47 protein-coding genes and 1 tRNA gene (1 of these 48 cut by a window edge) are annotated in these 54,217 nt (G+C 70.5%); 29 read left to right on the forward strand and 19 right to left on the reverse strand.

All coding sequences use genetic code 11. The features are described 5' to 3' along the window. Window positions 1–861 carry the 3' portion of a multiple monosaccharide ABC transporter ATP-binding protein gene (mmsA, locus tag DEJ17_RS05900; RefSeq protein ID WP_110892495.1) on the forward strand. It extends 693 nt beyond the left edge of the window, so only the last 861 of its 1,554 coding nucleotides appear in the window; the start codon falls outside the window, past its left edge; it ends in the stop codon at window positions 859–861. Next, window positions 848–2,029, forward strand: coding sequence for a multiple monosaccharide ABC transporter permease (gene mmsB / locus DEJ17_RS05905; protein WP_027466160.1), 1,182 nt, complete (start codon window positions 848–850; stop codon window positions 2,027–2,029). The genes mmsA and mmsB overlap by 14 nt, the downstream gene beginning before the upstream one ends. Window positions 2,030–2,101: 72 nt before the next feature. Here the strand turns inward: mmsB and DEJ17_RS05910 are convergent, their stop codons facing one another. After that, window positions 2,102–3,439 carry an alpha-amylase family glycosyl hydrolase gene (locus DEJ17_RS05910; RefSeq protein ID WP_110892496.1) on the reverse strand — a complete coding sequence of 446 codons (1,338 nt, stop codon included), beginning with the start codon at window positions 3,437–3,439 and terminating at the stop codon, window positions 2,102–2,104. 81 nt (window positions 3,440–3,520) lie between these two features. On the opposite strand from DEJ17_RS05910, the gene DEJ17_RS05915 reads away from it, so the two are divergent. Continuing rightward, window positions 3,521–3,919 carry a DUF3253 domain-containing protein gene (locus DEJ17_RS05915; RefSeq protein WP_110892497.1) on the forward strand — a complete coding sequence of 133 codons (399 nt, stop codon included), beginning with the start codon at window positions 3,521–3,523 and terminating at the stop codon, window positions 3,917–3,919. Between the two features lie 22 nt (window positions 3,920–3,941). Here DEJ17_RS05915 and DEJ17_RS05920 read toward each other — a convergent pair whose 3' ends face one another. Next, window positions 3,942–4,298, reverse strand: coding sequence for a hypothetical protein (locus tag DEJ17_RS05920; RefSeq protein ID WP_146239640.1), 357 nt, complete (start codon window positions 4,296–4,298; stop codon window positions 3,942–3,944). A gap of 41 nt (window positions 4,299–4,339) precedes the next feature. Next, window positions 4,340–4,933: a nucleotidyltransferase domain-containing protein gene (locus DEJ17_RS05925; RefSeq protein ID WP_110892499.1), complete on the reverse strand. Its 594-nt coding sequence runs from the start codon at window positions 4,931–4,933 to the stop codon at window positions 4,340–4,342. A 122-nt stretch (window positions 4,934–5,055) separates the two neighbouring features. Here DEJ17_RS05925 and DEJ17_RS05930 point away from each other — a divergent pair, with 122 nt between their 5' ends. Continuing rightward, window positions 5,056–6,156: an SDR family oxidoreductase gene (locus DEJ17_RS05930; protein WP_110892500.1), complete on the forward strand. Its 1,101-nt coding sequence runs from the start codon at window positions 5,056–5,058 to the stop codon at window positions 6,154–6,156. Window positions 6,157–6,172: 16 nt separating this feature from the next. Here DEJ17_RS05930 and DEJ17_RS05935 read toward each other — a convergent pair whose 3' ends face one another. Beyond that, on the reverse strand, window positions 6,173–7,246 hold the full coding sequence (locus DEJ17_RS05935) for a spore photoproduct lyase family protein (RefSeq protein WP_110892501.1): 1,074 nt from the start codon (window positions 7,244–7,246) through the stop codon (window positions 6,173–6,175). 44 nt (window positions 7,247–7,290) lie between these two features. Between DEJ17_RS05935 and DEJ17_RS05940 the strand changes: the two genes are divergently transcribed. Next, complete coding sequence (locus DEJ17_RS05940) at window positions 7,291–7,590, forward strand: biopolymer transporter Tol (RefSeq protein ID WP_110892502.1); 300 nt, start codon at window positions 7,291–7,293, stop codon at window positions 7,588–7,590. Continuing rightward, entirely contained in the window at window positions 7,587–8,051 is a 465-nt protein-coding gene (locus DEJ17_RS05945) for a hypothetical protein (protein WP_110892503.1), read from the forward strand. Before DEJ17_RS05940 ends, DEJ17_RS05945 begins: the two co-directional genes overlap by 4 nt. Window positions 8,052–8,150: 99 nt before the next feature. Here DEJ17_RS05945 and DEJ17_RS05950 read toward each other — a convergent pair whose 3' ends face one another. The 4 genes from DEJ17_RS05950 to DEJ17_RS05965 all read right to left on the reverse strand — a co-directional run bounded on the left by DEJ17_RS05950 (window position 8,151) and on the right by DEJ17_RS05965 (window position 13,355). Further along, window positions 8,151–9,977, reverse strand: a complete 1,827-nt coding sequence (locus tag DEJ17_RS05950) for a beta-galactosidase family protein (protein ID WP_110892504.1) — start codon at window positions 9,975–9,977, stop codon at window positions 8,151–8,153. An 86-nt stretch (window positions 9,978–10,063) separates the two neighbouring features. After that, window positions 10,064–11,398 carry a sugar ABC transporter substrate-binding protein gene (locus DEJ17_RS05955; RefSeq protein ID WP_181421066.1) on the reverse strand — a complete coding sequence of 445 codons (1,335 nt, stop codon included), beginning with the start codon at window positions 11,396–11,398 and terminating at the stop codon, window positions 10,064–10,066. Window positions 11,399–11,442: 44 nt separating this feature from the next. Next, window positions 11,443–12,414 carry a carbohydrate ABC transporter permease gene (locus DEJ17_RS05960; RefSeq protein ID WP_220032968.1) on the reverse strand — a complete coding sequence of 324 codons (972 nt, stop codon included), beginning with the start codon at window positions 12,412–12,414 and terminating at the stop codon, window positions 11,443–11,445. Further along, window positions 12,411–13,355, reverse strand: coding sequence for a carbohydrate ABC transporter permease (locus tag DEJ17_RS05965; RefSeq protein WP_110862592.1), 945 nt, complete (start codon window positions 13,353–13,355; stop codon window positions 12,411–12,413). The genes DEJ17_RS05960 and DEJ17_RS05965 overlap by 4 nt, the downstream gene beginning before the upstream one ends. A 197-nt stretch (window positions 13,356–13,552) precedes the next feature. Here DEJ17_RS05965 and DEJ17_RS05970 point away from each other — a divergent pair, with 197 nt between their 5' ends. Further along, window positions 13,553–14,578, forward strand: a complete 1,026-nt coding sequence (locus DEJ17_RS05970; RefSeq protein ID WP_181421071.1) for a LacI family DNA-binding transcriptional regulator — start codon at window positions 13,553–13,555, stop codon at window positions 14,576–14,578. Window positions 14,579–14,910: 332 nt separating this feature from the next. Here DEJ17_RS05970 and DEJ17_RS05975 read toward each other — a convergent pair whose 3' ends face one another. After that, a complete protein-coding gene (locus DEJ17_RS05975) occupies window positions 14,911–16,416 on the reverse strand; it encodes an alpha-N-arabinofuranosidase (protein ID WP_110892507.1) in 1,506 nt (501 codons plus the stop codon). A 308-nt stretch (window positions 16,417–16,724) separates the two neighbouring features. On the opposite strand from DEJ17_RS05975, the gene DEJ17_RS05980 reads away from it, so the two are divergent. The 3 genes from DEJ17_RS05980 to DEJ17_RS05990 all read left to right on the forward strand — a co-directional run bounded on the left by DEJ17_RS05980 (window position 16,725) and on the right by DEJ17_RS05990 (window position 20,052). After that, window positions 16,725–18,080, forward strand: coding sequence for an extracellular solute-binding protein (locus tag DEJ17_RS05980; protein ID WP_110862595.1), 1,356 nt, complete (start codon window positions 16,725–16,727; stop codon window positions 18,078–18,080). Between the two features lie 84 nt (window positions 18,081–18,164). Continuing rightward, complete coding sequence (locus DEJ17_RS05985) at window positions 18,165–19,136, forward strand: carbohydrate ABC transporter permease (protein WP_110862596.1); 972 nt, start codon at window positions 18,165–18,167, stop codon at window positions 19,134–19,136. 1 nt (window position 19,137) lies between these two features. Further along, window positions 19,138–20,052: a carbohydrate ABC transporter permease gene (locus tag DEJ17_RS05990; RefSeq protein ID WP_110892508.1), complete on the forward strand. Its 915-nt coding sequence runs from the start codon at window positions 19,138–19,140 to the stop codon at window positions 20,050–20,052. A gap of 317 nt (window positions 20,053–20,369) precedes the next feature. On the opposite strand, the gene DEJ17_RS05995 is transcribed toward DEJ17_RS05990, so the two are convergent. Continuing rightward, complete coding sequence (locus DEJ17_RS05995) at window positions 20,370–21,200, reverse strand: siderophore-interacting protein (RefSeq protein WP_110892509.1); 831 nt, start codon at window positions 21,198–21,200, stop codon at window positions 20,370–20,372. 28 nt (window positions 21,201–21,228) lie between these two features. Between DEJ17_RS05995 and DEJ17_RS06000 the strand changes: the two genes are divergently transcribed. Genes DEJ17_RS06000 through DEJ17_RS06015 form a run of 4 tightly spaced genes read left to right on the forward strand, consistent with a single transcriptional unit; the run spans window position 21,229 to window position 25,362 of the window. Further along, on the forward strand, window positions 21,229–22,332 hold the full coding sequence (locus DEJ17_RS06000; RefSeq protein WP_258366678.1) for an iron ABC transporter permease: 1,104 nt from the start codon (window positions 21,229–21,231) through the stop codon (window positions 22,330–22,332). 11 nt (window positions 22,333–22,343) lie between these two features. After that, window positions 22,344–23,417, forward strand: coding sequence for an iron ABC transporter permease (locus tag DEJ17_RS06005; RefSeq protein ID WP_258366679.1), 1,074 nt, complete (start codon window positions 22,344–22,346; stop codon window positions 23,415–23,417). Further along, entirely contained in the window at window positions 23,414–24,331 is a 918-nt protein-coding gene (locus DEJ17_RS06010) for an ABC transporter ATP-binding protein (protein WP_110892510.1), read from the forward strand. The genes DEJ17_RS06005 and DEJ17_RS06010 overlap by 4 nt, the downstream gene beginning before the upstream one ends. 11 nt (window positions 24,332–24,342) lie before the next feature. After that, the gene (locus DEJ17_RS06015; RefSeq protein ID WP_110892511.1) at window positions 24,343–25,362 is read left to right on the forward strand and encodes an ABC transporter substrate-binding protein; all 1,020 of its coding nucleotides are present in this window, start codon (window positions 24,343–24,345) and stop codon (window positions 25,360–25,362) included. An 81-nt stretch (window positions 25,363–25,443) separates the two neighbouring features. On the opposite strand, the gene DEJ17_RS06020 is transcribed toward DEJ17_RS06015, so the two are convergent. After that, window positions 25,444–27,498, reverse strand: coding sequence for a transglycosylase domain-containing protein (locus DEJ17_RS06020; RefSeq protein WP_258366680.1), 2,055 nt, complete (start codon window positions 27,496–27,498; stop codon window positions 25,444–25,446). A gap of 192 nt (window positions 27,499–27,690) precedes the next feature. On the opposite strand from DEJ17_RS06020, the gene DEJ17_RS06025 reads away from it, so the two are divergent. Together DEJ17_RS06025 and DEJ17_RS06030 are read left to right on the forward strand one after the other, a co-directional pair. Further along, a complete protein-coding gene (locus DEJ17_RS06025) occupies window positions 27,691–28,260 on the forward strand; it encodes a GNAT family N-acetyltransferase (protein WP_220033615.1) in 570 nt (189 codons plus the stop codon). Between the two features lie 55 nt (window positions 28,261–28,315). Beyond that, complete coding sequence (locus DEJ17_RS06030; protein ID WP_146239641.1) at window positions 28,316–28,507, forward strand: hypothetical protein; 192 nt, start codon at window positions 28,316–28,318, stop codon at window positions 28,505–28,507. A 53-nt stretch (window positions 28,508–28,560) separates the two neighbouring features. On the opposite strand, the gene DEJ17_RS06035 is transcribed toward DEJ17_RS06030, so the two are convergent. Next, complete coding sequence (locus DEJ17_RS06035; protein WP_110892560.1) at window positions 28,561–29,055, reverse strand: MarR family winged helix-turn-helix transcriptional regulator; 495 nt, start codon at window positions 29,053–29,055, stop codon at window positions 28,561–28,563. 104 nt (window positions 29,056–29,159) lie between these two features. Here DEJ17_RS06035 and DEJ17_RS06040 point away from each other — a divergent pair, with 104 nt between their 5' ends. Further along, entirely contained in the window at window positions 29,160–30,092 is a 933-nt protein-coding gene (locus DEJ17_RS06040; protein ID WP_110892513.1) for an NADP-dependent oxidoreductase, read from the forward strand. 56 nt (window positions 30,093–30,148) lie between these two features. Continuing rightward, window positions 30,149–31,138: an alpha/beta hydrolase gene (locus DEJ17_RS06045; RefSeq protein WP_110892514.1), complete on the forward strand. Its 990-nt coding sequence runs from the start codon at window positions 30,149–30,151 to the stop codon at window positions 31,136–31,138. 19 nt (window positions 31,139–31,157) lie between these two features. Here DEJ17_RS06045 and bla read toward each other — a convergent pair whose 3' ends face one another. After that, the gene (bla, locus tag DEJ17_RS06050) at window positions 31,158–32,126 is read right to left on the reverse strand and encodes a class A beta-lactamase (protein WP_110892515.1); all 969 of its coding nucleotides are present in this window, start codon (window positions 32,124–32,126) and stop codon (window positions 31,158–31,160) included. 43 nt (window positions 32,127–32,169) lie between these two features. Here bla and DEJ17_RS06055 point away from each other — a divergent pair, with 43 nt between their 5' ends. Continuing rightward, window positions 32,170–32,727 carry a GNAT family N-acetyltransferase gene (locus DEJ17_RS06055; RefSeq protein ID WP_110892516.1) on the forward strand — a complete coding sequence of 186 codons (558 nt, stop codon included), beginning with the start codon at window positions 32,170–32,172 and terminating at the stop codon, window positions 32,725–32,727. 160 nt (window positions 32,728–32,887) lie between these two features. On the opposite strand, the gene DEJ17_RS06060 is transcribed toward DEJ17_RS06055, so the two are convergent. Further along, entirely contained in the window at window positions 32,888–34,369 is a 1,482-nt protein-coding gene (locus DEJ17_RS06060; protein ID WP_110892517.1) for a mannitol dehydrogenase family protein, read from the reverse strand. A gap of 185 nt (window positions 34,370–34,554) precedes the next feature. On the opposite strand from DEJ17_RS06060, the gene DEJ17_RS06065 reads away from it, so the two are divergent. The 6 genes from DEJ17_RS06065 to DEJ17_RS06090 all read left to right on the forward strand — a co-directional run bounded on the left by DEJ17_RS06065 (window position 34,555) and on the right by DEJ17_RS06090 (window position 42,143). Beyond that, complete coding sequence (locus DEJ17_RS06065; protein ID WP_181421067.1) at window positions 34,555–35,193, forward strand: TetR/AcrR family transcriptional regulator; 639 nt, start codon at window positions 34,555–34,557, stop codon at window positions 35,191–35,193. Between the two features lie 79 nt (window positions 35,194–35,272). Beyond that, window positions 35,273–37,924 carry an MMPL family transporter gene (locus tag DEJ17_RS06070; protein ID WP_110892519.1) on the forward strand — a complete coding sequence of 884 codons (2,652 nt, stop codon included), beginning with the start codon at window positions 35,273–35,275 and terminating at the stop codon, window positions 37,922–37,924. Window positions 37,925–38,059: 135 nt separating this feature from the next. Beyond that, window positions 38,060–38,503, forward strand: a complete 444-nt coding sequence (locus tag DEJ17_RS06075; RefSeq protein WP_110892520.1) for a MarR family winged helix-turn-helix transcriptional regulator — start codon at window positions 38,060–38,062, stop codon at window positions 38,501–38,503. Between the two features lie 51 nt (window positions 38,504–38,554). Next, window positions 38,555–38,767, forward strand: a complete 213-nt coding sequence (locus DEJ17_RS06080) for a hypothetical protein (protein WP_110892521.1) — start codon at window positions 38,555–38,557, stop codon at window positions 38,765–38,767. Between the two features lie 64 nt (window positions 38,768–38,831). Next, window positions 38,832–39,926, forward strand: a complete 1,095-nt coding sequence (locus DEJ17_RS06085) for an alkene reductase (RefSeq protein ID WP_110892522.1) — start codon at window positions 38,832–38,834, stop codon at window positions 39,924–39,926. A 102-nt stretch (window positions 39,927–40,028) separates the two neighbouring features. After that, window positions 40,029–42,143, forward strand: a complete 2,115-nt coding sequence (locus DEJ17_RS06090; RefSeq protein ID WP_181421068.1) for an acyltransferase family protein — start codon at window positions 40,029–40,031, stop codon at window positions 42,141–42,143. A gap of 155 nt (window positions 42,144–42,298) precedes the next feature. Here DEJ17_RS06090 and DEJ17_RS06095 read toward each other — a convergent pair. The 3 genes from DEJ17_RS06095 to DEJ17_RS06105 all read right to left on the reverse strand — a co-directional run bounded on the left by DEJ17_RS06095 (window position 42,299) and on the right by DEJ17_RS06105 (window position 44,718). Next, window positions 42,299–42,371: transfer RNA gene (locus tag DEJ17_RS06095), tRNA-Arg, on the reverse strand. 110 nt (window positions 42,372–42,481) lie between these two features. Then, window positions 42,482–43,267: a dienelactone hydrolase family protein gene (locus DEJ17_RS06100; RefSeq protein ID WP_110892524.1), complete on the reverse strand. Its 786-nt coding sequence runs from the start codon at window positions 43,265–43,267 to the stop codon at window positions 42,482–42,484. Window positions 43,268–43,296: 29 nt separating this feature from the next. Then, a complete protein-coding gene (locus tag DEJ17_RS06105; RefSeq protein ID WP_110892525.1) occupies window positions 43,297–44,718 on the reverse strand; it encodes a glucose-6-phosphate dehydrogenase in 1,422 nt (473 codons plus the stop codon). Between the two features lie 76 nt (window positions 44,719–44,794). Here DEJ17_RS06105 and DEJ17_RS06110 point away from each other — a divergent pair, with 76 nt between their 5' ends. The 4 genes from DEJ17_RS06110 to DEJ17_RS06125 all read left to right on the forward strand — a co-directional run bounded on the left by DEJ17_RS06110 (window position 44,795) and on the right by DEJ17_RS06125 (window position 51,307). Beyond that, window positions 44,795–45,952, forward strand: a complete 1,158-nt coding sequence (locus DEJ17_RS06110) for a Gfo/Idh/MocA family protein (protein WP_181421069.1) — start codon at window positions 44,795–44,797, stop codon at window positions 45,950–45,952. After that, window positions 45,949–46,875, forward strand: a complete 927-nt coding sequence (locus DEJ17_RS06115) for a sugar phosphate isomerase/epimerase (protein ID WP_110892527.1) — start codon at window positions 45,949–45,951, stop codon at window positions 46,873–46,875. The genes DEJ17_RS06110 and DEJ17_RS06115 overlap by 4 nt, the downstream gene beginning before the upstream one ends. 132 nt (window positions 46,876–47,007) lie before the next feature. Continuing rightward, window positions 47,008–48,822, forward strand: a complete 1,815-nt coding sequence (locus DEJ17_RS06120) for a thiamine pyrophosphate-requiring protein (protein ID WP_110892528.1) — start codon at window positions 47,008–47,010, stop codon at window positions 48,820–48,822. A 100-nt stretch (window positions 48,823–48,922) separates the two neighbouring features. Continuing rightward, window positions 48,923–51,307 carry a bifunctional UDP-sugar hydrolase/5'-nucleotidase gene (locus DEJ17_RS06125; RefSeq protein WP_110892529.1) on the forward strand — a complete coding sequence of 795 codons (2,385 nt, stop codon included), beginning with the start codon at window positions 48,923–48,925 and terminating at the stop codon, window positions 51,305–51,307. A gap of 320 nt (window positions 51,308–51,627) precedes the next feature. Here DEJ17_RS06125 and efeB read toward each other — a convergent pair whose 3' ends face one another. Together efeB and efeO are read right to left on the reverse strand one after the other, a co-directional pair. Beyond that, window positions 51,628–52,932 (reverse strand): iron uptake transporter deferrochelatase/peroxidase subunit, encoded by a 1,305-nt coding sequence (efeB, locus tag DEJ17_RS06130; protein ID WP_110892530.1) that lies wholly within the window; start codon window positions 52,930–52,932, stop codon window positions 51,628–51,630. After that, window positions 52,929–54,149, reverse strand: coding sequence for an iron uptake system protein EfeO (gene efeO, locus DEJ17_RS06135; protein WP_110892531.1), 1,221 nt, complete (start codon window positions 54,147–54,149; stop codon window positions 52,929–52,931). Before efeO ends, efeB begins: the two co-directional genes overlap by 4 nt. Window positions 54,150–54,217: the final 68 nt, after the last annotated feature.

The raw sequence follows: 54,217 nt of genomic DNA on the forward strand, positions 1-54,217 counted from the left end.
GTGTCCGAGGACCGGATCATCCGCGGGATGGTCGGCCGCGACCTGTCGAACCGCTACCCCGAGCGCGAGAACCCCGTCATCGGCGAGGAACTGTTGCGGATCGAGGACTGGACCGTCCACCACCAGCTCGACTCGTCGCGCGAGATCATCCACCAGGCCAACCTCAGCGTCCGCGCGGGCGAGGTCGTCGGGATCGCCGGGCTCATGGGTGCCGGGCGCACGGAACTGGCCATGAGCGTCTTCGGCCAGTCCTACGGCACCGGCATCAGCGGCACCGTCTACAAGCGCGGCACGCCGATCAAGACGCACACCGTCTCGCAGGCGATCGACAACGGCATCGCCTACGTCACCGAGGACCGCAAGCGCTACGGCCTGAACCTGATCGACGACATCAAGCGGAACATCTCCGGGTCGGCACTCGGCAAGCTCGCGAACTGGGGCTTCGTGAACTCCTCGGAGGAGACCACGGTCGCGAGCCAGTTCCTCAAGAGCCTCAACATCAAGGCGCCGAACGTCGACGTCGTGACGGGGAAGCTCTCCGGCGGGAACCAGCAGAAGGTCGTCCTGTCGAAGTGGATGTACGCCGACCCCGACGTGCTCATCCTCGACGAGCCCACCCGCGGCATCGACGTCGGCGCGAAGTACGAGATCTACACGATCATCAACCAGCTCGCCGACCAGGGGAAGGCGGTCATCGTGATCTCCTCCGAGCTCCCCGAACTGCTCGGCATCTGCGACCGCATCTACACCCTCTCCGAGGGCACCATCACGGCCGACGTCCCGCGCGCCGAGGCGACGCCCGAGGTCCTCATGCAGTACATGACCCAGGAACGGGAGACCCCTGTCAATGAACGCGCTTAAGTCCGCCGTCGGCTACCTCACCGGGCAGCTCCGACAGATCGGCCTGTTCATCGCGCTGATCGTCATCGTCATCTTCTTCCAGGTGACCACGAACGGCATCACGCTGGCCCCGATCAACGTCTCGAACCTGATCGTCCAGAACAGCTACATCCTCATCCTGGCCATCGGCATGGTCATGGTCATCATCGCCGGCCACATCGACCTGTCGGTCGGCTCGGTGGTCGCCTTCACCGGTGCGATGGCCGGCGTGATGATCACGCAGTGGAACATCCCGTGGCCGATCGCGGTCGTGCTCTGCCTGGTGGTCGGTGCACTCGTCGGCGCCTGGCAGGGCTTCTGGATCGCGTACTTCGGGATCCCGGCCTTCATCGTGACGCTGGCCGGCATGCTCGCGTTCCGCGGCGCTGCACAGATCGTCCTGCAGAACCAGCAGATCTCGCCGTTCCCCGCCGGCTTCCGCTCGCTCGGCTCCGGCTTCCTGCCGTCCTTCGGCACCACCGGGTACGAGCCGCTCACGATGATCCTCGGCTTCGCCGCCGCGGCCGTCATGGTGATCGCCGCGTTCCGCGGTCGCATCACGCGTCGCAAGTACCAGCTCGAGAGCGAGCCGTTCGCCTGGTTCATCGTGAAGACGGCGTTCGGCGCCGTGCTCGTGATCTACGTGGCACTCCTGCTCGCCAGCTACAACGGCACCCCGATCGTGCTCGTCGTGCTCGGTGCGCTCGTGGTGATCTACTCGGTCGTCATGCGGAGCGCGGTGTTCGGCCGCCACATCTACGCGATCGGTGGCAACGCCCTGGCCGCGCAGCTGTCGGGTGTGAAGACGAAGCGCGTCACGTTCCTGCTCTTCGTCAACATGGGTGTCATCTCGGCCCTGGCGGGCGTGGTCTTCACCGGCCAGCTCAACCTGGCGGCACCGGGCGCGGGCAACGGCTTCGAGCTCGACGCCATCGCCGCCGTCTTCATCGGTGGCGCGGCCGTCACCGGCGGCATCGGCACCGTCCCGGGCGCCATCGTCGGCGGCCTCATCATCGGTCTGCTGAACAACGGCATGTCGATCCTCGGTGTCGGCACCGAGTTCCAGTCCCTGATCAAGGGCCTGGTGCTGCTCGCCGCCGTCGCGTTCGACGTGTTCAACAAGCGCCGGGCGGCGTCCGCGCGCAAGTAGCGCGTCGGAGTCACCCCCGCCAGAGCGACAGAAGTGCACGGAACAGCCGTGCACTTCTGTCGCTTTCGCGTTTCAGCGGGACAGGACGGCCCACCCCTGGGCCGGGAGGCGCAGGGTCCCGTCCCCGAGATCGGCCCCGCCCGCCTCGACCTGCGTCGCGTCGGCCACGGGCACCTCGACGGGATCGTCCGACAGGTTCAGGGCGGTCACCACGGTGGCGTCCGCCGTCGCGGTCCGCAGCACCACGGCGGTGTTGGTCAGGTGCACGACGTCGGTGTGCGCGCGGTGCAGCCACGGGTTGCGGCGACGCAGGGCGATGAGCGCCTCGTAGGCGTGGGTCAGGTCCGTCGGCGTCGGCCCCTCGGCCGGGAACTCCGGGCGGACCGCGTCGTCGCCACCCTCGCGTTCCTCCTTCACCCCGGTCCAGCCGTACTCGTCGCCCGCGTAGACCACCGGGGTCCCCGCAACCGTGAACAGCACCGCGGCGGCGTGCCCGGCGAACCGCTCGCCCACCGCGCTCGCGATCCGGGTGACGTCGTGGTTGCCGACGAACGTCGTCGGGGCGAAGGTGGCCAGCAGCGCGTCGTGCCGCTCGATCGCGTGCGCGAGCTCGTGGCCGTTGCGGTCCGCGATGCCGTGCCAGATCCCCTGCCACAGCTCGTACTGGGTCAGCGAGTCCATCGTCGAGTCGCGAGCGATCGCCGCCGCGTCGCCGTGGATCACCTCGCCGCTGAACCAGGCGTCCGGGAACCGCTCCCGCACCCGGGGCAGCACCCGCGCCCAGAACGACGGCGACACCGCGTACGCCGCATCGAGCCGCCAGCCGTCGACCCCGCGGGCCAACCAGTGCGTCATGACCTGCACCACGAGGTTCTCGGTGGCGCGGCTGTCGTGGTCCAGCGCGACGAGGATGTCGTGGCCCTCGAACAGCCCCACGGGCACGGGCTGCCCCGGCTGCCACCCGGACCAGTCGATGGCGAACAGGTCGGCGGTCGGCGCCTCCGGGCCGTGGTCGGACAACGCGCGGAAGGCCGGGTGCTCACGGCCGACGTGGTTGAACACCCCGTCCAGCAGCACCCGCACGCCCCGCTCGTGCGCCGCGGAGACCAGGACGTCGAAGTCGGCGTCGTCACCCAGGCGCGGGTCGATGCGGAAGTGGTCGACCGTGTCGTACCCGTGGGTCGAGCTCGCGAACACCGGGCCGAGCAACAGGCCGTTCAGACCGAGGTCGACGACGTGGTCGAGCCAGCCGGTCAGGCGGTCGAGGCCGTGTTCGAGCGGACGCTCCCCCACCGGTGCCGTCGGACGGACCTCGGCGCCGACGAAGCCGAGCGGGTAGACGTGCCACCACATCACGTGCTGCACCCAGGCGGGCTCGGACGGACGGGCGGGGACGGTGTCGGGGTTCACCGCTCCGATGCTGCCAGGCGCACCTGGACCGCGTGCGTGGTCGCTGTGTACCGCCCCGCAGGGCAGGACGAGGATGGACCCATGGGACGGGCGATCAGGACGGAAGCCGACGCTTCGGGGTCGGAGTCGGCACACGCCGAGCGGACGTGCGCCTCGTGCGGGCGACGGATGCCGTCGTCGGCGGCGCCCGAGGCGAAGTGGTGTTCGGCGGCCTGCCGTCGGCACGGTCTCGACGACACAGACCGGGCTCTGGAGCAGCGCATCGACGAACTGCTCGCGGCGCGTGCACGGACCTCGAGCATCTGCCCGTCCGAGGTCGCGCGCTCTCTGGATCCGGACGACTGGCGGCCGCTGATGGAGCCGGCACGTCGAGCCGCCCGCCGCATGGTGGCGCGCGGTGAGGTCGAGATCACGCAGGGCGGGTCCGTCGTCGACCCGTCGACGGCCAAGGGCCCGATCCGCATCCGCCGTCCGCGGTGATCCCGGGCGCCGTGCGCCAACCTCAGGTGCGCTCGTGGACCGTACGGATGAGCCGTTCGAGCGCGGTCACCAGCGCCCGTGTCTTCTCCTGGGTCACACGCGACGTCGAGTACTGGAAGTTCGTCTTCTCATCGGTCAGGCGCTTGAAGTGCAGGCCGGGTCGGGTGTCCGGTGCGCAGGCCGTGTCGAGCAGCCGTCGAGCGGCGGCGTGGTCGTCGCCGAGATGGTGGTGGCCGAGGATCGCACCGCAGATCGCGTCCGACGCCGCGATCCCGCCGAGCACAGCGTTCGCACCGGCGGCCTTCCAGTCAGCGTGACTCGTCGACTCGACGGAGAGGAGCGCGACCTCGAGGTAGGACTCCGCTTCGTCTCGGCGCATCGCGACTGTGGCCCTGTCGACGGCGCGCACGCGGGCACCCATCAGATGTACGTCCTGATCTCCTCGCCGAAGACTGTTCGGGCTTCTTCTCGCCACGACCCGACGAGCGGGTCTCCCTCGGCCACGAACCGACGGAGATCAGCGCGGGTCACGTCGAAGACCTGGCACTCGTTGCCGGTCCACCGCCGGACGAGGTCACCGAGGCGGACGACGACGTCCGTGTCGACGGTCTCCTCGAAGACGACGAGGAGGTCCAGGTCGGACGTCGGCGTCGCGGTGCCCCGGGCAACTGAACCGAAGATCGAGACTGAGAGGACCCCGGCCTGCGCCGACGCGACGTACGCGCCGATTCGACGTTCGAGTTCGTCGCCGGCTTCGAGTCCGAGTTCCACCGCCGGCCAGAGCAGGTGTTCCCGGTTGACCCGGTAGGCAGAGTGCTGCAGACCGCGCTCGACCTGCACGAGCCCTGCCGCCTCGAGCTTGTCGAGCGCTCGTTTGATGCCGGTGTGCTGCGGAGCGCCCGCGACCCGCGCAACCTGTCGTCCGGTCATGCCGGAATCGGTCCGGGCGAGGACGCGGAGCGCGTCGGCCTGTGTGGCTCCCAGCAGCGTGGCGAGTGGTTGCACGAGTTGCATGTCGATTCCTCCGCGAGAAGTGTACCGATCAGCGGTACAAGTGGTGCGTCTTTGTGCACACAGGACAGTCACCGGGACGCGGTGAGGGAACACGTGTCGCCCAACGTGGGTTGCATCGAGGGATGACTGCAACCGGATCGACCGAACCGACTCCTGCCCGCCGCGAAGCCCTGGTCGTCGGAGCCAGTGGCATCACCGGTTCCGCCCTGGTGCGCCACCTGCTCGACCTCGGCTGGGACGTGACGGCACTCTCCCGCCGACCGCTCTCCGAACAGGGCGTCCGGACCGTCGCAGCCGACCTGCGCGACCCGGAGAGCCTGGCGGCCGCACTCGCCGACGAGCACCCGACCCACGTCTTCTTCACCGCCTGGCAGCGGCAGGACACCGAGGCGGAGAACATCCGCGTGAACGGCGGCATGGTCCGCGACCTGCTCGCGGCACTGTCGCACGCTCCGCTCGAGCACGTCGCCCTCGTCACCGGCCTGAAGCACTACCTCGGCCCGTTCGAGGCGTACGCCGCCGGCGAGATGCCCGACACCCCCTTCCACGAAGAGGAGCCGCGCCTCGACACCCCGAACTTCTACTACGCGCAAGAGGACGAACTCTTCGCAGCCGCCGAGCGCCAGGGCTTCACCTGGTCCGTGCACCGCTCCCACACCGTGATCGGGCACGCCGTCGGCAACGCGATGAACATGGGCCTCACGCTCGCCGTGCAGGCCACGCTGGCGAAGGAACTCGACCTGGACTTCGTGTTCCCGGGAAGCGAGGCGCAGTGGAACGGCCTCACCGACATGACCGACGCCGGCATCCTCGCCGAGCACATGGTGTGGGCCTCGACGTCACCCGAGGGTGCCGACGAGCCGTTCAACATCGTCAACGGTGACGTCTTCCGGTGGCGCTGGATGTGGCCGCGCCTGGCAGCGCACCTCGGTGTCGACCCCGCGCGCGTGGTGGGCTACGAGGACGCTCCGCGACCGCTCGAGGAGCAGATGGCGCCGTACGAGTCCGAGTGGGCCGGCATCGCCGAGCGCCACGGTCTCGCCGAGGCCGACATCACCCGACTCGCCTCGTGGTGGCACACCGACGCCGACCTCGGTCGGGCGATGGAGGTCGTCACCGACATGGGGAAGAGCCGCGACGCCGGGTTCACGGCGTTCCGTCGGACCGAGCAGGCGTTCGCGGACCTGTTCGCCCGGTACCGGGCGGACCGCCTCATCCCCTGATCGGCGAGGTCGCCGATCAGAAGGCGTACCGGATCCGGCACGACGGCAGGTGCTCGGCCACGAGTTCGCGGAAGCGCTCGACGAGCTGCCCCTTCATGCCGGACCGGTAGCGCACGTTCACGGCACCGTTCTGCGACACCTTCTGCTCCTGCAGGTCCGGACGCCACAGCAGGTCCTCGGCCTTGGGGTGCCACCCGAGGTTGACCTCGTGCAGGGGCTGGTTGTGGGTCAGGAAGATCACCTCGGCCGCGAGCTGCGCCTTGGCGGCCGGGGACAGCACGTCGTCGACCTGCCGGAGCAGCTCGGCCCAGTCCGACTCCCACGTCGGCGTGAGGATGACCGGCGAGAAGTTCAGGTGGACCTCGTACCCGGCGTCGACGAAGTCGTTCACCGCGGCGATCCGCTCGGCGATCGGGCTGGTGCGGATGTCGGTGACCTTCGCGGTCTCGTGCGGCATCAGTGAGAAGCGGACCCGGGTCCGGCCCATCGGGTCCCAGTCGAGCAGGTCGCGGTTGACGTACTTCGTGGCGAACGAGGCCTTGGCCGTCGGGGTCATCCGGAACAGGTCGCAGAGGTCGCGGACGTTGTCGCTGATCATCGCGTCGACCGAGCAGTCGCTGTTCTCGCCGATGTCGTAGACCCAGGCTTCCGGGTCGCACTGGTTCGGTTCGGTCTTCGGCCCCTGCTTGGCGATGTTCCGCGCCACGTGCTTGGTGATCTGGTCGATGTTCACGAACACCGTCACCGGGTTGCTGTAGCCCTTGCGCCGCGGCACGTAGCAGTATGCGCACGCCATGGCGCAGCCGTTCGCGGTGGACGGTGCGATGAAGTCGGCGGAACGACCGTTCGGCCGGGTCACCAGCGACTTCTTCACGCCGAGCACGAGCGCCTCGGTCTTGATCCGCACCCAGCGCTGGACGTTCCGTTCGTCGCCGTGCACCTCGGGGATGTTCCAGTGCGACTCGACCGGGACGATCTCGGCGTCCGGCCAGCGCCCGACGATCTCCTGCCCGCGCTGCAGTTCGAGGGCGGCCGGCTCGGCGTAGATGCGTCGGACGTCGAGCATCGGGCGGACGCGTTCGTGGCTCATCGGCTCCTGTCTACCCGCCACCACCGACGGTGCAGACTCGGACCATGACCGCCGAACCCGACGACCACTTCTTCGTCGTGGCCGGGCGACGCTGGCGCCGCACGGACCCCGCCCTGCCCGAGGACCTCGCCGCCGCGCTCCGCTCGCACCTGGGGCGCGGGCGGAACGCCGTGCAGACCGCGAAGCGTGCGGGCGACGACGACGCGCTGGCGGCGGCACGGCACCGGAACGGCCTGGCCAAGCACGGCCTGGGCGAACGCGGACCCGAGTGGTGGTCCCGCCCCGAGGCCGACCGGATCGCCGATGCCGAGCGCGCCCTCGCCGACCTGGACGCCCTGCCGTGACCACGATCCGTCCACCTCGCCTGGACCGCATCCTGACCGCCGTCGTCTTCGGCCCGGTGATCATCGGGACCGGAGTCACACTCGCGAGCGTGGCCTTCGTACCCGGAGCATCGACGAGGGTGTTCGTCGTCGTCCTCGGTGCCGCCTGCATCGCCGGTGGGATCTGGGCGACGGCCAGGACCGGACACGTCGCCGTGCACCTGTCCGACGACACCCTCCGGTACTCGGGCTTCTTCGTGTCGTGGACGGCACCACGCGCGGAGATCACGACGGTGCTCGATGACGCGTTCGTCGAGTGGCGCGACGATCACGGGGCCGAACACCGACGGCAGATCTGGCTGCTGACCCGGGCACAGGAGGACGACGGCACGAAGTTCGCTCGGCTCTGGCGGTGGCGCCGTGAGGCACTCCTCGAGGTTCGAGCGTGGGCGGCGGCTCGCGAGGTCCGAAACGTCCCATAACGCCCACGATGGAAAGCGGGATCGGGCGTACCTGGTCAGAAGTTCCAACCAGGTGCGCCCGATTCGACCAGGTACGCCCGGTCCGACCAGGGCGCGCGACTAAGCCTCGGTGTGGCCCAGGTCGGGCTCGACGAGCAGGCACGCTGTGCGCGAAGCCGCCGCGTGCAGCTCGAGCACGACGAGCTCGTTGCGACCGTGGCGGAGCACCGGCCCCGGGATCGCCAGGGTCTGCTGCGGGCCACGCGACCAGTAGCGACCGAGGCAGAACCCGTTGACCCAGGCCACACCCTTCCGGAACCCGTCGAGCGACAGGTACCGGTCGTCCACCGTGTCGAGGTCGAACGAGCCAGCCGCGAACGTCGGTCCGGCGAGCACGTCGCCACCGGTCGGGGCGACCTCGGACAGCGCGGTCGCCGCAGCGGGGGCGATCGGGTCGAGTGCGAGTGGGGACGCGGTCCACCGGGCCACCGGTGCGCCGTCGATCGAGACGCCCCCGATCAGGCCCTTCGGCTCGCCGATGCGGACGCCGTAGTCGACCCGGCCCTGGTCCTCGACGAGGAGTTCGAGCGTGCCGGTCACCGGTGGCAGGGCGATCGCGCGGTCGTGGTTCTCGCGCTCCAGGACCCCGACCACGACACCGTCGACCGACACGATCGCGCGGTCGCGCACCTCGGTGCCGACCGTCAACACCCCTCCGACGGGCAGGTCGACCTCGGCGCGGTAGGCGACGAAGCCGCTCGCGGCTCCGAGCGAGTCGAAGGTCGGCGGCTCGTCGTGCGCGGACCACGCCGTGAGCGTGGGCAGCAGGGACCGGAGCGACGTGACGCGGTCAAGACGGACGGCGAGGTCCGTGGCGGGGGTGATCCGGGCCTCCCGGTCGCTCGAATAGGCATACCTTTCAAGGCGACCCGATCCACCCGGCTCCATCGACGCGGGCAACGGCGGGACGGGCGCGTAGCGCGCGATCACGGAGCGGAAGGCATGGAACTTGGCCGTCGGCCGGCCGGCCTCGTCGAGCGGTGCGTCGTAGTCGTACGACGTCGCGATCGGACGGTAGACGCCCTTGTCGTTCGCGCCGTTCGTGAAGCCGAAGTTCGTGCCGCCGTGGAACATGTAGATGTTGACCGAGCCGCCGGCGGCGAGCAGGACGTCGAGGTCCTCGGCACTGGCGGACGCCGGCGTGGTGTGGTGGTGCTCGCCCCAGCTGTCGAACCAGCCGTCCCAGAACTCCGAGCACATCAGGGGCCCGGTGGGCTGGGCCTGCCGCAGGCGCTCGAGGCGGGCGGCGGAACGCGAGCCGAACGAACCGGTCTTGTGCAGCGAGGGCAGGGAGCCGTCCTCGAGCATGGTGCCCATCGGCTGGTCGACGCTCGTGAAGGGGACGGTCAGCCCGATGTCCCGGTGCATCTGCTCGAGCGCGCGGAGGTACTCGGGGTCGGAGCCGTAGGCGCCGTACTCGTTCTCGACCTGGACCAGGACGATGGGACCGCCCTGGTCGATCTGTCGCGGGACCAGGACCGGGGCGAGCTGCTCGAGGTAGCGCTGGACCGCGCCGAGGAACCCGGGCTCGTTGCGCCGGACGCCCACCGAGCCGTCCGCGAAGAGCCAGTACGGCAGGCCGCCGTTGGTCCACTCGGCGCAGATGTAGGGGCCCGGTCGGACGATGGCCTGCATGCCCTCGGCGGCGACGAGGTCGAGGAAGCGGCCGAGGTCCAGGCCGCCCGACAGGTCGAACTCGCCCGGCGACGGGGCGTGCGCGTTCCAGGCGACGTACGTCTCGATCGTGTTGAGCCCCATCAGCTTCGCCTTGCGGATCCGGTCGGCCCACAGGTCGGGGTGCACGCGGAAGTAGTGGATCGCGCCGGACAGGACCCGGTGCGGCTCGCCGTCGAGCAGGAAGTCGGTGTCGCCGATGGCGAAGCGCATGGTGTGACTCTTTCGTTGCCGGCCGTGCCGGGCGTGGAGCGGGGCCGTGCGGACGTGTCCGCACGGCCCCGCGGGGATACCTCGAACTACTTCGACGAGACCGTGAAGCCCTGGTCCTTGCCGTACTTGGCGAGGGCCTTCTGCCAGGCCTCGAGGCCGGCGTCGAGCGAGGTGCCGTTCTCGTACGCCTGTCCGACGGTGTCGGCGTAGACGCTGTTCGCGTACACCTGGTACGGCAGGTAGGTGAAGTCGTTGTCCGAGGACTTCGACGCGTCGACGAGCACCTTGTTGATCTGCTGGCCGCCGAAGTACTCCGGCTTCTCGTCGAGGAACGCCGACGACTCGAGATCCGCGGTGGTCGACGGGAAGCCGCCGGACTCCATGAAGACCTTCGTGGACTCCTTCGAGGAGTTCAGCCACTTGAGGAAGCCCGCGGCGAGGGCCGGGTTCTTCGACTGCTTCATGACGACCTGGGCGCTGCCGCCGTTGTTCGCGGTCTGTGCGGTGCCACCGTCGTAGGTCGGCATCGGGGCGACGCGCCAGTCACCCGAGGCCTGGGCGACGCCGGACTCCAGGTTGCCGGGCATCCAGGCGCCGGTGATCAGCGTGGCGATCTCACCGTTGCCGAGCTGCTTGTACCAGTCGTCGGTCCAGCCCACCGTCTTCGACAGCAGGCCCTGCTCGACGAGCTCGTTCCAGGTGCTCGTCCACTTCTTGGTGCCCTCGTCCTGCAGGTTGATGGTCACCTTGTCACCGTCGGTGGCGAAGGGGGTGCCGCCGGCCTGGGCGATCATGCTCGTGGTGAAGCCGGCGTCGCCGGAGTCCGCCGCGATGTACGCCTTCGGGTCGGCCTCGTGCAGCTTCTCGGCCGCGGTGACGTACTCGTCCCACGTCTTCGGCACGGCGATGTCGTGCTTGTCGAAGACCTTCTTGTTGTAGAACAGCGCCATGGGGCCGGAGTCCTGCGGCAGGCCGTAGACCTTGCCGTCGATCGACACCGAGCTCCAGGTGCTCTTCGCGAAGTCCTTCTCGAGCGAGTCGAAGCCGTAGCTCGACAGGTCGAGCAGCGACTCGGACAGCGCGAACTGCGGCAGAGCGTAGTACTCGACCTGGGCGACGTCGGGGGCGCCCGAGCCGGCCTTGATCGTGTTCTGCAGCTTCGTGTACTGGTCGGCACCGGTGCCGGCGTTGACGAGCTTGACCTTCACCTTGGGGTACTGCTTCTCGAACGCGGCGACCTGGGCCTTCGCCGACGGGGTCCACGACCAGTAGGTCAGGGTGCCACCGTCCTTCAGGGCCTTGTCGATGTCGTCGGCCGATCCGCCGGAGCCGGAGCCGCCGGAGGCGCACGCGGCGAGGGCGATCGCGGCGGTGACGCCGATGGCGAGGGCGCTGAGCCCGCGCCGGAGACGCTTGTTCATGGGAGTGCCTTTCACTTCTTCGTGGAGGGGGTGGTGCTGCTGTGTCAGGCCTTGACCGACCCGGCCGCGAGGCCGGACTGCCAGAAGCGCTGGAGGAAGAGGAACGCGACCACGATCGGGATGATCGTGAGGAGCGATCCCGTGACGACGAGGTTGTAGATCGGCTGCGCGCCGGACCCGGTGGCCTGCGCATTCCACTGGTTCAGGCCGACCGTCAGCGGGTACCACTTCGGGTCGCTCAGCATGATGAGCGGCAGGAAGTAGTTGTTCCAGGTGGCGACGACCGCGAACAGCAGGACGGTGACGACACCGGGAGCGAGCAGGCGGAGCGCGATGGTGAAGAAGATCCGGAACTCACCGGCGCCGTCCATGCGGGCGGCCTCGAGCAGTTCTGCCGGGATCGCGTCGACCGCGTAGGTCCAGATCAGGTACATGCCGAACGGGCTAATCAGCGAGGGCAGGATGATCGCCCACGGGGTGTTGGTCAGGCCGACCTGCGAGAACAGCAGGAAGGTCGGGACCGCCAGGGCCGTGCCGGGGACCGCGATGGCGCCGAGGACGACGGCGAAGACCGCGCGGCGACCGGGGAACTGGAACTTCGCCATGCCGTAGCCCGCGACGGTGGCGAGCAGGGTGGCCCCGCCGGCACCGACGACCACGTAGAGCAGCGTGTTGCCGAACCACTGCAGGAAGATGCCGTCGTTGTACGTCAGCGTGTCGACGATGTTCTGCCAGAGGTTGAAGTCCCCGCCGAACCACAGGCCGAACGTGGAGAGCAGCGACGCCTGCGTCTTCGTGCTGTTCACGAGCAGGTAGAACAGCGGCGCGAACGAGTAGACGACGAAGACGACCATGACCGCGGTCAGCAGGCCGGAACGCTTCGGCTTGCGTCCGTCGACGTGCTGCTCCGCCTTCCTGGAGGCGCGGATCGAGCGGGTGCGCGGCGCACGTTGCGTCGTGGTCGCCTCGGTCACCGTGGCCGCTGCGGGCCCGGCGGGGTGCTGGATGGTGCTCATCGGTTCTCCTCGCGGGTGCCGCGGACCTGGACGACGTAGGCGATCACCGCGGTGATCACGCCCATCACGATCGCGACCGTGGCGGAGTAGTTGAACTGCTGACCGCTGAAGGACAGCGAGTAGGCGTACATGTTCGGGGTGAAGGCGCTGCCGATGACGTTCGGGGCGAGGGTCTTGAGCAGGTTCGGCTCGTTGAAGAGCTGGAAGCTGCCGATGATCGAGAAGATCGTGGCGATGACCATCGGGCCGCGGAGCGCCGGGAGCTTGATCGAGAAGACCGTGCGCATCGGACCGGCACCGTCGAGCTCGGCCGCCTCGTACAGCTCACCGGGGACGGTGCGGAGTGCGGCGTAGAAGATCAGCATGTTGTAGCCGAGGAACTCCCACGTGACCACGTTGCCGATCGACGTCAGCACCCAGCTCGGGCTGAACGGCTGCAGCAGGTCGATGCCGAGCGCGTCGTTCGCGGCGCCCGTCAGACCGAACTGGTTGCCGTAGATGAAGCCCCAGATCAGGGCGGCGACGACGCCGGGGACGGCGTAGGGCAGGAACACCGCGATGCGGAAGAAGCTCGTCCCCCACAGTCGGGCGCTGTCGAGGGCCAGGGCGGCGACGAGCGCGAGGCCGAGCATGATCGGCACCTGGACGACCAGGAAGATCGCGACCCGACCGAACCCGGACCAGAACTTGGCGTCCTGGAAGAGCTGCACGTAGTTGGCGAACCAGACGAACTGGTTGCCGCCGATGAGCTGGTCGCGGAACAGGCTGAGCCAGAGCGCGTAGCCGATCGGCACGATGAGCATCAGGACCAGGACGACGACGAACGGGCCGACGAACAGCCATCCGGTCAACCGTCCCCGCGGCTTGCGGCGGCGGCCGGCGGGGCGCTCGGCGGTGGGGCGCGGTGCTGCCTCACCGGGGCGCGCTGCGAGCGTGCTCATGTGACTCCTTCGTCTGCTGCGTTCGGGTGGTCGATGTCGGCAGCTCGGCCCGGGCCGGATCGGGGTGTCCGGGCGGTCACCGATGTTGACGTCAACATCGAACGACGCGACGATAGCATGGCAACGTCAACATGCGCTAGCGTCCGGGGAGGCCGACCGCTCGGCCACCTCGATCCGGAAGGAGCGCCAGCGTGACGATGGAGTCCCCCGCCGGCACCCGCCGTGCACCCTCGATGGCGGCCGTGGCCGACGCCGCCGGGGTGTCGATGCAGACGGTCTCGCGCGTCGCCCGGGGCTTCGACAACGTCAGCCCGGAGACCCGCGACCGTGTCCAGCGCGCGATGGAGTCCCTCGGCTACCGGCCCAACCGTGCCGCCCGCGCCCTGCGCTCCGGCCGCTTCCGCACCATCGGCGTGATCATGTTCACGCTCGCGTCCTTCGGCAACATGCGCACGCTCGAGGCGATCGCCGACGCCGCCGGGGTCGCCGACTTCACGATCACCCTGCTGCCCATGGCCTCGCGTACCGAGGCCGGCGTCCGGTCAGCCTTCTCACGCCTGCACGAACAGGCGGTCGACGGCGTGGTGATCATCATCGAGTCCCACATCATCGACACGGCCGAGGTCGTGTTGCCCGACGGCGTGCCCATGGTCATCATCGACTCCACGGGCAGCACCGACCACCCCGCGATCGACACCGACCAGGCCGACGGCGCCCGCCAGGCCACGCAGCACCTGCTCGACCTGGGCCACGAGACCGTGTGGCACGTCGCCGGTCCGGAGTCGTCGTACTCGGCAGCCCGTCGCCTCGCCGCGTGGCAGGACACCCTGGAACGCGCCGGACGCCAGGTGCCCCCGGTGTTCCGCGGCGGCTGGACGACCGAGCACGGGTACGAGGCCGGGCTCGAGATCGCCGCGCGGCCGGAGATCACCGCGGTGTTCGCCGCGAACGACCAGACCGCCCTCGGGGTCCTTCGCGCCGCCCACGAGTCCGGTCGCCCGGTGCCGTCGTCGCTCAGCGTGGTGGGGTTCGACGACTCCCCCGAGTCCGACTCGTTCTGGCCGCCGCTGACCACCGTGCACCAGTCCTTCGACGAGGTCGGCCGCCGAGCGGTCGCGAACCTGCTCGCCCAGATCGACGGCGAGCCCGTCAGCGTCGCGGCCGACCTGGTGCCGGTGCGGCTCGTCGAGCGCGCGAGCACGGCGGCGCCGCCGGCGCGCTGACGCCACGCGCGCGCCGAGACTCGGCCACGCGGACAGACCGCGCCGTGTGCGCGCCGCATCCTGTCCGCCCAGACGAGATTCGGCCGTGGCCGCGACCACACGTCGGCCGGGAGGCCCGGTGCCAGGCCGCCACGGGCCTCCCGGCCGCCGCGCGGGCCACGTCACGGGCCCAGCGACAGTCCACGCGCCCGTCACCCCGTGAGGTGTCGCCCAGCCCGCGAACTCGCGCCCGCCGCGACCGCCCCCGCAACGAGCAGAGGACGTCGGGCGCGAGCGCCCGACGTCCTCTGTGCTCACTCGACGCCCGCCGTGGCGTGCGCCGAGGCGTCCAGTCAGCCGATCGAGACGGCGGTCCAGGAGACCGGCGGGAGCTCGATCGTGACGGTGTCGCCCTCGCGGCGGACCGACTCGTTCGTGCGGAGCCCCACGCGCGAGGTGTTCTCCAGGTCGTTCACGGCGTGCAGGTCGTCGTCCCAGACGCCCTCGGCGTGGACGTCACCCGTCGCACCGATCCCCGCGAGGTCGATCGTCACCGTGGTCGGCTCGGACGGGTGGCGGTTCACCAGGAAGACCGCGGCCTTGCCGTCCTCGGAGACGGTGGCGGCGGAGTCCACGACGGGGACCTCGCCGTGCTTGCCGCCGTCGACCGTGTCACCCGAGGCCTTGACCTGCAGCGAGGTGCCCTGCGCAAGGCGCGAGGTGACCGAGAACGGGAAGAACGTCGTCTGGCGCCAGGCCGGGCCGCCGGGCTCGGTCATGATCGGGCCGATCACGTTGACGAGCTGGGCGAGCGAGGCCGAGGCGACGCGGTCGGCATGGCGGAGCAGCGAGATGAGCAGGCCGCCCACGACGACGGCGTCGGCGACGGTGTAGACGTCCTCGAGCAGACGCGGGGCGACCGGCCACTCGTCGAGCGTGAAGGTCTTGGCCTTCGCTTCCCACTTCTTGATCGACCAGACGTTCCACTCGTCGAACGAGATGTCGATGCGCTTGTCGGACTTCTTCTGCGCCTGGACGTGGTCGGCGGCCGTGGTGACCGTCTTGATGAAGTGGTCCATGTTGACGCCCGAGGCGAGGAACGACGGCAGGTCGTCGTCTTCTTCGTAGTAGGCGTGCGCGGAGATGTAGTCCACGTCGTCGTAGGTGTGCTCGAGGACGGTGCGCTCCCACTCGCCGAACGTCGGCATCGACGCCCCGGAGGAACCGCAGGCGACGAGCTCGAGGTCGGGCTGGATCTGCCGCATGGCCTTGGCGGTCATGGCGGCGAGCTTGCCGTAGTCGTCGGCGTTCTTGTGACCGAGCTGCCACGGGCCGTCCATCTCGTTGCCGAGGCACCACATCTTGATGGCGAAGGGCTCCTGGCGACCGTTCGAACGACGGTATTCGGACAGTGCGGTCCCGGCGTCGATGTTCGCGTACTCCAGGAGCTCGATGGCCTCCTGCGTGCCGCGGGTGCCGAGGTTCACGGCGAGCATGAGCTCCGAGCCGACCTGGTCGAGCCAGTGCTGGAACTCGTGCAGGCCGACCTCGTTCGTCTCGGTCGAGTGCCAGGCGAGGTCGAGACGGCGGGGGCGCTGCTCGACGGGGCCGACGCCGTCCTCCCACTTGTAGCCGGAGACGAAGTTGCCACCGGGGTAGCGGATGGCGGAGACGCCGAGTTCCTTGACGAGTTCGACGACGTCCGCGCGGAAGCCGTGCTCGTCGGCGGTCTCGTGGGTGGGCTCGTGGATGCCGTCGTAGACGTGGCGGCCGAGGTGCTCGACGAACCCGCCGAACAGGCGACGTCGCACCGGCCCCACGGTGAACGCGGCGTCGAGGACGAGGTGTGTGCGGGGCATGGATCTCCTTCGATCGTGGCAGTGCGGTTCGTGCGGTGAGCAGGGTGGCGTGCTGGGCGGAGAACACTTCGGGAACCGAAGCGGGCCGTCACGAAAGTGAGCGCTCACCTGCCGGAAACGCTACCGGGTTCCGCGCCGTCGCGAAAGGGGTGGCGGATGCCGGGAGCGAGCGCTAATGTGAGCGCTCACGGAGCACCGGAAGGTCGTTCCGCGTCCGGAGCAGCAGTGCTCCGGGTCCGGAGCAGCGATGCTCCGGCGGGAGCACCGACCCTGTTCCCGAGCCCGGCCCATCCCGATGGAGTGATGCCATGCCGATCCCACCCGCAACACCCGCGTCGCGCCTCTCGCGCCGGGGCTTCCTCGCTGCCGGTGCAGCGGCCGCGACGGTCCTGCCGCTCGCCGCCTGCTCCAGCCCACTCGCCGCCGGTCTCGCCGGCAGCGCCCTCAATCCCGAGACGCTCGTCTTCTGGAACCTGTTCGGCGGCGGCGACGGCGTCCGCATGCAGTCCATGGAGGACGGCTACGCGAAGCAGCACGGCGGTTCGAGCGCGCTGCAGGGCACCACGTTCGCGTGGGGCAACCCGTACTACTCGAAGCTGACACTGGCGACCGTCGGGAACAAGCCGCCGGACGTCGCGGTGGCGCACCTGACCCGCGCGAAGCCGCTCTGGGACGGTGACCTGCTCGACCCGATCACGTCCGACGACCTGGCGAGCGTCGGCCTGAGCGCCGCCGACTTCAACCAGAAGGCCTGGGCGGCGCAGAAGACCGACGGCAACAACATCGCGGTCCCGCTCGACACCCACCCCTTCGTCCTGTTCTACAACGTCGACGTCTGCAAGAAGGCCGGCCTGATCGACGGCGACGGCAACCTCGTCGACCTCAACGGCATGGACAACTTCGAGAAGGCCCTCGCCGCGGTCGCCAAGGTCACCGGCGGCACGGCGCTCAACGTCGCGAACGTGGTGCCGGAGACGGCCACCCCGTGGCGCTTCTTCTGGACGATGTACAACCAGCTGAAGGACGCCACCCCGTTCATCAGCGACGGCGGCTCGAAGCTCACCGTCAACGAGGACGCCTACAACGAGGTCACGAGCCGCACCCAGAAGTGGGTGAAGGAGGGCTGGCTGAACAAGGCCCTCGACTACGCCACCGCGCAGTCGCTCATGTTCGACGGCAAGGCCGGCTTCTTCATGCAGGGCGAGTGGGAGATCAGCACCGCGCAGTCGATCAAGGGCTTGAACTTCGGCATGGCGCCGATCCCGCAGCTCTACGACAAGCCGGCGACCCAGGCGGACTCGCACACCTTCGTGCTGCCGAAGAAGGCCCGCACGCCGGAGCAGCGCAAGCAGCACATGCTCTTCATCAAGCAGATGCTCGAGCAGAGCCTGACCTGGGCCGAGGGCGGGCACGTACCGGCCTACATCCCGACGTTCGACAGCTCCGCGTACAAGAAGCTCACGCCGCAGTCGAACTACGCGGCCGCAGCCGAGACCGCCGTGTTCGACGACGCCGCCTGGTACGGCGGTTCAGGCTCGACGTTCGAGGGCACGGTCGGCGCCCAGCTCGCCCTCGTGCAGCAGGGCAGCTCGTCCCCCGCGCAGGCACTGCGCGCCATCAAGTCGCAGCTCGCGACGTACCTCAACACCCCGAGCCCCCTGTGACCCGGCACGCGACCGCCCGGCAGGACCACTCCGGGCAGACGACCCCCGCGATCGCCGTGAACACCGCGCGAAAGGCACGATGACGTGACCACAGCACCTGTCCTCGACCGGCCGACCGACGCGGCCACTGCGCCGCGTCTCCGCCGGAACCGCTCCTACGGCTCCAGTGTGAACCGCGGCCAGGGCCGCAGCGGCTGGCTGTTCCTCGCCCCGTTCGGCCTGTTCTACGTGGCCTTCCTGCTCGGCCCGACGATCTGGATGATCGTCACGAGCTTCTTCAACACCTCGACCGTCCGCACCGGGCTCGGCAGCTTCGCCGGGTTCGCGAACTACGCCGAGATGCTCGGGCGCAGCGACTTCTGGTCGTCGCTCTGGCACACGCTGCAGTTCACGCTGTACACGACCCCGCCGCTCGTCATCCTGGCGTTCGTGTTCGCCGTGCTGACGAACCGGATGAACCGCGGTCAGTGGTTCTTCCGTCTGGCGTTCTTCCTGCCGTTCATCCTGCCGTCGGCAACGATCTCGCTGATCTGGGTGTTCATCTTCACGCCGAGCACCGGCCTGTGGGCGAGCCTGCAGTCGGCGATCGGCATGACGCCCGGGTCCGGCATGTTGTCGAGCCCGAACACGGCCATGATCGGTGTCGCGATCGCCACCGTGTGGTGGACCCTCGGCTTCAACTTCGTGCTCTACCTGGCCGGTCTGCAGGAGATCCCGCGCGAACTGTACGAGGCCGCGGCCGTCGACGGTGCGTCGAACTGGCAGCAGATCAAGTCGATCACGCTCCCCCTGCTCGGCCGCACCACGACGCTGGTCGTCCTGCTGCAGATCATCGCGAGCCTGAAGATCTTCGACCAGGTCTACCTGATGACGAACGGCGGGCCGGGCATCTCGACCCAGGTCTCGCTGCAGCTCATCACCGGCGTCGGCTTCACCGACAACCGACTGGGTGCCGCATCGGCCGCGTCGGTCCTCCTGTTCATCGTGATCGTGGCGATCGCGGTCATCCGGCAGCTCGTCGAGCGCGCTGCCGCCAAGCGAGAGATCGGGGCCTGACATGACCGCCACCGAGAGCATCACCACCACCGGCCGCAAACTCCGCACCGGCGTCTCCTCGGCCGCTCCCACGAGCGCCGCGAAGATCGGCGTCAGCGGTCGCGGCTTCACCATCGCGTCGGGCATCGTCCTGACGGTCTTCGCGATCATCTGGCTCATCCCCAGCGTGTTCGCCCTGAAGACGTCGCTGTCCGACAACGGCGTCGCCGCACTCGGCGCGAACGCGATCCTGTCGAACTGGAACCCGACGCTGCACTCGTACTCGTCGCTGTTCCAGGCGGGCGACATCTGGAACTGGTACCTCGCCAGTGCCATCACGAGCGTCGTCACGGCGGCACTCACCGTGCTGTTCGCGTCGATGGCGGCGTTCGCGCTGTCGCGGCTGGTGTTCCGCGGCCGCAACATCGCGTTCCTGCTCATCATCCTCGGGATCATGATCCCGACGCAGGTGCTGATCATCCCGATCTTCCAGGAGCTCAACGCGGTCGGCCTGCTCAACACCTACTGGTCGGTGATCTTCCCGCAGGTGCCCGCCGTGATCGCGGTGTTCATCTTCAAGCAGTTCTTCGACGGCATCCCGAAGGAGCTGGAAGAGGCGGCACGCATCGACGGCGCCGGCATCTGGAAGGTCTACTGGTCGGTCATCCTGCCGCTGTCGCGTCCGGTGATCGCGGCGGTGACGATCCTGACCTTCGTCGGGGTGTGGAACAACCTGCTGCTGCCGCTGTTCGTGCTGTCCAACCCGGACCTCATGACGATCCCGGTCGGGCTCGCCACGGTCCAGGGCAGCTTCGGTCAGCGCTACGCCGACATCCAGGCCGGTGCGATCCTCGCGGCGCTGCCGCTGATCATCCTCTACCTGATCTTCCAACGGCAGATCGTGGAGGGCGTGACGGGCTCGGGCCTCAAGGGCTGACGCCACCCCACGACGGACGGGAGGCCCGGTGCCAGCTGGCACCGGGCCTCCCGTCCGTCCGTTCGGTCGCGGCGCGTGCGCGGCGCGGCGCGGCGCCCGGCGAAACCGGGCGTACCTGGCCGAACCGGGCGTACCTGGGCGGAAGTTCTGGGGCGGTACGCCCGAAAGCACCAGGCATCGCGCACGCTATGGGAAGAACCGGGCGTACCTGATCCAAACGGGCGTACCTGGGCGGAACGGGCGCACCTGGGCGGAACGGGCGTACCTGGGCGGAAGTTCTGTGGAGGTACGCCCGGAAGTACCAGGCACCACGCGGGTCAGGCGGGGACGGAGACCTTCGTCTCGTGCTTCCAGAACCCGGAGAAGGTGATGCGCGACTTCGGCAGGCCCGCACGGTGCAGGTGGCGGCGGCCCTCGGTGGCGAGCCTCGACTCGCCCACGACGAACGCGTAGCCCTGGTCGTCGGACGGTACGTGCCGCTGCAGTTCGGCGAGCGCGCCGCTGCCGGGGACGGCGCCCGGCTGCCGGACGATCCACGTCACCTGCACGCCGGTGGGGGCGTCGAGGTCGCGGATGTCGGCGGCGGTCGGGACCTCTTGGATGATGCGGCCGACGGTGTCGCGCGGCAACGAGGCGGCGATGCCGACGACGCCGGGCAGGCCGGTCTCCTCTGCGGCGACGACGACCTCGCTGGTGCCGGCGGGGACGTCGAAGATGCAGCCCTGGTCGAGCATCGCGAGCTCCTCGCCGGGACGTGCGGCGCAGGCCCAGATCGCGGCGCGGCCCTCGAGCCCGCCGCGGTGGTCCAGGTGCACGACGAAGTCGATGTCGAGCTCGGCGGTGCCGTCGGCGAGCAGGCGGTACGCGGCGACGGTGTAGTTCGCGCAGTGGGGGCGGACGTCCTCGGGGATGCCGAGGAACGTGGGCCACCACTTCTTGCCGTCCAGGTCGGGCATCCGGAAGGCGTCCTGGTCGGGGCGTCGGACGAACAGGCGGAACCAGTGGTCGAAGCCGAGGTAGCCGAACTCGTGCAGGTCGTCGCCGGTGACGGTGACGCGCTGCATCGAGGGGGTCACCCGCTGGGTCCTGAGGACACGGGCGCGGAAGAGCCGGGGGTTCGTCGGCAGGAGCCGCGGGGTCTTCGCCATGAGGCAAGGCTAACCTAAGATGATCTCCGTGCCAGCCCCCGATCCCGTTCTGGCTTCCGGTCCGGAGGCCCCAGACAGCGTCGCGTCCCGCGCCCGTGACGGCGACGCGTCCCGCGCCCTCGGCGTCCACCGGACCGCCACGCGGCGACGGACCGCGGTGATCGTCGGGCTCGTCGTCACCCTCGTGCTCGTCGCCGTGGCGAGCATGCTGCTCGGCAGCAACCGCATCGGTGTCACCGAGGTGTGGGCGGGGCTCACGCGCTCCGGGTCGAGCACCGACGAGGCGATCGTGTGGGGCTCCCGCATCCCGCGCACGCTGATCGGTGCTGCGGTCGGTGCGGCCCTCGGCATCGCCGGGCTGCTCATGCAGGGACACACCCGTAACCCACTCGCCGACCCCGGCCTGTTCGGCGTCTCGTCCGGCGCAGGGCTTGCAGTGGTGCTCGGCGTCTACGTGTTCGGGGTGACGAGCACGAGCGCGACCGTTTGGTTCGCCCTGGTCGGGGCCCTGGTCGCCAGCGTCGTCGTCTTCTCGGTGACGATCGCCGGCAGCGGCACGGCCAGCCCGGTGCCGCTCGCCCTCGCCGGGGCCGCGGTCTCGGCGTTGCTCGCCGCCCTGACCTCCTTCGTCGTGCTGACCGACCAGGCCTCGCTCGACGCGTACCGGCTCTGGGTCGTCGGGTCGCTCGCCGCACGCCAACTCGACATCCTCGGGGCGGTGTGGCCGTTCCTGGCCGCCGGGCTCGTGCTCGCGGTCCTGAACGTCCGCGCGCTCGACGCCCTCGGGCTCGGCTCGGAGCTGGCGAAGGGCCTCGGCGAGAACGTGCTCGTCGCCCGGCTCGTCGGCCTGGGCGGGATCACGCTCCTCGCTGCCGGGGCGACCGCCGCAGCCGGCCCGATCGGCTTCGTCGGCCTGACGGTGCCGCACGTCGCCCGCGCGCTCGTCGGCACCGGACACCGCTGGACCCTGCCGGTCTCCGGTCTGGTCGGCGCCGCCCTCGTGCTGCTCGCCGACGTCATCGGTCGCCTGATCGGCGGGTTCTCCGAGGTCGAGGTCGGCATCGTGCTCGCCGTCATCGGTGGCCCCGTGTTCGTCGCCGTGGCCCGTCGCCGATCGCTGGTGTCGCTGTGAGCGGGGCAGCGGTGCGCAGCACCGGGAGCGCGCCCGGCCGCGCCGGCATCCGCATCGGTCCCGTCGGCCTCGCCTGGCGCCCCCGGGTGTTCTGGTACACCGTCGCGTCGCTCGCCACCGTCCTGGTGCTCATCGTCATCGGGACGGCGGTCGGCTCGACGTGGATCGCGCCCGGGGTCGTCGTCCGGTCCCTGCTCGGCCTGGAGTCCGGGCCGGGCGCCTTCATCATCACCACCCTGCGCCTGCCCCGCGTGCTCACCGGCGCACTCGTCGGCCTGACGCTCGGGGTCGCCGGCGCACTCACCCAGACCTTCACCCGCAACCCCCTCGGCACCCCGGACATCATCGGCGTCACCGCGGGCGCGAGCGTCGGTGCGGTCGCGGCCATCGTCCTCGGCGGCGGAACGTACTCGGTGTCGTCCCTGGTGCTCGGTGGCGGGATCCCGGTGGCCGCCACGATCGGCGCCCTGGTCGCGGCGGTCCTGGTGTACGGCCTGGGCTGGCGCGGCGGCGTGCAGAGCTACCGGCTCGTGCTGGTCGGCATCGGCGTGAGCGCGACGCTCGACGCCGTGACCAGCTACCTGCTCGTCCGCGCGAAGATCACCGTCGCCACCGCGGCGTCGCAGTGGCTCGTCGGCAGCCTGTCGAGCACCTCGTGGGAGAGCGTCTGGCCGCTCCTCGTGGTGGCCGTGGTCGCCGTGCCGATCGCGCTCGCGACGAGCGCCGCGCTCGGCATCGGGCAGCTCGGCGACGAGGTCGCGACCGGCGTCGGGCTCGGTGTCCAGCGGCACCGGCTGCTCGTCATCGCGCTCGCGGTCGTGCTGACCGCCGCCGCCGTGGCCGCCGCGGGGCCGGTCGGCTTCGTCGCGTTCGTCGTGCCGCAGGTCGGGCTCCGGCTCGCCGGGACGAACCGGCCGCCGCTGCTGCTCGCCGGTGCCCTCGGCGCCGTGCTCGTGCTCGCCGCCGACCTGCTGTCCAGGTCTGTGTTCCCGTGGCAGGTGCCGGTCGGCATCATCACCACCGTGATCGGGGCGCCGTACCTGATCTGGCTCCTCGTCCGTCACCGCAAGGAGATGTCCCGATGACAACAGCGCACGACCACCAGCACCAGCACCAGCACCAGCACCAGCACCACAGCGTGCTCGAAGCACGGGGCCTGTCCGTCGGCTACGACCGCCAGCCCGTGCTGCGCGACCTGGACCTGCGCATCGAGCACGGCACCGTCACGACGTTCCTCGGTGCGAACGGCTGCGGCAAGTCGACCCTGCTCAAGGCGTTCGGCCGCGTGCTCAAGCCCCAGGCCGGTGAGGTCCTGCTCGACGGCGTTCCGATCCGCAAGGAACCGAACCGCCAGGTCGCCCGCAAGCTCGCGATCCTGCCGCAGTCCCCCGTCGCCCCCGCCGGCACCAGCGTGCTCGACCTGGTGATGCGCGGCCGGAACCCGCACCAGTCGTGGGCGAAGCCGTGGACCGCCGAGGACGCTGCAGTCGCCGAAGAGGCCATCGCCGCCACCGGCCTGACCGAGGTGGCGCACCGCGACGTCACGAGCCTGTCCGGCGGGCAGCGCCAGCGCGCCTGGATCGCCATGGTCGTCGCGCAGCAGGCCCAGACGCTCCTGCTCGACGAGCCGACGACCTACCTCGACCTCGCGCACCAGCTCGAGGTCCTGCGACTCGTCCGACGACTGAACCGCGAGCAGGGGTCGACGATCGTCATGGTCCTGCACGACCTGTCGCTCGCGGCGCGCTACTCGGACCGGCTCGTGGTGCTGCACGACGGCGGGGTCGTGGCCGACGGCGCACCGCACGACGTCCTCACCCCGGCACTGCTCGAGCACGCGTTCGGCCTGCACGCCCGGGTGTTCCCCGACCCCGTCACGGGCGCGCCGATGATCGTGCCCGAGGCGGACGAGCACGACCCCGTCCCGAGTGCCCGGACCGAGCCCACGGTCCCCACGAAAACCGAAGACGTGCTGGCGAGTGCCGTCAACTTAGGTTAGCCTCTCCTAACGTGAAGACCTTCCGACGTGGCCACCTGCGCGCCGCCCTCCTGACCTCCGTGACCGTCACGGCACTCCTCCTGACCGGCTGCTCGAGCACCGGCGACTCGAACGACTCCGACTCCGACGGCGGCACCGCCGCGTCGAAGGCATGGTCGTACGAGGACGCCACGGGCGCCACCGTGAAGGTCGACCACATGCCGAAGCGCGTCGTCGTGCTGAACGACATCGCCCTGTCGTTCATCGAGTACGGCCTGAAGCCCGTCGGCACCTTCGGGCAGCTGACGATGGCGAAGGACGCCCGGTTCAAGGGTCTCGACACCGACGGCATCACGCAGCTCGGTACCGCCTACGGCGACATCGACCTCGAGCAGCTCGCCGCGCTCAAGCCCGACCTCGTCGTCACCTCGGTCTACCCGACCGATGCCGAGGGCACGCTCGACACGAAGCAGCCCGGCTACGGCTTCAAGGACAGGGCGCAGGAGAAGCAGATCGAGGCCATCGCGCCGGTCGTCCAGGTGAAGTGGGGCGGCAAGGGCGAGGACGTCATCGAGACGATCGCCGAACTGTCCGAGTCCCTCGGCGCGAAGGAGTCGACGGTCGACGCCGCCGAGGAGCGCTTCGACACCGCGGCCGACGAGCTCGAGAAGGTCTCGAAGGAGAAGGACCTGTCGGTCGTCTCGATGTACGCCGACGGTGACGGCGCGTACGTCACCCGGCCGACCGACGAGCCGTCGCTGCAGATGTACGCGTCGTACGGGGTCGACTTCGTCGACCCGAAGCCCGAGGGCTTCTACTGGGGCATCTACTCGTGGGAGAACGCCGGCCAGATCACCGGTGACGTACTGCTGCTGTCGCAGCAGGGCTACCAGGTCGCTGATCTCAAGAAGCAGCCGACCTTCGCCGACAACGCCGCGCTCGAGGCGGGGCAGGTCCACAGCTGGACGTTCCCGGCCCTCGACTACGCGTCGCAGGCCGACTACATGACCAAGCTCGCGGGCTGGCTCGAGGACAGCAAGAAGCTGTCCTAGGACGCAACCGAGAACCGGCCGGGAGGCACGGTGCCAGCTGGCACCGTGCCTCCCGGCCGTTCGTGGTTGCGTTCCGGGCCGTCAGCCGACCGGCAACGCCGCGTTCACCGCCGTCTGCGCGTCGCGCCAGACGGCCGCGCGTGACCCCGCGTAGGTGCCGCCCTGACCGTTCGAGAACGACCGCAGGTTGTGCTTGGCGCCGTCCGTGTTGCCCTGCCAGTAGGCGGTGACGGCCCGCGAGGTCCCGCCCACCAGCCACACCTGGTCGGCTGCGTCCGTGGTACCGGTCTTGCCGAACAGCGTCGCGCCGTCGGGGGTCTGGCCACCGCTCGCCGTCCCGCCGCGGAACGCGCCCTGCATGACGTCGAACGCGGTGGCCGCGGTCTCCGGCGACACCGCCTGCGTGCACGTGCGGGGTTGTCCGCCGAGTTCCTCGCCGTCGGGGGCGATGACCTGGTCGATCACCACGGGTGCACAGAACCGCCCGCCGTTCGCGATGCCCGCGTAGGCCGACGCCATCGTGAGCGGGGCGATGCTCTCGGTGCCGAGCAGGGACGCCGGGTTCCAGGGCAGCTCGCCACCGGTCGCCAGGTGCACCCCCAGCCCCTCGGCGACGTCGCGGATGTCGCACAGGTCGAGCTGTTCGGCCATCGACTGGTACGCCGCGTTCACGGACTGCGCCGTCGCCGACCGGACCGAGTACGGGCCACGCTGCCCGGGTGAGTCGTTCTTCGGCTGCCAGAACGCCGAGGTGGGTCCACCGCAGGCGGTCCACTCGCTGTGCGGGTGCGGTGTGCCGTTGACGACGGTGTCCGGGCTGCGGCCGGCCTCGATCCACGCCAGCAGGGTGAACATCTTGTAGGTCGAACCGGTCTGGAACCCCGTCGAGCCGCCGTCCGCCTGGTCGGTGGCGTAGTTCAGCGAGGTCGCAGTGCGGGGCGCGTCGGACGACCGGTCGTGGTCGGTGTTCTGCGCCATCGTCAGCACACGGCCCGTCCCGGCCTCGACCGTGTTGAACGTTGCCCCCAGCGCCAGCCGCGTCTCGGTCTTCGGGTCGTACTGGTCCAGCAGCCGCTTCTGTTGAGCGTTCAGGTCCAGGTCGAGCGTCGTCTGGATCCGGTACCCGCCGGTGCGCCACGCGTCCGCCCGCTGCTGCTTCGTCGTGCCGAGCTGCGGGAGCCGTTGGGCGATGGTCTCCGCGTGGTCACAGAAGAACTCCGCGCCCACCTCGACCGCCTCGCACCCCTGCTGCGGTGCCGTCAGGTGCACGTAGTCGGCGACACGGGACAGCCGAGCCGTGCGGTACTCGTCGGTCGACAGGTGCCCCTGCTCGTGCATGGACCGCAGGATCACGTTCCGCCGGGCAGCGTTGTCGCGGTGGTGGTCGGGCGTGGACAGGTCTCGTCGTTCGGGCCACTGCACGATCGCGATGAGGGACGCAGCCTCGGCCGGGGTCAGGTCGGTCGCCGACTTGCCGTAGTAGTGCTGCGCCGCCGACTGGACACCGTAGGTCTGGTCGCCGAAGTACGCGATGTTCAGGTACGCCGCCAGGATCTGCTGCTTCGTGTGCTGCTTCGCCAGGCTGATCGCGAGCTTCATCTCGGCGAGCTTGCGCTGTGGGGTCCTCCGGGTCGCTTCCCGGTACGCGGCCTCGCGTTCCTCAGCCGTGGGCAGTTCGCTCGCCTGCTGGATCTTGATGTTCCGGACGAGCTGCATCGTCAGGGTCGAGCCGCCCGAACCGCCCTCGCCACGTGACGCGGCGATGCTCACGAGCGACCGGACGACGGACGTCGCGTCGACCCCGCCGGTCTCGTAGAACCGCTTGTCCTCGCCGTCGACCGCGGCGTGCTCGAGATGGTCGCTGATCTGCTCGAGCGTGAGCTCCTGCCGGTCCTGGTCCCACACGTTCGCCAGGTGCACCGGCTCGCCGCCGCGGTACGCCCAGATCTGGTTGCGCTGCGGCAGCTGCCCGATCTCGATGTCCTCGGGCAGCGACTCGAACACCCCGATCGCCGAGGTCGTGCCGACGCCGGCGACCGCGATCACCGGTGTCACCCCGACGCTCACCAGCAACCCGGCGAGCACACTGCCGCCCACGAAGCCGAGCGCGGCTCCCCCTGCACGTCTGATCGTCATCGCCTGCGTTCCCCCCTCGTCCGCACCACCATCGGCGCGGTTCGAGGAGCGTCCCAGCCCTGCTCGGGCGGTCGCCGGGACTTCCCCGCGGAACACCGTCGTGTCGGCTGGGAAAGTGCCGAGCTGGACTCCCGCAGCTGGGCGGTCGGCCGACGCCGAGCGCCCGCCGCCCGAGCGGAGCATGATCGGGCCATGGAGTACTCGACGGCGATGCTCACCGAGGAGACGTGGCCCGACTTCGCCGCGCTCGTGACGCGCAGCAACGGCGTGTGGGGCGGGTGCTGGTGCATCGGCTTCCACCCGGACGGCCCGCGTGGCACACCGGATCCCACGGTGTCGCACGAGGAGGCGAAGCACCGTCACGTGCGCAACGGCACGAACCACCAGGTCCTCGTCTACGCCGACGGCACCACTGTCGGCTGGTGCCAGTTCGGGCGCCCGGTCGAGCTGCCGACGATCCTGAACCCCGGTGCATACGCCCGCGAGGCCGGCACCTCGCCGGACTGGCGGATCGGCTGCGTGTTCGTCGAGTCCCGGCACCGTGGCCAGGGCGTCGCCCGTGCCGCGGTCACGACCGCGCTGGACGAGATCCGACGGGCGGGCGGCGGGACGGTCGAGGCCTACCCGGAGCAGACGGTCGAGCGGAAGCCGCAGCGCGGGGCGTACCTGCACACCGGACCGGAGGAACTGTTCACGCAGTTCGGGTTCGTGCGCGACCGCCGCATCGCCAAGTGGCGCTGGGTGATGCGCACGACGGTGTGACCGGCGTGCCCGCTCGACGCCGCACTGCCAGCCCGGCGCGCGTACCGTGGGCGCCGTGACACGCACCGCTCCGGTACGACCGCACCGCCTCGCCCTCGTCGGCGCCGCCGTGGCCCTGGTGATCGGGGTCGGACTGCTCTTCACCCCCTGGGACGGACCCGTCATCGTGCTCGCCTGGGTGCTCATCGTCGCCGCGGTCGTCCTCGGCGCCGTCACGCTGTTCCTGGTGCGGGCACCCCGCAGCTAGAACGGCGACGCCAGCAGGCACGACGAGCCGACACGACCGGCACGACCACTCCGTCAGTTGCGCCGCCGCGCGCCCGCGGATCGTGGTGGGTTCGCGCGCAGGTGCTCGGCCGCTCCCCCGAGGATCCGCGCGAGGTCGTCGACGTCGGCGTCCGACATCGACGCGAACAGCAGGGTGTGCAGCGCCTCGATGTGCCCAGGGAAGACCGCGGCGAGGACCTCACGACCGCCCCGGGTGATCGTCACGACCGTGCTGCGTTCGTCGTCCGGCGAGGGCCCGCGGGTGACCAGCCCACGCTGCTCGAGCAACTGCGCCTGGTACGTCAGGCCGCTGCGGCTGTAGACGACCCCGTCGGCGAGGTCGGTCATGCGCTGCTGCCCACCCGGAGCGTCACCGAGCCGGGCGAGCAGCTGGAACTGCACGTAGCTCAGGCCGCCCACGTCGCGCAGCTGCCGCTCGACCGCGTGGCGCAGCAGGCTGCTCACCTCGGTGAAGGCGAAGTACGCCCCGAGCTGCGTCGGGGTCAGGGAGTTCGGCGCATCGGTCACGGAACCCATCCTACCTGTTGCTTCGAGTTCGAAGCAGTGCTAGCGTCTCCGTCAGTTGCTTCGAACTCGAAGCACAGCGAGCAACACCGACGAAGGGCACGATCATGCAGGCAGTACGGTTCCACGAGGTCGGCGGTCCCGAGGTGCTCCGCACCGAGGACGTCGAGCAGCCCACCCCGACGGCCGGGCAGGTGCGGCTCCGCGTCGCAGCCTCGGCCTTCAACGCGGCGGACAACGGGATGCGGGGCGGATTCCTGCCGATCCCGGTCCAGCTGCCGCACGTCCCCGGCTACGACGTCTCCGGCACCGTCGACGCGCTCGGCGACGGCGTCGAGGGGATCGCCGTCGGGGACACGGTCATCGCGTTCCTGCCGATGGAGCTCGACGGCGGAGCGGCCGAGTACGTCATCGCCCCGGCCGACGCGGTGGTCGCCGCGCCGACGAGCATCCCGCTGGCCGACGCGGCTGCGCTGCCCTCGGTGGCACTCACCGCATGGCAGGCCCTGTTCGACGACGGCCGGATCGAGGCGGGCCAGCGGGTCCTCGTGATGGGCGCCGGCGGTGTCGTCGGCAAGTACGCCGTCCAGCTCGCCGTCCGGGCCGGGGTGCACGTCATCGCCACGGCCAGCCCGCGCAGCATCGAGGCCGTCCGGGCCGCCGGTGCCCACGAGGTGATCGACCACACCACGACCGATGTCCGTGCGGCCGTGACCGAGCCGGTCGACGTGCTGCTCAACCTCGCCCCGATCGACCCGCAGGACTTCGCGACGCTCGTCGACGTCGTCCGCGACGGCGGCACGGTCGTCAGCACCACGGCGTTCATGGCCACCCCGAGCGACGAGTCCCGGGGGGTCCGGGCGGCGACGGTGTTCGTCCTGCGCAACCGCGAACGCCTGGCGGAGCTGGTGTCCCTGGTCGACGCCGGGGCGCTCACGGTCGAGGTCACCCGGCGCATCCCGCTGACGGAACTGCCGTCGCTGCACGTCGAGGCGGCCGCGGGACGGATCAGCGGCAAGGTCGTGGTCCTGGCCGGGTGACGGCCGCACACCCCCGCACCAGCACCACCCGCAGCAGCGCCGGATACGCTCGGCGCATGACGGACCAGGGGTGGCACGAGGACGTGCTCGGAGCACCGTACGAGCGGCTCGAACTGCCGCTCGGCACCGACTCCGAGGGCCCCGTCGTCGCCACCCTGGTCCGCCGCCGGCACACCTCTACGGACCTGCTGCTGCACGGCCGCGGGCCCCTGCACGGGGTCGACGTGCTCTACGTGCACGGCTGGTCGGACTACTTCTTCCAGGTCGAGCTCGCCGAACGCCTCGAGCGGCTCGGCGCCCGGTTCCACGCCCTCGACCTGCGGAAGTACGGTCGGAGCCTGCGGCCGCACCAGACGCCGGGCATGGTCGACGACCTGGCGGTGTACGACGAGGACATCGCCGCCGCGCTCGACGCGATCTCGGCCGAGCACCCCGGCTCGGACCGCCGCCGGCTCGTCCCGATGGGGCACTCCACGGGCGGCCTGACCCTGTCGCTCTGGGCGGCACGGCACCCGGAGCTCGTGCACGGCCTCGTGCTGAACAGCCCGTGGCTCGAGTTCCAGGCCACCGCGGTCGGCCGGGCGATCGTCGCACCGGTCATCAAGCTCGGTGCCCGTCGGAACCCCCTCGCGCCGATGCCCGCCGTCGACCCCGGCTTCTACACGCGGACCGTCTCGGCCGAGGGCGAGGGGTCGTGGACCTACGAGCAGAAGTGGCGGCCGGAGCGCGGCTTCCCGCTGCACCCCGGGTGGCTCGCCGCGGTCTTCGACGGCCAGGCGCAGGTCGAGAAGGGCCTCGGCATCGGGGTCCCGACCCTGGTGATGCTGAGCGACAAGAGCATGCTCCAGCCGCGGTGGGACCCCGGGATGGCGCGGGCCGACGTCGCACTGAACGTCGACACGGTGGCGCACCGCTCGCTCTCCCTCGGCGAAGAGGTCACGGTCCGACGACTCGCCGGCGCCCTGCACGACGTCGTGCTGTCGGTACCGGACGTGCGGGAACGGGCGTACGACACCATCGAGCGCTGGGCGACGACGCTCCGCTAGTCCCGCAACGCGCGGGACGTCAGTCGTCCAGTCCGGCCACCGCGGCACGGGCCGTCGCCGCAACGAGCGCGTCCGACGGCTCCGCACCGGGATCGGCGCGGCTCGTCATCACCACGAGCACGATGGGTGCCCGCCCCGGCGGCGTCACGACCGCGATGTCGTTCCGGACTCCGTAGGACGCCGTCCCGGTCTTGTCGGCGACCCGCCACGACGGGTCCACCCCGGCTCGGATCGTCGCGTCCCCGGTCGTGTTGCGGAGCATCGCGGCGCGGAGCACCCGCCGGTCGGCAGCGTCGAGGGCGTCCCCGAGCAGCACGGTCCCGAGGTCGGCCGCGAACCGCTCCGGCGTCGTCGTGTCCCGTCGGTCGCCCGGGGTCGCCTCGTTCAGGTCGGGTTCGACCCGGTCGACGCTCGTCGTCCGGTCCCCGATGGCGCGCAGCCACCGCTCGACGGCGTCCGGCCCGCCGAGCCGCTCCACCAGCAGGTTCGCCGCGGTGTTGTCGCTAGACCGGAGCGCCGCGTCGATGAGCTCGCGCACCGTCATCCCGGTGTCGACGTGCTCGCTGGTGACGGGCGCGTACTCGAGCAGATCGCCGCGGTCGTAGTGCACGACGGTCGCCAGGTCGGCGTCGGACGAGGCGTCGAGGACCGCCGCCGCGATGAACACCTTGACCGTCGACGCGAACGCGAACCGCTCCCCCGCACGGTGCGCGATCGTCCGACCACTCCCGGTGTCGATCGCGGCGACCCCGAGCCGCGCGTCGTACCGCCGCTCCAGCGCCGCGAAGATCCGGGCAGTGGCGGGGTCGGGGGCCGGGTCGGTCGACGGCGCCACTGCGCCCGAAGCCGACCCAGACGCAGCAGCAGAAGCCGATGCGGACGACGTCGGCCCGGTCGTCGCACCACCCGGCGCACCTGAGCACCCCACCAGCCCACCCAGCACCAGCGCCGCCAGGGCCGCGGCCGTCGTCTTCGTCCCGCCTCGCACGCCCTCGAGCCTGCACGACGACCGTGCAACTACCCTGAGCGGCATGTCCGTGCCCGCCGTCCGCCTCACCCGCCTCGACCCCACCGGCGCCGACCGCCAGGAGCTGCTCGCGTTCCTGACGTCCGAGGAGTTCCCGTTCCACGTCCGACGGCGCATCAGTGCGGCCGACGCGGCGAGCGCCGTCGACTCCGGTGCCTACCGCGACGACGAGCACGACACCTCCTGGCTCGACCACGACGACCTCGGGCGGATCGGACTGGTCCGCCTCGAGGACCTGGCTGACCCCGTCCCCCTGTTCGACCTGCGCCTGGCGGGTCGGTTCCGGGGTCGGGGCCTCGGGGTCTCCGCCCTGCGTGCGGTGACCGACCACGTGTTCACGACGATGCCGGCGATCACGCGCTTCGAGGGCCAGACCCGCGAGGACAACACCGCCATGCGCCGGGTCTTCGTCCGCGCCGGTTGGGTGCAGGAGGCCCACTACCGCGAGGCGTGGCCCGTCGACGGCGGCCCGGCCGTCGGGTCGGTCGGTTACGGCGTGCTGCGTCGCGACTGGGAGACGGGCGAGACCACCCCGGTGCCGTGGGACGACGTCGCGCGGTGAGCGGCTGACGGTTCTGGTTCACGATCCTCGGGGTTCTCGAACCGGAACCGTCAGCGCGCGGACACGAACCGCCGTCCCGCGCCCGTCACGTGAGCAGAAGGCGGACTGGAGGCCCGTGGCGGCGCCGCCACGGGCCTCCAGTCCGTCGGTCGGTCGCGTCTCAGGACCGCGACAGGCGCGTAACGGTCGCGTGCGCGCCGTCCGCGATGAGCCCGTCCAGGGCGTCGCGGTACGCGGCGACGAACCGCTCGTCGTCGACGAGATCGCTGAAGACCTGGCGGTTCGCGATGAAGGCGAGGCGGTCCTCGCGCTGGGTCAGGGCGACGCGGTGCAGGGACTCGGCGAGCCGGTCGACGATCTCGATGGGTTCACCGGACTCGTCGGTGCCCTCGTCGTAGCGGGCCCACGACGCGACGATGCCGGCGGACAGCGTGACGGGCCGGCCGGCGGCCAGGTTCTCGCGCACGACGGGGAGCAGCCACTTCGGGATCCGGTCGCTCGACTCGGCGCAGAGCCGGGCGAGGGTGTCGCGCACCTCAGGGTTCTGGAAGCGCTCGATCAGGGTCGACTTGTAGTCCTCCAGGTCGATGCCGGGGACGGGGTGCAGCGTCGGTGATCCCTCTTCGTCCATGTAGCGGCGCAGGAAGGTCGCGATCGCCGGGTCCTGCGTGGCCTCGTGCGCGTACCGGTAGCCGGACAGGTACCCGAAGTAGCAGAGCCCCTGGTGACTGGCGTTGAGGAGCCGGAGCTTCATGAGTTCGTACGGCTCGACGTCGTCGACGAGCTGGACGTCGGCGTCCTCGTAGGGCGGCCGGCCGGCGGGGTGGTCGTCCTCGAGCACCCACTGGAAGAACGGTTCGGCGACGACGGGCCAGGCGTCGTCGATGCCGAGCTCGCCGCGGACCCAGGCGCGGTCCTCGTCGGCGGTGACCGGGGTGATGCGGTCGACCATCGAGTTCGGGAACGCCACGTGCTCGTCCATCCAGTCCGCGAACGCCGGGTCCTGCAGCCGGGCGTAGGCGGTGAACATCGACCGTGCGACGTGCCCGTTGCCCTGGATGTTGTCGCAGGACATCACGGTGAACGGGTCGAGGCCGCGGTCCCGTCGGCGGCGCAGCGCCTCGACCACCAGGCCGAACACCGTGCGGGGCGGGCCGTCACCGCGCAGGTCGGCCGCGACGCCGGGCTCGTCGGCGACGAACTCGCCGGTGACGTGGTCGAAGTTGTAGCCGCCCTCGGTGATGGTCAGGCTGACGATCCTGGTGTCCGGGTGCGCCATCTTCTCGACGACGGCGTCGGGGTCGTCGACTGCGAGCAGGTACTCGACGATGCTGCCGACGACGCGTGACTCGCGAGTGCCGTCCGGGTGCTTGAGGACGAGCGTGTACAGGCCGCCCTGCTCGGCCATCGCGGTCGCCATCCGACGGTCCTGCTCGAGCACGCCGACACCGCAGATGCCGTACTCGCGGGCCTCGCCACGCTGCAGGAGCCGGTCGATCACCATCGCCTGGTGCGCGCGGTGGAACCCGCCGACGCCGAAGTGGACGATGCCGGCGGTGATGCCGTCGCGGTCGTAGGTGGGCACGGCGACACCGCTCGCGGCGATCTCGTCGAGGGTCTCCGGGGACAGGCGGACGGGCATCGGGTACTCCTTCGTACGGCGGCGGATCCGCGGGCGGTGACGCGGCGGTTCGTCCGTCCAGTGTGGCACCCGACACCTCCGGCGGAACAGCGGTGCAGCACGGGCGTTCCGCACCGGGGGACGAACCTGGGGATGCCCTCAACCTCGTTGCACCGAGTGCATCGATGCACCTAGTGTTCGATCTCGTGACCATCGCGACCGACCGCCGTGCTGCCCTCAAGGCGAAGCACCGTGCGGCGATCCTGCAGGCCGCGCGGGACCTGATCGATGAGCGCGGCGGCCGCGACTTCAGCGTCGACGACCTGGCCGCCCGGGCCGACATCGCCCGACGCACCGTGTTCAACCACTTCGCCTCGCTCGACGAGGTCCTGCTCGCCGTGTGTGAGCAGGAGCTGTCCGTCATCATCGACCGGTTCCTCGCAGACATGGCGCGCACCCCGGTCGGTGACGGCAGCCGGGCCTCGATGTTCGACGAACTCGAGTCCGCGGCCCGCGGAGCCGACCTCGCGCCGGCGATCGCCAGCATGTACCGGATCCTCGGCGACCCCGGCAAGGACGACCCGAAGGCCGCGGTCCTGACCCAGACGGCGTTCTCGCGCGTGACCGAACGACTCCGGCACGAGGTCGCCCGGCGGTACCCGGCAGCCGATCCGCTCGACGCCGCACTGCTCGTCGAGGGGCTCATGAGCGGCATCGTCGTCATCGCGGAGCACTGGCTCGCGACGTCCGGCCCCGAGCTCGACCAACCGGCGCTCGACGCGTGGGACGACCTGCTCGCTCGCCTCGTGCACAGCGTCCGCAGCGGCTACATGGCCGACGGCTGACACTCCTCCATCCCCCAGGGGTCCACCGGCGCACCCCGCACCACCAGCACCTGACAACGAAAGGACCGCAGGCAACCGCATGGCCGGTCTCCTCTACCGTCTCGGACGGTTCTCCGCACGACGCCACTGGCTCGTGATCATCACCTGGGTCGTGATCATGGCGGTCGCAGGCGTCACGTACACGCTCTTCGCCGGCACGATCTCGTCGTCGATCACGATCCCGAACACCAAGACCAGTCAGGTGCAGGACCAGCTCGCCGACAAGTTCCCGTCGGCGAACGGCGGCAACGGCACGATCGTCTTCGAGACGAAGGACGGCAAGGGGTTCTCGTCCTCGCAGCGGTCCGAGATCGACGGCTTCCTGACCAGCCTCGAGAAGCTCGACGGCGTCAAGGGCACGACGAGCGGCTTCGACACCCAGCAGCAGCTCGACGACCAGCGCCAGAAGATCGTCGACGGCCGTGAGCAGATCGAGTCGGGCCGCGAGAAGATCGAGAGCGGTCAGGAGCAGCTCGACGCGCAGAAGGCGCAGCTGGAGTCCGGCAAGCAGCAGATCGCGGATGCCCAGGCGCAGCTCGACGCCCAGAAGGCGCAGGCACAGGCAGCCGGCGGCGCAGCGGTCCCCGCTGCCCAGGCCCAGGCTGCGGCCGCACAACTCCAGCAGGCCCAGGCGCAGATCGACGCCCAGCAGGCCCAGATCGACGCGGGCGAGCAGCAGATCGCGGATGCGCAGAAGACGATCGACTCGAACAAGCAGAAGCTCGACGACAACGAGCAGGAGCTCGAACAGGGCTCGGACCTGCTCGACCTGTCGAAGGACGTCCGCTTCGTGTCGAACAACGGCAGCGCCGCGATCGGCACCGTCCAGTTCACGAAGTCGACCTACGAGGTCCCCGCGGACACCAAGACCGCGATCGCGGACGACGCCGAGTCGGCTGACATCTCCGGCGTCAACGTGTACGTCTCGAACGACATCGCGCAGGGCGTGCCGTCGATCCTCGGCCCGGGTGAGATCGGTGGTGTCATCATCGCCGCGATCGTGCTGCTCCTGATGCTCCGCACGGTCATCGGCGCCGCGGTCCCGCTCGTCAGCGCCGTCCTCGGCGTCGGCGTCGCCTCGCTCACCGCCCTGTCGTTCTCGAGCCTGGTCGAGTTCATCTCGGTCACGCCCGTGCTGGGGGTGATGCTGGGCCTGGCGGTCGGCATCGACTACTCGCTGTTCATCCTGAACCGGCACCGGACCCAGCTGAAGCAGGGCATGCAGGTGCACGAGTCGATCGGGCTCGCGAACGGCACCTCGGGCAACGCCGTGGTGTTCGCCGGTGCGACGGTCATCGTCGCGCTGCTCGCGCTGAACATCACCGGCATCCCGTTCCTCGGCCTGATGGGCACGGTCGGTGCGGTCGCGGTGCTCTTCGCGATCCTCATCGCGACGTCCTTCACCCCGGCCCTGCTGTCGCTCATCGGCATGCGGATCCTGCGGAAGAAGGAGCGCGCGAAGATCGGCAACACCGACTCGACGCGGATCCCGAACAAGCCGATGTCGAGCTGGCGGGCGGTCATCACGCTCGTCGCCGGCGTCGCGGTGCTCGGCACCATCGCCCTGCCCGCGACCCAGATGCGCCTCGGCCTGCCGAGCGGTTCGTCCGAGGCCGTCGAGTCGAGCCAGTACAAGGCCTACAAGACCCTCGAGCAGGAGTTCGGCGCCGGTCAGAACGGCCCGCTGCTCGTCGTGGCGACCCTGCCGGAGTCGATCAGCAAGAGCGACGTCACCGCGACCGAGGTCACCATCGGCCAGGCGATCGCGAAGAACGACGACGTCAAGGCCGTGCTGCCCATCGGTGCCTCGAAGGACCGCGACATCATCGCGTTCCAGGTGAAGCCCGCCGGCGGCCCGGACAGCGTCTCCACCGAGAACGTCGTGAAGGACCTGCGCGAGCAGACGGTCTCCACCGACGACGGCAAGGTCACCCTCGGCGTCGCCGGCAACGCATCGGCGAACATCGACGTGTCCGAGAAGCTGTCGAACGTGCTGCCGCTCTACCTCGTGGTGGTCGTCGGCCTGTCGCTGATCATCCTGATCATCGTGTTCCGGTCGTTCCTCGTGCCGATCACCGCCACCGCCGGGTTCATCCTGTCCGTGATGGCCTCGTTCGGTGGCCTGACCGCGATCTACCAGTTCGGCTGGCTCGGCTCGGTCTTCGGGGTGCACGACCCGGCACCGATCCTGAGCTTCCTGCCCATCATCGAGATCGGCATCCTGTTCGGTCTGGCGATGGACTACCAGCTGTTCCTGGTGTCCGGCATGCGTGAGGCGTACGCCCACGGCGCGAGCGCGAAGGTGGCCGTCCAGCGCGGTCTGCACGCCGGTCGCGCGGTGGTCACGGCGGCGGCGATCATCATGATCTCCGTGTTCGCGGGCTTCATCTTCTCGGACTCGTCCACCATCAAGCCGATCGGCTTCGGGCTGGCGTTCGGTGTGCTGGTCGACGCCTTCGTCGTCCGCATGCTGCTCATCCCGTCGGCGATGCACCTGCTCGGCAAGAGCGCCTGGTGGTTCCCGAAGTGGCTCGACCGCATCGTGCCGGACGTCGACGTGGAGGGCGCGAAGCTCGAGCGCACCCACCCGGTCGCCGGCCACGAGGACACGCACACCGGCACCCACGCGCTCCCCGTGGAGCCGGACGCGACCACGCACGACTCGGGCCACCCGCCCGCGCACCGCGCGTAGTCGACGCACCAGCGCAACCACCCTGGAGGCCCGGTGCCGGTCCGCGAGATCGGCACCGGGCCTCCAGGCCGTTGCGCCCACCGCCCCCGGGGCGCGACCAAGCCACTTCGTGCACGAACGAAGTACGCTCAACGCATGACCGAGACCGTCCCGGACCCGCTCGCGCTCGACCGGCAGCTCTGCTTCGCACTCGCGGCGACGAGCCGCAGCGTCATCGGGCTGTACCGCGACCTGCTCGAGCCGATGGGCCTGACCCACCCGCAGTACCTCGTCATGCTCGCCCTGTGGGAGCGTGACCCGCGGTCGGTGCGCGAGATCGCCGGCGAACTGCGACTCAACTCTGCGACGCTGAGCCCGCTGCTCAAGCGGCTGGAGGCCTCCGGCTACGTCCGTCGCACCCGCAGCGCCGCCGACGAACGCCAGCTCGAGGTCTCCCTGACGACTGCCGGGCAGGCCCTGCGCGACCGGGCCCAGGCGGTCCCGCTCGCCGTCGCCGACCGGCTCGGGTGGCCGCTCGCCCGACTCGAGTCCCTGAAGGACGAGCTGACCGAGCTGCTGGAGCGCGTCGACCAGCTGTGATCCGAGGCCATCAGTGCCATGATGGTTCGTGCACGAACGAAAGGATGCCCCGTGGGACGCTTCGGCCAGTGGTACGAACGGTGGAACACGACGCTCATCGACAAGATGGGCCCCTCGCAGATCGGCGCCGGTCGTCCCGAGGGCATCGACGACCGGACGATCGACCGGGGCTGCCCCCTGTGCGGCAAGCCACTCTCCCTGCACCAGGTGATCCGGCCCGAGGGCCAGGTCCGCTCGTCGACACTGGTGTGCCCGCGCGACTGACCGCACTGCCTGAAGAAGTGCTCCGAGGCGGAATTGCATCGGACAACTCGCCGTTCGCCCTGGGGTGAAGCTCTTCGAACCCGCCTCCATCGGCGCCCTGTCCCTGTCGAACCGCGTCGTCATGGCCCCGCTCACGCGCACCCGCGCCGGCGAGCACGGCATCCCGAACGACCTGCTCGTCGAGCACTACCGGCAGCGCGCCGGCCTCGGCATGATCATCACCGAGGGCACCTGGCCCGTGCAGGAGGGCCGCTCCTACCCCGGGCAGCCCGGCATCGAGACCGACGACCAGATCGCCGGCTGGCGCCGCGTGACCGACGCCGTGCACGCCGCCGGCGGCACGACCGTCATGCAGCTCATGCACGGCGGCCGCGTCTCGCACACGGACATCTCGCAGACCCCGCGCATCGTCGCCCCCTCGGCGATCGCCGCCCCCGGGCAGACGCACCTGGCCGACGGCTCGAAGGCCGACATGCCCGTCCCGCACGAGCTGACCACCGCCGAGGTGGAGGCAACCGTGCAGGGCTTCGTGCAGGCCGCGCGCAACGCGATCGCCGCCGGGCTCGACGGCGTCGAGGTCCACGGCGCCAACGGCTACCTGGTCCACGAGTTCATGTCGCCGGTGTCGAACACCCGCACCGACCAGTACGGCGGCTCCCCGGAGAACCGCGCGCGGTTCGCGATCGAGGTCACCACCGCGATCGCCGAGGCCATCGGCGCCGACCGCACCGGCATCCGCCTGTCGCCCGAGCACGGGATCCAGGGCGTCATCGAGGACGACGCCGACGATGTCCGCGCCACCTACACGGCCGTCGCAGAGGGCCTCGCGCCGCTCGGCCTCGCCTTCGTGGACGTCCTGCACGCCGAGCCGACCGGCGACCTGGTGCAGCACGTCCGCCGCACCGCGGGTGCCCCGTTCATCGTGAACTCGGGCTTCTCGTCGCTCACCACGCGCGACGAAGCCATCGCGATCGTCGAGGGCGACCACGCCGACGCCGTCGCAGTGGGCCGCGCCGCGATCGCCAACCCGGACCTCGCGCACCGCTGGGAGCACGACGCCGAGCTCAACGAGCCCCGTCCGGAGCTCTTCTACGGCGCGACCGCCGAGGGCTACACCGACTACCCGTCGCTGGCCGAGGCGCGCGCGACCGTCGCGTAGTCGACGCACCATCTGAGAAACGGGAGGCCCGTGGCGACACCGCCACGGGCCTCCCGTCCCTCGTGCCCCGCGAAGGTGACGCTGTCTCCTAGGATCGACGCAGTGAGTACAGCAACGCCGGGCGAGCGGGGCCCCGCGCACCGAGCGCGCGACACCACGCGGTGGGACATCCAGGGCCTCCGCGCGTTCGCCGTCCTCGCGGTCGTCGTGTACCACCTGTGGCCGGGCGCCCTGCACGGCGGATTCGTCGGCGTCGACGTCTTCTTCGTGATCTCCGGCTTCCTGATCACCGGGCTGCTGCTGCGGGAACAGCTCGCGACGGGCACGATCCGGCTCGGACGGTTCTGGTCACGCCGGGCCAAACGCCTGCTGCCGGCCGCGTTCCTCACCATCGTGGTCACCGGGATCGCGGTGCTCGTCGCCGTGCCGAGCACGCTGTGGGGGCAGTACGGGCGCGAGCTGATCGCCTCGACGGTGTACCTGCAGAACTGGGAGCTGGCGGCGAACGCCGTCGACTACCTGGCGTCGGCCGACGCGCCCTCACCGTTCCAGCACTTCTGGTCGCTGTCGGTCGAGGAGCAGTTCTACATCCTCCTGCCGCTCCTGCTGCTCGGCGTCGGGGCCTTCGCGCGCCGGCGGTTCACGCCGCTGGTGACCGCACGGCTGCTGCTCGGCAGCGTCGTCGTGCTGTCCCTGGTGTGGAGCATCGTGCAGACGGCCACCGACCCCGGCGTCGCCTACTTCTCCACCGGCACCCGCGCGTGGGAGTTCGCACTCGGCGGTCTCGTCGCCACCGTGCACCTGCCCGAGGTCCGCACCGAGGTCGCCCGGCGGGTCCGCCTGGTCGCCACCGGCATCGGCGTCGTGGCCCTCGCACTGTCCCTCGTCGTGATCACCCCGGAGACGGCGTTCCCCGGGATCGCGGCGCTGCTGCCGGTCGCCGGTGCGGCACTCGTGCTGCTCTTCGGTGCGGGGACCGAGTTCGAGGACGTCGGTGCGCTCCGGCCCGTCGCCTTCTTCGGACGGATCTCGTACGCGCTCTACCTCTGGCACTGGCCGCTCGTCGTCATCCTGCCGATCATGTTGGGCCGCCCGCTCGACTGGGCGACCAGTTCGGCGGCGCTGCTCGTCGCGATCGGTCTGGCCGCTGCGACGACGATCTGGTTCGAGGAACCCGTCCGGTTCTCGACGTGGCTGCGGGACCTGCAGCCCCGGGGCGTGGTCTCGCTCGCCGTCATCTGCAGCTTCACCGTCGTGACGCTCGGAGCCGCCACCCTGACCGCCGTCTACGTCCAGGAGGTCGACGCGGCCACGGTCACGAAGCAGGTCACCGCCGAGCAGGAGGACGACGACGAGTCCTGCTTCGGTGCCGCCGCGCGCATCGGGTTCGCCGACCCCTGCGTCGACCCCGAACTCGCCGACGTCCGTGTGCCCGCTCCGGCCGTGGCCAAGGACGACGACGACAACCGCGCCGAGTGCTGGAGCGGCACGTTCCGGCCCTGCGTCCTCGGCAAGGCCACCGGGTGGTCGAAGCACCTCATCGTCATCGGCGACTCACACAGCAACGCGCTGATCGGTGCGTACGAGAAGATCGCAGACGACAACGGCTGGCGGATCGACCTGGCCGGTACCGGCGGCTGCTACCTCACCACCGCGCAGCAGGACTCGCTGAGCCCGGCGTCGATGCGGGGGTGCAACTCGTGGAAGCACGCCGCCATCGACTACGTCCGCGAGCACCGCGACGCCGACGCCCTCGTCGTCACCCACTCGACCACGCAGATGCCGGTCAGCCTGCCGCCGGGACCGGCCCGCGACACGGCCACCCGCAACGGCCTGGTCGACGCATGGCAGCAGGCGGCCGGCGACGAGCTGCCCGTCGTCGCCGTCCGTGACAACCCGGTGCCGCGCCCCGACGTCGTCGCCTGCCTGAGCACGATGTCCGGCCCGACGACGGACGCCTGCGACCGGTCGCGCTCCGAAGCACTCGGCACCACGGACTCGTCGGTCGAGGCCGTCGCCGCGTTCCGGGCAGCCGGGGGCCGTGCGGCGTCGATCGACCTGAGCCGCTACTACTGCACCGAGACCACGTGCCCGGCGGTCGTCGGGGGCGTCCTCGTCTACCGGGACAGCACGCACATCACGGCGACGTGGGCGTCGTCGCTCGAGCCGTACCTGGAGCGGGCACTGCAGGACCGGTTGGCGGCGTTCGCGCGCTGAGCCGTACTCCCCCGCCACTTCGTGAGCAGGAACGGTCGAGTCCGTTTCCGGGACTCGACCGTTCCTGCTCACCGAGTCGCACGGAGGTGACGTGAACGCGGCGTACGAACGACGAAGGGCCCCGGTGGTGTCCACCGGGGCCCTTCTTCGTACTGTGCGCTCGAAGGGACTCGAACCCCCAACCTTCTGATCCGTAGTCAGATGCTCTATCCATTGAGCTACGAGCGCGTGGCCTTGCGGCCGTGGAAGACTCTACAACAGGTGCGGCCCGGGCGCCAATCGAGGCCGCTCGGCCCCTGCGCTCGGCGTGTCGCGAGCGGCTTCCGACGGCCGCTCCGTCACAGGGCCGCGGGCTCCTCGTCGAACACCTCGGCCAGGAACACCCGGAGCGCCTGCCACGATCGGCGGTCGGCGCGCTCCTGGTACTGCGCGCCGTGGTCCGGCGCGTCGGTGCCGGGCACCGCGAACGCGTGCATCGCGCCCGAGTACGTCACGACCTGCCAGTCGACGTCCGGCGCCGCCCGCATCTCGTCCTGCCACGCGTGCACGGCCTCGTCCGGGACGACGGGGTCGGCACCCCCGGCGAGCACGAGCAGCTTGGCCCGGATGTCGGCGGCGTCCGAGGGGTCGTGCGCGATGAGGCCGCCGTGGAACGCCACGGCACCGACCAGGTCGGCCCCGGTCCGTGCGAGTTCGAGTGCGGTCGAGCCGCCGAAGCAGTAGCCCATCACGACGACGCGGGCGGGGTCGACGTCCGGGTCGGCGAGCAGTCGCTCGAGTCCGGCGGTGGCGCGGGCCCGCAGCAGCGGCAGGTCCTGGTAGAACCCACCGGCGACCTGGGCCGCGGTGTCGTCGCCGGGGCGCACGCCGGCACCGTAGATGTCCGCGCCGAAGGCGACGTAGCCGAGCCGTGCGAGCATCGTCACCCGGGCCTCGACGTGCTCGTTCACGCCGTGCCAGTCGTGCACGACGAGGACGGCCGGACGACGGCCCGCGATCGCGGCGTCCTTCGCGAGCACGCCGAGCAGTTCGGTGCCCTCGTGGTCGTAGGAGACGTCGTCGACACGGATGTCGGCGCCGGCGGGTGCGGGAACGGTCTGCAGGACGTCGTCGGTGGTGTTCACGTCGCCCGACGCTACGCCGCCGATCGGGCTCAGGCCTCGATGTTGTCCCAGCCGTCCGGACCGACGGACCCGGCGGCGTACTCGTCGAGGGGCGCCCCGCCGACCTTCCACGCGTCGAGGAACGGTCCGACGACCTTCCAGCCCTGCACGGCGCTGTCGCCGCGGACCGAGAGCGTGGCGTCACCCTCGAGCACGCCGGCCAGCACCTCGCCGTAGGCACTGAGGCGCCCGGGGTTGAAGGTCACCTCGAGGCTCGTGTGGTCGATCGTGTACGGGTCACCGGCGCCGTTGACGTTGAGCTCGAGCTGCATCTCGTCCGGGGCGATCCAGATGCGCAGCCGGTCGGGCAGCTCGGTGCCGGTGAGCCCCTCGGGCACGTGCGGGGAGTCCTTGAACGTGATGACGATCTCGCGGCGCTGTGCGGCGAGCGCCTTGCCGGACCGCAGGGTGAACGGGACGCCGGCCCAGCGCCAGTTCGCGATCTCCAGGGTGAGCTGTGCGAGGGTCTCGGTGCCGAGCGACGGGTCCACGCCGTCCTCGTCGACGTACGACGGCAGCTGACGGTCGCCGACGGTGCCGGCGGTGTACCGGGCGCGTTTGCCCGCGGTGACGACGTCGCCGCCCCACGGTCGGACGGCGCGCAGCACGAGCTCCTTCTGGGTGCGCAGGTCGTCCGCCTTGATCGAGGCGGGGGCCTCCATCGCGACGACGGCCATCACCTGCAGCAGGTGGCTCTGGATCATGTCGGTGAGCGCACCGGCCTTGTCGTAGTAGCGCGCCCGGCCCTCGAGCCCGAGGGTCTCGTCGTAGACGATGTCGACCCGCTCGACGTGCTGCGACGACAGCAGCGGCTCGATGATGCGGTTGGCGAAGCGCAGTCCGAGCAGGTTGAGCACGGTGGAACGGCCGAGGAAGTGGTCGACCCGGTGGATGCGCTCCTCGGGGATGAACGAGTGCAGCAGGTCGTTGAGGTGCGAGGCGCTGTCGGCGTCGGTGCCGAACGGCTTCTCGAGCGCCAGACGGGTGCCGGCGGGCAGGTCGATGTGGGCGAGCTGCTCGCAGCTCTTCTCGGTGACCGCCGGCGGCAGTGCGAAGTAGATCGCCGGGTCGTGGTCGCACGCGGCGAGCAGTGCCCGCAGGTCGTCCGGGTCCGTGACGTCGGCCTTCCGGTAGGTGGAGGCATCGACCACGGCCTGCAGTCGTTCCGGCAGCGCCGTCTCACCGGAGGCGCCCTCGTCCTCCTCGTTCTTCGACGCCTGCGCGTTCTCGAAGGACTCGCGCACCTGCGCCTTCCAGTCGGCGTCGGACAGGTCCTCGACACCGGCGCCGACGAGCTGGACGTCCCAGTCGTCCTTCACCTGGAGCAGGGTGGCGAGGCCGGGCAGGAGCAGGCGCTTGGACAGGTCGCCGCTGGCTCCGAGGATGAGCAGGCTGGTCTGGAGGCTCGACATGCTGCAGACGGTACTCATCGGCCCCGGTGGATGACCGGGCCGCTACGGTGGTGTCAGTCCGGCGCGAGGGAGCACCATGAGCAGTGGGTACGAAGGGCGACGCCTCCGTGTCGCCGTGGTCGGGACGGGGATGATCGCCGGCGTCCACGCCCGGGCGGCCCGGGCCTCCGGCGCCGAGGTCCTCGGCGTCCTCGGCCGGAACGCCGCCCGCTCCGAGCAGGTGGCCGCGCAGCTCGACCTGCCCCGCGGATACGCCTCGCTCGACGAGGTCATCGCCGACGCCCCCGACGTCGTGCACATCTGCACCCCGAACGACCAGCACCACCCGCAGGCGCTCGCGGTGATCGCGGCTGGCATCAACGTGGTGTGCGAGAAGCCCCTGGCGATCGACCCTGCCCAGGCCGCCGAGCTCGTCGCCGCCGCTGCCGCTGCCGGTGTCGTGGCAACGGTGCCGTTCGTGTACCGGTACCACCCGATGGTCCGCGAGATCCGGGCGCGCATCGCCGACGGGGAGCTCGGCCGGCTGCTCGCGGTGCACGGCCACTACCTGCAGGACTGGATGCTCGACGAGGACGCCTCGAGCTGGCGGGTCGACCCGACCTCGAGCGGGCTGTCCCGCGCGTTCGCCGACATCGGGTCGCACTGGTGCGACCTGGTCGAGTTCGTGACGGGCGAGCGTTTCGCCTCGGTGTCCGCGGCGACCGACATCGTCTACCCGACCCGGCCGGCGGCATCCGGTCCGTCGTTCTCGGGTTCCCCCGATCCGGACCCGGTGGCCGACGCGGCCGAGCGCGCCGAGGTCACCACCGAGGACACCGCGGTCGCGACGTTCCGCACCGCCACGGGCCGCATCGGCAACGTCGTGATCTCGCAGGTCGCCTCGGGCCGCAAGAACCGCCTGTGGTTCGAGGTCGACGGCACCCGCGGCAGCGCGGCGTTCGACCAGGAGCAGCCCGAGTCCGCCTGGTTCGGCAACGAGCGCGGCGCACAGATCGTCGTCCGCGACCCGTCGCAGGGGTACCCCGACCAGCGCCGGCTGGCGATCGTTCCGGCCGGGCACCCGCAGGGGTACCTCGACGCCTTCGCGGCCTTCGTCGCCGACACGTACACGGCGGTGCGCACCGGCGTGGCACCGGACGGCCTGCCGACCTTCGCGGACGGGGCCCGGTCCGCCGACATCATCGAGGCCGTGATCGGCAGTGCCGCCGAGACGACCTGGCGGGAGATCCGGTGAAGCTCGGCATGCTGACCGCCTGCCTGCCCGGCTGGTCACTCGACCGGATCGCCGGGTTCGCGCAGCAGCAGGGCTACGAGCGGCTCGAGGTCGCCGTCTGGCCGGGCACCGGCGGCCGCGACTTCGAGGCGGCGCACCTGCCGGTCGCCACGTTCACCGACGAGGACGCCCTCGCCACCCGCGACCTGCTCGACCGCACGGGCCTCGAGATCTCCGCGCTCGCGTACTACGAGAACAACCTGCACCAGGACCCCCTCCGTCGTGCCGAGGTGCGGACCCACCTCAAGAAGGCGATCGACACCGCGCAGACGCTCGGCGTCCCGTACGTCGGCACCTTCATCGGGCGCGACACCACCAAGTCCGTCCGCGAGAACATGCGCGAGGGAGACCGGGTCCTGCCCGCGCTCGTCGACTACGCCGGCGAGCGCGGCGTGCGGCTGATCATCGAGAACTGCGTGATGGAGGGCTGGCACCCCGACGGGTACCCCGGCAACATCGCCTACTCCCCCGAGCTCTGGGGCTGGGTGACCGGCCTGGGCTTCGGCCTGAACTGGGACCCGTCGCACCTGACGTGGATCGGCATCGACCCGGTCGAGACGATCCTGCCGTTCGCCGAGCACATCGTGCACGCCCAGGCGAAGGACCTCGAGCTGTTCCCCGAGCGGCGCAACGCCTACGGCTTCTTCGGCAAGGTCGACAAGGGCGACGACCCGTGGGACATGGGGTGGTGGCGGTTCCGGGTGCCCGGCCGCGGAGTGGTGGACTGGCCGCACGTCGTCGACCGCCTCTACGAGGCGGGCTTCGACGGCACGCTGAGCGTCGAGCACGAGGACCCGCTCTGGGGCGGCACCGACGAGAAGGTGCTCGAGGGGCTGCGCATCGCGCACCGCACGCTGCGTCCGCTGATCGCGCAGGAGCCGTAGCCAGCAGCGGGCAGGAGCAGCACCGGCCCTGGCCGGGAGGCCCGGATCACGTGACCGACGTCGCGCACGTGATCCGGGCCTCCAGACCAGAGCCTGTGAACGGACCCGTGCGCGCCCGCGCACGCTGGTGCCATGAGCACGACCGTGAGCGACTTCGTCATCGACCGCATCAAGGCGTGGGGGGTCTCCCGCGTGTTCGGGTACCCCGGCGACGGGATCGGCGCCTTCGACGGCGCGCTCGGCAAGGCGGCGTCGACGGGTGACGGCCTGGAGTACGTCCGCCCCACGCACGAGGAGATCGCGGCGCTGATGGCGACCGCGCACGCCAAGTTCACCGGCGAGGTCGGGGTCTGCGTGGCGACGTCGAGTCCCGGTGCCTTCCACCTGCTGAACGGTCTGTACGACGCCCAGATGGACAACCAGCCGGTGGTGGCGATCGTCGGCCAGCAGGGGCTCGCCGCGATGGGCTCGTTCACGCAGCAGGAGTCGAACCTGGAGCGCGTCTTCGCCGACGTCGCCTGCTACGTGCAGACGGTGGCCACCCCGGAGGCCGTCGGGGTCGTCGTCGACACCGCGTTCCGCACGGCGTCGCTCCGCAAGCAGCCGGCCGTGGTGATCCTGCCGCACGACGTGCAGGCGATGTCCTACGACGCTCCGCCGCTGGAGCACTGGGCGTCACGGTCGAGTGACGTCCCCGCCTCGACGCGCATCACCCCGCCGGCCGACGAGGTGCAGCGGATGGCGGACATCATCAACGCCGGCTCGAGGGTGACCTTCCTGGTCGGCGCCGGAGCCCGCGGTGCGACGGCCCAGGTGCTCGCCGCCGCCGAGAAGGCCGGTGCGGGCATCATCACGGCGCTCCGCGGCAAGGACGTGATCCCGTCCGACGTGCCGTACCACTCGCAGCAGCTCGGGCTCCTCGGGTCGCTGCCGTCGCTGCACCAGATCCGGGACTGCGACACCCTCGTGCTCCTCGGCACGAACTACCCCTACGGCGAGTACATGCCGAAGACGGGACAGGCTCGGGGCATCCAGGTCGACATCAAGCCGGAGCAGCTCGGACTGCGCTACCCGACCGAGCTCAACCTGTGGGGTGACGTCGGGTCCACGCTCGACGCCGTGCTCCCGCTGCTCGAGCAGAAGTCCGACAAGTCGTTCCAGGAGACGGTCGTTCACGAGATGCGCGAGTGGGAGTCGGAGATGCGCGCGCAGTCCGAGGTCGAGTACTCCGACGGCGTCAACCCGCGCCGCGTGATCCAGGCGGTGAACGACCGGCTGCCCGACGGGGTCACGGTCACCGCGGACGCCGGCACCACCGCCGACTGGTACGGCCACCACATCCGGCTGCGCGAGGGCATGCGCGGCGACATGTCCGGCCGGCTCGCGACGATGCTCGCGGCCATGCCGTACGCGGTGACGGCGAAGTTCGCGTTCCCGGACCGTCCGGCGGTGTGCACGATCGGCGACGGGGCCTTCCAGATGCTCGGCATGAACGAGCTCATCACCGTGAAGAAGTACATGGCGGCCTGGCCGAACCAGCAGCTCGTCATCGTGGTCATGCACAACGACGACCTCGGCCAGGTGTCGTGGGAGATGCGCACCGAGGACGGCAACCCGATGTGGCGCGGCTCGCAGGACGTCGAGTCGATCGACTACGCCGGGTACGCGACGCTGCTCGGGTTCCAGGGCATCGCGGTGCACGAGGACTCCGAGGTCGAGGCGGCGGTCGAGCGGGCGTTCGCACACCAGGGGGTGACCCTCATCGATGCGTACGTCAGCCGCAGCGTCCCGCCGCTGCCCCCGCACATCACGAAGGAGTACGCGATCAACACGGCGAAGAGCCTGCTGAAGGGCGACCCGGTCGAGTTCGACGTCGTGAAGGACTCGGCCAAGGCGATGGCGACCGAGGTCACCGAGCGGGTGAAGGGCGCGCTCGGCCGCGACTGAACCGGGTCGGCGGTGCGAGGGGACGGCCGTGTGAACGTCGTATGACGAGTTGCGCGGGGGTCTGGCGAGTCGCCTGTGCGTCTTCGTAGGTTCGACGACGATGAACACTTCCCACACCGCCGGAACCGCCGGTGCGACGACCCGACGACGCCTCGGCGCCGGCGCGGCCCTCGCCACCGCCGGGGTCCTGGTCGCACTGTCCGTCCCGTCCACAGCCGTCGCCGCCGAGGGCGACACGACGATCGACATCATCGACGTCAACGACTTCCACGGTCGCATCGAGTCCGAGGGCACCGCCGCCGACAAGGCCGCCGGCGCCGCGAAGCTCGCCGGCGTCGTGCAGTCCTACCGCGAGGCCAACCCGAACACGATCTTCGCCAGCGTCGGCGACAACGTGGGTGCCTCGACCTTCACCTCGCTCATCCAGCAGGACTCCCCGACCATCGACGCCCTGAACGCCATGGACCTCGACGTCAGCGCGATCGGCAACCACGAGCTCGACAAGGGCCAGGACGACCTGACCGGCCGCATCGAGGACCGTGCCGACTGGCCCTACGTCTCGGCGAACATCGTCAAGGCCGGCACCACCGACCCCGCCTTCACCCCGTACTCCATCGTGGAGAAGGGCGGCGTCGAGGTCGGCTTCATCGGCGCCACCACCGAGGACCTCATCCCCGGGCTCGTCAGTCCCGGCGGGGTGAAGGGCCTCGCGATGGCCCCGATCGTCAGCCAGGTCAACCGGTACGCCGAGCAGCTCACCGACGGCAAGGACGACAACGGCGAGGCGGACGTGCTCGTCCTGCTCGTGCACGAGGGCGCGACCACGAGCGCGCTCGCCGACGCCACCGGCACCGGTGCCTTCGGCAAGATCACCTCCGGCGTCTCGTCGAAGGTCTCGGCCATCGTGTCGGCGCACACCCACGCGACGTACGACCACGACATCGCCGGCCCGGACGGCACGAAGCGTCCGGTGATCCAGGCCGGGTCCTACGGGGTGAACTTCGGGCACCTGCAGCTCACCGTGGACGCCGACAAGCAGCTCACCGGCATCACGTCCGAGGTCAAGCCGGTCAACACGGAGACCCGCGTGCCCGCCGACACCACCTCGGTCACCGAGGTGAGCGACATCGTGACCGCCGCGAAGACGGTCGCCGACGTCAAGGGCGGCGAGAAGCTCGGCGAGATCACGGGTGACCTGCGTCGCGCCGTGCAGTCCGACCGCAAGGCCGAGAACCGCGGTGGCGAGTCCGTCCTGGGCAACTCCATCGCCGAGGTCCAGCGCAGCGCCACCGAGCGGAACGGCTCGCAGGTCGCCTTCATGAACCCGGGCGGGCTCCGCACCGACATGGTCTACGCGTCCAGCGGCGCCGGCGACCCGGACGGCACCGTCACCTACAAGGAGGCCGCGCTCGTCCAGCCGTTCGCCAACACCCTGGTGACGAAGGACATGACCGGCCAGCAGATCAAGAACGCCCTCGAGCAGCAGTGGCAGCCGGACGGCCTCGAGCGTCCGTTCCTGAAGCTCGGCGTCTCGGACGGCTTCGCGTACACCTACGACCCGTCAAAGGGCCGCGGGGAGCGCATCACCGCGATGACCCTCGACGGCGAGGCGATCGCGCTGACCGACACCCTCAAGGTGACCGTCAACTCGTTCCTGTCGACCGGTGGCGACAACTTCGCCGCCTTCGCGACCGGCACGAACGTCGCCGACTCCGGCCAGGTCGACCTGCAGGCCCAGGTGGACTACTTCCTCGCCCACCCGGAGGTCACGCCCCCGCTCGACCAGCGCGCCGTCGGCGTCACCGTCACGCCGACCCCGGCCGGTGGGTTCCAGCCCGGTGACGAGATCGAGCTCGACCTGTCGTCGCTCGTGTTCAGCAGCGAGGACCCCGAGAAGGCCGGCACCGTCTCGGTCACCGCGGACGGCAAGGAGCTCGCGTCTGCCGCGATCGACCCGACCATCACGGACAAGAACGACGAGCAGGGTCACGCGAGCCTGACCGTCACGGTTCCCGAGGTCGAGGCGTCGGCTGCACCCTCCGCCGCCCGCACCGCCGGTTCCGTCTCGCTCGCCGCGGTGGCCGAGCCGGTCGCCACGAAGGACGCACCACTCGTCGTCACGCTGCCGGGTGGCCAGACCGTCACCCTCGCCGTGACGGTCCCGGTCGCCGCAGCGGTCGACCCTGCCGACCCCACGGACCCCACTGACCCCACTGACCCCACGGACCCCACTGACCCGGTCGACCCGACCCCGGGCACGGGCGGCGGGGTCACCCCCGGCCCCGGCACGGGTGACGACGCCGGCCTCGGTGGCGTCGGCGGGACCGACGACGACCCCCGCGCCGGTGGCGACCTCGCCTACACGGGTGCGGACCTGACCGCTCCGGCGATCGCGGCGGGCCTGCTCCTGCTCGCCGGGATCACAGCGCTCGTGGTCCTCCGCCGGAACCGCGCCCGACGTGCCGCGACGGTCCTGACGGACTGACGCGGAGCCTGCGGGCACACGCTGCGAACGGGCCGTCTCACCCTGGTGAGGCGGCCCGTTCGCAGCGGTCGGGAGGCCCGGACCACGTCCGGCGCGCACGTCGCGGGATCCGGGTGTCACGGTTGCTGTCCATCCCGGTCGAACGCTGCGGATCCGCGGATCTGCGGGGTACTCTCGGGGTTGTCGCTCCGCGACGCGTCGTGCCGGGTCGCTTTCAGCAAGTCGACGGTGGTTCCGTTCGGCGAGACTCCGCGACGCGGGCGTCCTCCGCCTCCAGGGAAACGGCGGAGGGCGCCCACTCCTCGAGTCAGCGACTCAGCTCATCGGAACAGCTGCTCGCCGATGTACGACCCCTTGCGGGGCGCCGGCGGCACCGCGAACACCGCGGACCCGATGTGCGAGACGTACTCGTTCAGCCGGTCCGAGGCGCCGAGCTTCCGCTGCAGCCGCGTGAAGTGGTCCGGGTCGTTCACGTAGGCGATGAAGAGCAGCCCGGCGTCGAGCTGACCGTACTCGTTGAGCCCGTCGGTGTAGTTGTACGGTCGGCGCAGGATCTTCACGCCGTCGTTCGCCTCGTGCGCGGCGAGGGCGATGTGCGATGTCGCGTCGATCTTCGTCGCACCGTCGTCGTCCTTCGCGTGGAAGTCCGGGGTGGTGTGTTCCTGTCCGCCGGAGAGTGGAGCGCCCTGGATCTTCGTCCGCCCGAACACCCGCTGCTGGTCGCTGACGACGTCGGCGTCCCAGGTCTCGATGTTCATCCGGATCTTCCGGACCACCTGGTAGCTGCCCCCGGCCATCCACCCGGCGTCGCGGTCGAGCCAGACGAACCGGTCGTGGTCCGCGTCGGTCGTGATGTTCCGGGTGCCGTCCTTGAACCCCATCAGGTTCCGGGGCGTGCTCTGGTCCGGCCCGGCCGAAGCCCGGCCGAAGCCGAGCACGGTCCAGCGGACGGTCGCGGTGCCGCGGGCCATCCGCGCCAGGTCGCGCACCGCGTGGTACGCCACCTGGGGGTCGTCGGCGCAGGCCTGCAGGGACAGGTCGCCGCCGGTCAGCCCCTGCTGCAGGTTGTCGCTCGGCAGCGTCGGGATGTCGGCGAGCGAGGCCGGACGGCGGTCGGCCAGCCCGAAGCGCTCGTCGAAGACGCCGGGGCCCAGGCCCACCGTGACGGTCAAGGACGCCGGCCCGAGGTCGAGCGCCTCGCCGGTGTCGGCACCCACCCCGTTGCCGTGCGTCGGCTCGACGCTGCCGACGGTCTTGCCGGCCTGCAGCTGGGCGATCGCGGCCGACCAGCGGGCGAGGAGCACCTGCAGCTCCGTCGTGACGGTCGTCGACAGGTCGAACGTCATGTAGACGCAGTACCGCTGCGGGGTGGTGCGGATCCCGCCCTGCGGCTGCCGTGCCGCGGTGGCGTAGAACGGCTGGCTCTGCGACAGGTCGATCGACTCGTCGCCGTTCGTCGCCGCCGTGAACGGGTTCACGCCGGTCGCCGCGGTGGCGCCGCCGATGCCGGCTGCCGCGCCGACCCCGGCACCGGCCACGGCCAGGCCGGCGCCGAACAGACCACGGCGGGAGACGTCCGCCCGCGGTGCCTCGTCCGCCCGGGGTGCCTCGTCCGGCTCGGTCACGCGGTGGCGACCTTCTCGGCCAGGCGGGACAGCGGGTCCTGCAGCGCCTGGATCTGCTGCGAGATCGTGTTCGCGTCGGACTTCTTCGTGGCGGCGTCCCACGTGGCGAAGCCGCCCAGGTCGTCGGCGTCGCGGTAGCCGTCCATCAGCGTGTTCGTGGCGTCGAACTGCTTCGCGATCTGCTTCGTCAGGGTCGGGTCGAGCTTGGTCAGCCCCGGCTTCAGGTACGCGAAGGCCTGGCGGGCACCCTCGACGTTGGCGGCGAGGTCGACGAGGTCGATGTGGCTGTACGCCTCTTCCTCGCCGGTGATCTTGTTCGACTGCACCTCTTCGAGCAGGCCGGCGGCGCCGTTCGCCAGGTCCTCCGGCTTGTAGTCCAGCGTCGGCACGAGCTTCGCGAGCAGCTGGACGTCCTCGGTCAGGTCCGCGGCGGTCTGCTTCGTCGAAGCCGTGATCTTCCCGGCCTGGAACAGGTCCTTCTCGACGGCGTGGAACCCGCTCCAGCCGACGGCGGGGTCGAGGTTCGAGGCGCGCATGTCGATCAGGTAGTCGAGGTTGCCGGCGTTGTCAGTGGCCGTGAAGCCCTTCTTGACGAAGCCGTCGACGTCGCTCTCGACGTGCTCGTAGAACGGACGGGCGTTCGCGTAGTCGGTCTTCGCCGCGTCGAGGTCGCCGGCGTCGATGTCCTGCTGCAGCTGCTGGACCGCGGCGACCATGTCGGTGACCTGACCGTCGACGTAGGTCGCGTAGCCCTTCGCCCCGTCGCGGAGCAGGGTCGAGGCGCTGCTGTTCGCGGTCGACGCGGCCTTGCCGGTGACGGTGAAGTCCGTCAGCTCGGTCTCGGCGCCGGGGCAGTACACCTGGTACTCCCCACCGGTCAGCGTGGCGGTGAAGCGGACGGCGTCGAGGCCGGGCGCCAGGTTCTCCTTCTCGCCGAGGATCCGCTGGTCCTGCAGCAGCTCGACCTCGGTGATCGCGGTCGACGACTCGTTCTTGACCGTGAAGGTGACGGGACCCGCGGGGACCTTCGTCGAGGACACCGCGCAGGCGTCCCGTCCGTCGTTGGTGAGCGTGATGGTGACGCGGGAGACCTTCGCGTCGGCGCCGGAGCCGCCGGCCTCGGCGGACCCGCCGGCGCACCCGGTGAGTGCGAGGGCGGTGACGGCGCCGAGGGCGCTCAGGGTGATCAGGGGTCGGACGGGCTTACCGAAGGACATGGTCGGTGCTCCTTGCAGGGTGCGCGGCCGGAGGGCCACGAGCGGGGACCTGTCTCTTATACACATCT

Origin of the sequence: Curtobacterium sp. MCSS17_011 (genome assembly GCF_003224275.1) — a bacterium.
In the GTDB taxonomy this organism is placed as follows: domain Bacteria; phylum Actinomycetota; class Actinomycetes; order Actinomycetales; family Microbacteriaceae; genus Curtobacterium.

Bases quoted from the DNA above. Each gene is read 5' to 3' on its own strand.
- DEJ17_RS06025 (WP_220033615.1), top strand. From the start codon at position 27,691: ATGGAGTACTCGACGGCGATGCTCACCGAGGAGACGTGGCCCGACTTC.
- DEJ17_RS05970 (WP_181421071.1), top strand. From the start codon at position 13,553: ATGGAGTCCCCCGCCGGCACCCGCCGTGCACCCTCGATGGCGGCCGTG.
- DEJ17_RS05965 (WP_110862592.1), bottom strand. From the start codon at position 13,355: ATGAGCACGCTCGCAGCGCGCCCCGGTGAGGCAGCACCGCGCCCCACC.
- DEJ17_RS06120 (WP_110892528.1), top strand. From the start codon at position 47,008: ATGAGCACGACCGTGAGCGACTTCGTCATCGACCGCATCAAGGCGTGG.
- DEJ17_RS05940 (WP_110892502.1), top strand. From the start codon at position 7,291: ATGACCGCCGAACCCGACGACCACTTCTTCGTCGTGGCCGGGCGACGC.
- DEJ17_RS05990 (WP_110892508.1), top strand. From the start codon at position 19,138: ATGACCGCCACCGAGAGCATCACCACCACCGGCCGCAAACTCCGCACC.
- DEJ17_RS06105 (WP_110892525.1), bottom strand. From the start codon at position 44,718: ATGTCGAGCCTCCAGACCAGCCTGCTCATCCTCGGAGCCAGCGGCGAC.
- DEJ17_RS06060 (WP_110892517.1), bottom strand. From the start codon at position 34,369: ATGCCCGTCCGCCTGTCCCCGGAGACCCTCGACGAGATCGCCGCGAGC.
- DEJ17_RS06055 (WP_110892516.1), top strand. From the start codon at position 32,170: ATGTCCGTGCCCGCCGTCCGCCTCACCCGCCTCGACCCCACCGGCGCC.
- DEJ17_RS06125 (WP_110892529.1), top strand. From the start codon at position 48,923: ATGAACACTTCCCACACCGCCGGAACCGCCGGTGCGACGACCCGACGA.
- DEJ17_RS05980 (WP_110862595.1), top strand. From the start codon at position 16,725: ATGCCGATCCCACCCGCAACACCCGCGTCGCGCCTCTCGCGCCGGGGC.
- DEJ17_RS05925 (WP_110892499.1), bottom strand. From the start codon at position 4,933: ATGCAACTCGTGCAACCACTCGCCACGCTGCTGGGAGCCACACAGGCC.
- DEJ17_RS05995 (WP_110892509.1), bottom strand. From the start codon at position 21,200: ATGGCGAAGACCCCGCGGCTCCTGCCGACGAACCCCCGGCTCTTCCGC.
- DEJ17_RS05960 (WP_220032968.1), bottom strand. From the start codon at position 12,414: ATGAGCACCATCCAGCACCCCGCCGGGCCCGCAGCGGCCACGGTGACC.
- DEJ17_RS06075 (WP_110892520.1), top strand. From the start codon at position 38,060: ATGACCGAGACCGTCCCGGACCCGCTCGCGCTCGACCGGCAGCTCTGC.
- DEJ17_RS05915 (WP_110892497.1), top strand. From the start codon at position 3,521: ATGGGACGGGCGATCAGGACGGAAGCCGACGCTTCGGGGTCGGAGTCG.
- efeO (WP_110892531.1), bottom strand. From the start codon at position 54,149: ATGTCCTTCGGTAAGCCCGTCCGACCCCTGATCACCCTGAGCGCCCTC.
- DEJ17_RS05950 (WP_110892504.1), bottom strand. From the start codon at position 9,977: ATGCGCTTCGCCATCGGCGACACCGACTTCCTGCTCGACGGCGAGCCG.
- DEJ17_RS05935 (WP_110892501.1), bottom strand. From the start codon at position 7,246: ATGAGCCACGAACGCGTCCGCCCGATGCTCGACGTCCGACGCATCTAC.
- DEJ17_RS05975 (WP_110892507.1), bottom strand. From the start codon at position 16,416: ATGCCCCGCACACACCTCGTCCTCGACGCCGCGTTCACCGTGGGGCCG.
- DEJ17_RS06110 (WP_181421069.1), top strand. From the start codon at position 44,795: ATGAGCAGTGGGTACGAAGGGCGACGCCTCCGTGTCGCCGTGGTCGGG.
- DEJ17_RS06070 (WP_110892519.1), top strand. From the start codon at position 35,273: ATGGCCGGTCTCCTCTACCGTCTCGGACGGTTCTCCGCACGACGCCAC.
- DEJ17_RS05955 (WP_181421066.1), bottom strand. From the start codon at position 11,398: ATGAACAAGCGTCTCCGGCGCGGGCTCAGCGCCCTCGCCATCGGCGTC.
- DEJ17_RS05930 (WP_110892500.1), top strand. From the start codon at position 5,056: ATGACTGCAACCGGATCGACCGAACCGACTCCTGCCCGCCGCGAAGCC.
- DEJ17_RS05920 (WP_146239640.1), bottom strand. From the start codon at position 4,298: ATGCGCCGAGACGAAGCGGAGTCCTACCTCGAGGTCGCGCTCCTCTCC.
- DEJ17_RS06020 (WP_258366680.1), bottom strand. From the start codon at position 27,498: ATGACGATCAGACGTGCAGGGGGAGCCGCGCTCGGCTTCGTGGGCGGC.
- mmsB (WP_027466160.1), top strand. From the start codon at position 848: ATGAACGCGCTTAAGTCCGCCGTCGGCTACCTCACCGGGCAGCTCCGA.
- DEJ17_RS06040 (WP_110892513.1), top strand. From the start codon at position 29,160: ATGCAGGCAGTACGGTTCCACGAGGTCGGCGGTCCCGAGGTGCTCCGC.
- DEJ17_RS06045 (WP_110892514.1), top strand. From the start codon at position 30,149: ATGACGGACCAGGGGTGGCACGAGGACGTGCTCGGAGCACCGTACGAG.
- DEJ17_RS06010 (WP_110892510.1), top strand. From the start codon at position 23,414: ATGACAACAGCGCACGACCACCAGCACCAGCACCAGCACCAGCACCAG.